54 protein-coding genes, 2 pseudogenes and 2 riboswitches (2 of these 58 cut by a window edge) are annotated in these 55,796 nt (G+C 71.5%); of the genes and pseudogenes, 32 read left to right on the forward strand and 24 right to left on the reverse strand.

Going from position 1 to position 55,796, the window contains the following annotated elements:
* A protein-coding gene (gene cobN / locus AQI70_RS12725) for a cobaltochelatase subunit CobN (RefSeq protein WP_062147785.1) crosses the window boundary here: on the reverse strand, positions 1–944 show its beginning. It extends 2,677 nt beyond the left edge of the window; only the first 944 of its 3,621 coding nucleotides appear in the window; the start codon lies at positions 942–944; its stop codon lies off the left edge, out of view.
* Between the two features lie 92 nt (positions 945–1,036).
* Positions 1,037–1,112: riboswitch (cobalamin riboswitch) on the reverse strand.
* 100 nt (positions 1,113–1,212) lie between these two features.
* Between cobN and cobG the strand changes: the two genes are divergently transcribed.
* The 3 genes from cobG to AQI70_RS12740 are packed head-to-tail and all read left to right on the forward strand — an operon-like array spanning position 1,213 to position 4,678.
* On the forward strand, positions 1,213–2,523 hold the full coding sequence (cobG, locus tag AQI70_RS12730; RefSeq protein WP_062147789.1) for a precorrin-3B synthase: 1,311 nt from the start codon (positions 1,213–1,215) through the stop codon (positions 2,521–2,523).
* Positions 2,524–2,561: 38 nt separating this feature from the next.
* Positions 2,562–3,194 (forward strand): precorrin-8X methylmutase, encoded by a 633-nt coding sequence (locus AQI70_RS12735; RefSeq protein ID WP_062147792.1) that lies wholly within the window; start codon positions 2,562–2,564, stop codon positions 3,192–3,194.
* Positions 3,191–4,678: a precorrin-2 C(20)-methyltransferase gene (locus tag AQI70_RS12740; protein WP_062147795.1), complete on the forward strand. Its 1,488-nt coding sequence runs from the start codon at positions 3,191–3,193 to the stop codon at positions 4,676–4,678. Before AQI70_RS12735 ends, AQI70_RS12740 begins: the two co-directional genes overlap by 4 nt.
* A gap of 20 nt (positions 4,679–4,698) precedes the next feature.
* Here the strand turns inward: AQI70_RS12740 and nicT are convergent, their stop codons facing one another.
* Both nicT and AQI70_RS12750 read right to left on the reverse strand, forming a co-directional pair.
* Positions 4,699–5,790, reverse strand: coding sequence for a Nickel transporter NicT (gene nicT / locus AQI70_RS12745; protein ID WP_062147798.1), 1,092 nt, complete (start codon positions 5,788–5,790; stop codon positions 4,699–4,701).
* 143 nt (positions 5,791–5,933) lie between these two features.
* Entirely contained in the window at positions 5,934–6,704 is a 771-nt protein-coding gene (locus AQI70_RS12750; RefSeq protein ID WP_062147800.1) for a cobalt-precorrin-6A reductase, read from the reverse strand.
* Between the two features lie 30 nt (positions 6,705–6,734).
* On the opposite strand from AQI70_RS12750, the gene AQI70_RS12755 reads away from it, so the two are divergent.
* Positions 6,735–7,853, forward strand: a complete 1,119-nt coding sequence (locus tag AQI70_RS12755) for a cobalt-precorrin-5B (C(1))-methyltransferase (RefSeq protein WP_062147803.1) — start codon at positions 6,735–6,737, stop codon at positions 7,851–7,853.
* Positions 7,854–7,881: 28 nt separating this feature from the next.
* Here AQI70_RS12755 and AQI70_RS12760 read toward each other — a convergent pair whose 3' ends face one another.
* The 3 genes and pseudogenes from AQI70_RS12760 to cbiT form a co-directional block, all read right to left on the reverse strand.
* Positions 7,882–8,217, reverse strand: coding sequence for a glyoxalase superfamily protein (locus tag AQI70_RS12760; protein WP_062147806.1), 336 nt, complete (start codon positions 8,215–8,217; stop codon positions 7,882–7,884).
* A complete protein-coding gene (gene cobM / locus AQI70_RS12765; RefSeq protein WP_062147809.1) occupies positions 8,207–8,956 on the reverse strand; it encodes a precorrin-4 C(11)-methyltransferase in 750 nt (249 codons plus the stop codon). The genes AQI70_RS12760 and cobM overlap by 11 nt, the downstream gene beginning before the upstream one ends.
* A pseudogene (gene cbiT / locus AQI70_RS12770) lies at positions 8,953–9,597 on the reverse strand (precorrin-6Y C5,15-methyltransferase (decarboxylating) subunit CbiT); the annotation flags it as partial. The pseudogene cbiT and the gene cobM, both read right to left, overlap by 4 nt.
* A gap of 183 nt (positions 9,598–9,780) precedes the next feature.
* Between cbiT and tsaD the strand changes: the two are divergent.
* The 7 genes from tsaD (at position 9,781) to AQI70_RS40775 (ending at position 15,275) form a co-directional block, all read left to right on the forward strand.
* A complete protein-coding gene (tsaD, locus tag AQI70_RS12775; RefSeq protein WP_062147812.1) occupies positions 9,781–10,836 on the forward strand; it encodes a tRNA (adenosine(37)-N6)-threonylcarbamoyltransferase complex transferase subunit TsaD in 1,056 nt (351 codons plus the stop codon).
* The gene (locus tag AQI70_RS12780; RefSeq protein ID WP_062147815.1) at positions 10,836–11,408 is read left to right on the forward strand and encodes a GNAT family N-acetyltransferase; all 573 of its coding nucleotides are present in this window, start codon (positions 10,836–10,838) and stop codon (positions 11,406–11,408) included. Before tsaD ends, AQI70_RS12780 begins: the two co-directional genes overlap by 1 nt.
* Before the next feature lie 174 nt (positions 11,409–11,582).
* Positions 11,583–11,766, forward strand: a riboswitch (cobalamin riboswitch).
* A gap of 30 nt (positions 11,767–11,796) precedes the next feature.
* Complete coding sequence (locus AQI70_RS12785) at positions 11,797–12,498, forward strand: energy-coupling factor ABC transporter permease (protein WP_062147819.1); 702 nt, start codon at positions 11,797–11,799, stop codon at positions 12,496–12,498.
* Positions 12,495–12,863 (forward strand): energy-coupling factor ABC transporter substrate-binding protein, encoded by a 369-nt coding sequence (locus AQI70_RS12790; RefSeq protein ID WP_062147822.1) that lies wholly within the window; start codon positions 12,495–12,497, stop codon positions 12,861–12,863. Before AQI70_RS12785 ends, AQI70_RS12790 begins: the two co-directional genes overlap by 4 nt.
* Before the next feature lie 6 nt (positions 12,864–12,869).
* A complete protein-coding gene (gene cbiQ, locus AQI70_RS12795) occupies positions 12,870–13,619 on the forward strand; it encodes a cobalt ECF transporter T component CbiQ (protein ID WP_062147824.1) in 750 nt (249 codons plus the stop codon).
* On the forward strand, positions 13,616–14,482 hold the full coding sequence (locus AQI70_RS12800) for an energy-coupling factor ABC transporter ATP-binding protein (RefSeq protein WP_062147826.1): 867 nt from the start codon (positions 13,616–13,618) through the stop codon (positions 14,480–14,482). The genes cbiQ and AQI70_RS12800 overlap by 4 nt, the downstream gene beginning before the upstream one ends.
* Before the next feature lie 118 nt (positions 14,483–14,600).
* Complete coding sequence (locus AQI70_RS40775; RefSeq protein WP_062147828.1) at positions 14,601–15,275, forward strand: hypothetical protein; 675 nt, start codon at positions 14,601–14,603, stop codon at positions 15,273–15,275.
* A 47-nt stretch (positions 15,276–15,322) separates the two neighbouring features.
* Here the strand turns inward: AQI70_RS40775 and AQI70_RS12810 are convergent, their stop codons facing one another.
* From AQI70_RS12810 to AQI70_RS12825, 4 genes are all read right to left on the reverse strand, one after another.
* Complete coding sequence (locus AQI70_RS12810; protein WP_062147830.1) at positions 15,323–16,048, reverse strand: class I SAM-dependent methyltransferase; 726 nt, start codon at positions 16,046–16,048, stop codon at positions 15,323–15,325.
* A gap of 153 nt (positions 16,049–16,201) precedes the next feature.
* Positions 16,202–18,667 (reverse strand): SpoIIE family protein phosphatase, encoded by a 2,466-nt coding sequence (locus AQI70_RS12815; RefSeq protein ID WP_062147833.1) that lies wholly within the window; start codon positions 18,665–18,667, stop codon positions 16,202–16,204.
* Between the two features lie 110 nt (positions 18,668–18,777).
* Positions 18,778–21,171, reverse strand: a complete 2,394-nt coding sequence (locus tag AQI70_RS12820; RefSeq protein WP_062147835.1) for an MFS transporter — start codon at positions 21,169–21,171, stop codon at positions 18,778–18,780.
* 163 nt (positions 21,172–21,334) lie between these two features.
* On the reverse strand, positions 21,335–21,778 hold the full coding sequence (locus AQI70_RS12825) for an SRPBCC family protein (RefSeq protein ID WP_062147838.1): 444 nt from the start codon (positions 21,776–21,778) through the stop codon (positions 21,335–21,337).
* Positions 21,779–21,968: 190 nt separating this feature from the next.
* Between AQI70_RS12825 and AQI70_RS12830 the strand changes: the two genes are divergently transcribed.
* From AQI70_RS12830 to AQI70_RS12845, 4 genes are all read left to right on the forward strand, one after another.
* On the forward strand, positions 21,969–23,006 hold the full coding sequence (locus tag AQI70_RS12830) for an Rv2578c family radical SAM protein (protein ID WP_062147841.1): 1,038 nt from the start codon (positions 21,969–21,971) through the stop codon (positions 23,004–23,006).
* Between the two features lie 136 nt (positions 23,007–23,142).
* Positions 23,143–24,723, forward strand: a complete 1,581-nt coding sequence (locus AQI70_RS12835) for an alpha/beta hydrolase (protein ID WP_062147844.1) — start codon at positions 23,143–23,145, stop codon at positions 24,721–24,723.
* A 53-nt stretch (positions 24,724–24,776) separates the two neighbouring features.
* Positions 24,777–25,175, forward strand: a complete 399-nt coding sequence (locus tag AQI70_RS12840) for a RidA family protein (RefSeq protein WP_062147847.1) — start codon at positions 24,777–24,779, stop codon at positions 25,173–25,175.
* A gap of 58 nt (positions 25,176–25,233) precedes the next feature.
* Positions 25,234–25,767, forward strand: coding sequence for a GNAT family N-acetyltransferase (locus AQI70_RS12845; protein WP_062147851.1), 534 nt, complete (start codon positions 25,234–25,236; stop codon positions 25,765–25,767).
* A gap of 429 nt (positions 25,768–26,196) precedes the next feature.
* Here AQI70_RS12845 and AQI70_RS12850 read toward each other — a convergent pair whose 3' ends face one another.
* Positions 26,197–26,772, reverse strand: a complete 576-nt coding sequence (locus AQI70_RS12850; RefSeq protein WP_062147854.1) for an adenylosuccinate lyase — start codon at positions 26,770–26,772, stop codon at positions 26,197–26,199.
* Between the two features lie 391 nt (positions 26,773–27,163).
* On the opposite strand from AQI70_RS12850, the gene AQI70_RS12855 reads away from it, so the two are divergent.
* The 10 genes from AQI70_RS12855 (at position 27,164) to pssA (ending at position 38,768) form a co-directional block, all read left to right on the forward strand.
* A complete protein-coding gene (locus AQI70_RS12855; RefSeq protein WP_062147857.1) occupies positions 27,164–28,969 on the forward strand; it encodes a 3-hydroxyacyl-CoA dehydrogenase family protein in 1,806 nt (601 codons plus the stop codon).
* A gap of 184 nt (positions 28,970–29,153) precedes the next feature.
* The gene (locus AQI70_RS12860; RefSeq protein WP_244181590.1) at positions 29,154–29,966 is read left to right on the forward strand and encodes a TetR family transcriptional regulator; all 813 of its coding nucleotides are present in this window, start codon (positions 29,154–29,156) and stop codon (positions 29,964–29,966) included.
* A 153-nt stretch (positions 29,967–30,119) separates the two neighbouring features.
* A complete protein-coding gene (locus tag AQI70_RS12865; RefSeq protein ID WP_062147863.1) occupies positions 30,120–30,338 on the forward strand; it encodes a hypothetical protein in 219 nt (72 codons plus the stop codon).
* Between the two features lie 660 nt (positions 30,339–30,998).
* The gene (gene ccrA / locus AQI70_RS12870) at positions 30,999–32,342 is read left to right on the forward strand and encodes a crotonyl-CoA carboxylase/reductase (RefSeq protein ID WP_062148347.1); all 1,344 of its coding nucleotides are present in this window, start codon (positions 30,999–31,001) and stop codon (positions 32,340–32,342) included.
* An 18-nt stretch (positions 32,343–32,360) separates the two neighbouring features.
* A complete protein-coding gene (locus AQI70_RS12875; RefSeq protein WP_062147866.1) occupies positions 32,361–34,409 on the forward strand; it encodes a protein meaA in 2,049 nt (682 codons plus the stop codon).
* On the forward strand, positions 34,406–35,365 hold the full coding sequence (locus AQI70_RS12880) for an HpcH/HpaI aldolase/citrate lyase family protein (RefSeq protein ID WP_003996599.1): 960 nt from the start codon (positions 34,406–34,408) through the stop codon (positions 35,363–35,365). Before AQI70_RS12875 ends, AQI70_RS12880 begins: the two co-directional genes overlap by 4 nt.
* Positions 35,366–35,370: 5 nt before the next feature.
* Positions 35,371–35,883 carry a MaoC family dehydratase gene (locus tag AQI70_RS12885; protein ID WP_019757884.1) on the forward strand — a complete coding sequence of 171 codons (513 nt, stop codon included), beginning with the start codon at positions 35,371–35,373 and terminating at the stop codon, positions 35,881–35,883.
* On the forward strand, positions 35,883–37,088 hold the full coding sequence (locus tag AQI70_RS12890) for an acyl-CoA dehydrogenase family protein (protein ID WP_062147870.1): 1,206 nt from the start codon (positions 35,883–35,885) through the stop codon (positions 37,086–37,088). The genes AQI70_RS12885 and AQI70_RS12890 overlap by 1 nt, the downstream gene beginning before the upstream one ends.
* A 170-nt stretch (positions 37,089–37,258) precedes the next feature.
* Positions 37,259–37,918, forward strand: coding sequence for a phosphatidylserine decarboxylase (locus AQI70_RS12895; protein ID WP_003996602.1), 660 nt, complete (start codon positions 37,259–37,261; stop codon positions 37,916–37,918).
* Entirely contained in the window at positions 37,905–38,768 is an 864-nt protein-coding gene (gene pssA, locus AQI70_RS12900) for a CDP-diacylglycerol--serine O-phosphatidyltransferase (RefSeq protein ID WP_079051261.1), read from the forward strand. The genes AQI70_RS12895 and pssA overlap by 14 nt, the downstream gene beginning before the upstream one ends.
* 299 nt (positions 38,769–39,067) lie before the next feature.
* On the opposite strand, the pseudogene AQI70_RS40890 reads toward pssA, so the two are convergent.
* The 3 genes and pseudogenes from AQI70_RS40890 to AQI70_RS12910 all read right to left on the reverse strand — a co-directional run.
* A pseudogene (locus AQI70_RS40890) lies at positions 39,068–39,223 on the reverse strand (glycosyltransferase family 39 protein); the annotation flags it as partial.
* A gap of 67 nt (positions 39,224–39,290) precedes the next feature.
* On the reverse strand, positions 39,291–41,522 hold the full coding sequence (locus AQI70_RS12905; protein ID WP_062147875.1) for a hypothetical protein: 2,232 nt from the start codon (positions 41,520–41,522) through the stop codon (positions 39,291–39,293).
* The gene (locus AQI70_RS12910) at positions 41,519–42,232 is read right to left on the reverse strand and encodes an ABC transporter ATP-binding protein (RefSeq protein ID WP_062147878.1); all 714 of its coding nucleotides are present in this window, start codon (positions 42,230–42,232) and stop codon (positions 41,519–41,521) included. Before AQI70_RS12910 ends, AQI70_RS12905 begins: the two co-directional genes overlap by 4 nt.
* Before the next feature lie 615 nt (positions 42,233–42,847).
* Here AQI70_RS12910 and AQI70_RS12915 point away from each other — a divergent pair.
* Positions 42,848–43,252 (forward strand): hypothetical protein, encoded by a 405-nt coding sequence (locus AQI70_RS12915; protein ID WP_159042650.1) that lies wholly within the window; start codon positions 42,848–42,850, stop codon positions 43,250–43,252.
* Positions 43,253–43,349: 97 nt separating this feature from the next.
* Here the strand turns inward: AQI70_RS12915 and AQI70_RS12920 are convergent, their stop codons facing one another.
* The gene (locus tag AQI70_RS12920) at positions 43,350–44,468 is read right to left on the reverse strand and encodes a glycerate kinase (RefSeq protein ID WP_062147884.1); all 1,119 of its coding nucleotides are present in this window, start codon (positions 44,466–44,468) and stop codon (positions 43,350–43,352) included.
* 235 nt (positions 44,469–44,703) lie between these two features.
* Between AQI70_RS12920 and AQI70_RS12925 the strand changes: the two genes are divergently transcribed.
* Positions 44,704–45,777, forward strand: a complete 1,074-nt coding sequence (locus AQI70_RS12925; RefSeq protein ID WP_062147887.1) for an ADP-ribosylglycohydrolase family protein — start codon at positions 44,704–44,706, stop codon at positions 45,775–45,777.
* Positions 45,778–45,802: 25 nt separating this feature from the next.
* Here the strand turns inward: AQI70_RS12925 and AQI70_RS12930 are convergent, their stop codons facing one another.
* Positions 45,803–46,258: an Lrp/AsnC family transcriptional regulator gene (locus tag AQI70_RS12930; protein ID WP_062148350.1), complete on the reverse strand. Its 456-nt coding sequence runs from the start codon at positions 46,256–46,258 to the stop codon at positions 45,803–45,805.
* A gap of 105 nt (positions 46,259–46,363) precedes the next feature.
* Here AQI70_RS12930 and AQI70_RS12935 point away from each other — a divergent pair, with 105 nt between their 5' ends.
* The 4 genes from AQI70_RS12935 (at position 46,364) to AQI70_RS12950 (ending at position 48,898) form a co-directional block, all read left to right on the forward strand.
* Complete coding sequence (locus AQI70_RS12935) at positions 46,364–46,930, forward strand: RBBP9/YdeN family alpha/beta hydrolase (RefSeq protein WP_062147890.1); 567 nt, start codon at positions 46,364–46,366, stop codon at positions 46,928–46,930.
* Between the two features lie 257 nt (positions 46,931–47,187).
* Positions 47,188–47,682 carry an NUDIX domain-containing protein gene (locus AQI70_RS12940; RefSeq protein ID WP_062147893.1) on the forward strand — a complete coding sequence of 165 codons (495 nt, stop codon included), beginning with the start codon at positions 47,188–47,190 and terminating at the stop codon, positions 47,680–47,682.
* 61 nt (positions 47,683–47,743) lie between these two features.
* Positions 47,744–48,469, forward strand: coding sequence for an SIR2 family NAD-dependent protein deacylase (locus AQI70_RS12945; protein ID WP_062147896.1), 726 nt, complete (start codon positions 47,744–47,746; stop codon positions 48,467–48,469).
* Between the two features lie 60 nt (positions 48,470–48,529).
* Positions 48,530–48,898, forward strand: coding sequence for a VOC family protein (locus AQI70_RS12950; RefSeq protein ID WP_062147899.1), 369 nt, complete (start codon positions 48,530–48,532; stop codon positions 48,896–48,898).
* Positions 48,899–48,908: 10 nt separating this feature from the next.
* Here AQI70_RS12950 and AQI70_RS12955 read toward each other — a convergent pair whose 3' ends face one another.
* Positions 48,909–49,397 carry a methylated-DNA--[protein]-cysteine S-methyltransferase gene (locus AQI70_RS12955; RefSeq protein ID WP_062147902.1) on the reverse strand — a complete coding sequence of 163 codons (489 nt, stop codon included), beginning with the start codon at positions 49,395–49,397 and terminating at the stop codon, positions 48,909–48,911.
* A 13-nt stretch (positions 49,398–49,410) separates the two neighbouring features.
* The gene (locus AQI70_RS12960) at positions 49,411–50,892 is read right to left on the reverse strand and encodes an AlkA N-terminal domain-containing protein (protein ID WP_279616752.1); all 1,482 of its coding nucleotides are present in this window, start codon (positions 50,890–50,892) and stop codon (positions 49,411–49,413) included.
* 152 nt (positions 50,893–51,044) lie between these two features.
* Between AQI70_RS12960 and AQI70_RS12965 the strand changes: the two genes are divergently transcribed.
* A complete protein-coding gene (locus AQI70_RS12965; RefSeq protein WP_062147904.1) occupies positions 51,045–51,407 on the forward strand; it encodes an ArsR/SmtB family transcription factor in 363 nt (120 codons plus the stop codon).
* A 49-nt stretch (positions 51,408–51,456) separates the two neighbouring features.
* Here AQI70_RS12965 and AQI70_RS12970 read toward each other — a convergent pair whose 3' ends face one another.
* From AQI70_RS12970 to AQI70_RS12995, 6 genes are all read right to left on the reverse strand, one after another.
* Positions 51,457–51,867 carry a hypothetical protein gene (locus AQI70_RS12970; RefSeq protein WP_062148356.1) on the reverse strand — a complete coding sequence of 137 codons (411 nt, stop codon included), beginning with the start codon at positions 51,865–51,867 and terminating at the stop codon, positions 51,457–51,459.
* 101 nt (positions 51,868–51,968) lie between these two features.
* A complete protein-coding gene (locus AQI70_RS12975) occupies positions 51,969–53,498 on the reverse strand; it encodes an FAD-dependent monooxygenase (RefSeq protein ID WP_062147907.1) in 1,530 nt (509 codons plus the stop codon).
* A 310-nt stretch (positions 53,499–53,808) separates the two neighbouring features.
* Positions 53,809–54,105, reverse strand: a complete 297-nt coding sequence (locus AQI70_RS12980) for a hypothetical protein (RefSeq protein WP_062147910.1) — start codon at positions 54,103–54,105, stop codon at positions 53,809–53,811.
* A gap of 147 nt (positions 54,106–54,252) precedes the next feature.
* On the reverse strand, positions 54,253–54,762 hold the full coding sequence (locus AQI70_RS12985) for an O-acetyl-ADP-ribose deacetylase (RefSeq protein WP_062147913.1): 510 nt from the start codon (positions 54,760–54,762) through the stop codon (positions 54,253–54,255).
* 38 nt (positions 54,763–54,800) lie between these two features.
* Positions 54,801–55,268 carry a cytochrome P450 gene (locus AQI70_RS12990; RefSeq protein ID WP_079051263.1) on the reverse strand — a complete coding sequence of 156 codons (468 nt, stop codon included), beginning with the start codon at positions 55,266–55,268 and terminating at the stop codon, positions 54,801–54,803.
* 134 nt (positions 55,269–55,402) lie between these two features.
* Positions 55,403–55,796, reverse strand: the end of a protein-coding gene (locus tag AQI70_RS12995) for a phytoene desaturase family protein (RefSeq protein WP_062148360.1). It continues 1,019 nt past the right edge of the window; only the last 394 of its 1,413 coding nucleotides appear in the window; the start codon falls outside the window, past its right edge; it ends in the stop codon at positions 55,403–55,405.

The raw sequence follows: 55,796 nt of genomic DNA on the forward strand, positions 1-55,796 counted from the left end.
TCGGCGACGTACGCGGGGAGTCCGTCCTCGTCGATCTCTTTGAAGGAGAAGGGGACGGTGATGAGTCGGCCGTCGAACTCCGGTACGGCGATCTGGGCGGCGGCGTCGAGCGGGGAGACGCCCTCGTCGTTCTCCTCCCAGGCGGTGCGCGAGCCGGTCAGGCACAGGGCCTGCAGGATCGGCACGTCCAGGCCGGTGAGCGCGCCCGCGTCCCAGGACTCGTCGTCGCCGCCGGCGGATGCCTCGGCGGGCCTGGTGCCGCCCGCGGCCAGGACGGTGGTGATAACGGCGTCGGCGGCGCGCAGTTCGTCGATCAGTTCGGCCTCGGGGGACCGCAGCGAGGCGACGTACAGCGGCAGCGGCCGGCCGCCCGCCTCCTCGATCGCGTCGCACAGGGCAGCCACGAACGCCGTGTTCCCGCTCATGTGGTGGGCGCGGTAGTAGAGCACGGCCACGGTCGGCCCCTCGCCCCGCGGCGTGCGCTCCAGCGGGCCCCAACTGGGCGCGGGGGCAGGGGCGTCGAAGCCGTGGCCGGTCAGCAGGACGGTGTCGGAGAGGAAACGGGCCAGCTGCTCCAGGTTGGCGGGGCCGCCGTGGGCGAGGTAGGCGTGGGCCTCGGCGGCGATGCCGATCGGGACCGTGGAGGCGGCCATCAGCTGGGCGTCCGGGGCCTGTTCGCCGGTGAGGACCACGACCGGGCGGCCGTCGGCGAGCAGCAGGTCGAGGCCGTCCTGCCAGGCGCGCAGGCCGCCGAGGAGGCGTACGACGACGAGGCCGACGCCGTCGAGGAGCGCGGGCAGGTCGTCGAGCGGGAGCCGGGACGGGTTGGCGAAGCGGTAGGACACCGGGCCGTTCGCCGCGCGGGCGCTGAGCAGGTCGGTGTCGGACGTCGACAGGAGCAGGATGCGGGGGTGCGGGGGTCGCCCCCCGGAAGGATGCGGCATGCGGCGTCTGGCCTTCCTCGGGGTCCGCGCCCCGGGCGGTGGCGGATGGGGTCCCCCCTGCTCGGGCGGGGCCGAGAGCTGGGGGGGGAAGGGAGTTCCTGGCTCGCCCAGCCCGTTGCGGGGGGCTCACAGTGGCGGGACCGCGCCGGAGTCACACCGGGCTTCCTCCCTGTCGCCGTGGTGGCGATGGCGGACCGGGTGATCCACCGAGGAGCATAGTAAGGGGCGCGGAACAGGGGCGGGGCATACATTCCGTGGAGCTGTCGGTATGCTCGCCGCCATGTCCACGCCTGCCGCCCCCTCATCGCCCCAGGCCACAGCGGTCTCACGGGACCGCGGTGACGCCTGCCCCGGGGCGCTGCGGCTGCATGCCGCGGACGACGGCGCGCTGGCCCGTGTCCGCGTTCCCGGCGGCGTGCTGACGCTCCGCCAGGCCCAGGCGCTGGCGGACGCGGCCCGGCGGCTGGGCGATGGTGATCTTCATCTCACCTCGCGCGGCAACGTGCAGTTGCGGGGCTTGCGGGAGACGTGCGGCGCGGAGCTGGCCGAAGCACTGGACGTGGCCGGGCTGTTGCCGTCGCGCGGGCACGAGCGGGTGCGCAACATCGTCGCCTCGCCGCTGTCCGGCCTCGACGGACGCGGCTGGAGGCAGGTGCGGCCCTGGCTGTCGGCCCTGGACGGGGCGCTGTGCGCGAGCGAGGCGGCGCGGGAGTTGTCGGGACGGTTCCTGTTCGCGCTCGACGACGGACGCGGGGACGTGGCCGGACTCGGCGCCGATGTGACCGTACAGGCCACCGCGGACGGTGGCGCGCTGCTCGGCCTGGGCTCGGCCGGCGAGGCGCTGTGCGTCTCCGGGGACGACGTGCCGCGTGCCGCGCTGCTGGCGGCGGAGACGTTCCTCCAGGTGGCCCGGGAGCACGGGGCGCGGGTCTGGCGAGTGGACGAACTTCCGGTCCCGCCCGGGGAGTTGACGAATGCGGTCCGGCGCTCGCTGAAGGGCGCGGGCATCAGCAGCTCGCTGCGGGCGCCGGACCGCGCAGGCGGCGCGGAGGGCCCGCCGCCGGGGATCGTCGGGGCCGCCCTCTCCGTACACGTTCCTCTCGGCCGTCTCACGCCCCTCCAGTGGCAGGCGTTGACGCATGCCGCCGCCGGGGAGCTGCGGCTGACCCCATGGCGTGGCGTGGTCGTGCCCACCCGCTCGGAGGGCGCCGCCGACGCGCCGGCCCGCCTCTGCGCCACCGGCCTCGTCACGGACCCCGCTTCCCCGTGGCTGCGCGTCGGCGCCTGCGTCGGCCGGCCCGGATGCGCCAAGTCCCGGGCCGATGTGCGGGCGGACGCGGAGCGGAGCCTGACCGCCGCGGGCAGCGCCCGTCTTCCCGTGTACTGGTCCGGGTGCGAACGCCGTTGCGGGCACCCCCGAGGCGACCGGATCGACGTGGTCGCCGTCCCTGGCGGCAGTTACCGGCTCCGCGCCGTCACGCCGGGCCGACAGCCGCGCGCCGACCGGGACGGCGATGTCGTGGCCTGCCTCGACGACCCCTCCCAACTGGCCACCGCCCTGGCGGCGATCACTTCCTGAGCCGTATCACGACGACCGAGAACAGCGAGAAGAACACCGTGACCACGTACGACTACGAGAAGGACGGCGCGGCCATCTACCGCCAGTCCTTCGCCACCATCCGCGCGGAGGCGGACCTCGCGGGCCTGCCCGCCGACGTCAGCCAGGTCGCGGTCCGGATGATCCACGCCTGCGGGATGGTCGACCTCGTACGGGACCTGGCCTACACCCCCGACGTGGTGGCCCGCGCCCGCGAGGCCCTGCGCGCGGGCGCACCCGTCTTCACCGACGTGCGGATGGTGGCCAGCGGGGTGACGCGCAAGCGGCTGCCCGCCGACAACGACGTGCTCTGCACGCTCTTGGACCCGGCCGTCCCGGAGCTGGCCGCGAAGCTCGGCACCACCCGCAGCGCCGCCGCGCTGGAGCTGTGGCGGGACCGGCTGGAGGGCTCGGTCGTCGCCGTCGGCAACGCGCCCACCGCCCTCTTCCGGCTCCTGGAGATGATCGAGGAGGGCGCGCCCCGCCCGGCCGCCGTCATCGGGGTCCCCGTCGGTTTCGTCGGCGCGGCCGAGTCCAAGGACGCCCTGGCCGAACACCCGTCGGGCCTGGAGTACCTGGTCGTACGCGGCCGTCGCGGAGGCAGCGCCATCGCCGCCGCCGCGCTCAACGCGATCGCGAGCGAGGAAGAGTGAGCGGGAAGCTGTACGGCGTCGGGCTCGGTCCAGGCGACCCGTCCCTGATGACCGTCCGGGCCGTCGAGGTCATCGCCGGGGCGGATGTGATCGCGTACCACAGCGCCCGGCACGGCCGGTCCATCGCCCGCTCGATCGCGGCGCGCCACATCCGTGCCGACCACATCGAGGAACCGCTGGTCTATCCGGTCACGACGGAGACGACGGACCACCCCGGCGGCTACCAGGGCGCCCTGGCGGAGTTCTACGCGGAGGCGTCGGCGAGGCTGGCCGCGCACCTCGACGCCGGCCGGACGGTCGCCGTCCTCGCGGAGGGCGACCCGCTCTTCTACGGCTCCTACATGCACATGCACAAGCGGCTCGCCGGCCGCTACGCCACCGAGGTGATCCCGGGCGTCACCTCCGTGTCCGCCGCCGCGGCCCGCCTGGGCACGCCGCTCGCGGAGGGCGAGGAGGTGCTCACGATCCTGCCGGGCACCCTGCCCGAGGAGGAGCTGACCGCCCGGCTCGCCGCCACGGACGCGGCGGTGGTCATGAAGCTGGGGCGCACCTTCCCCAAGGTGCGACGGGCGCTTCGGGATTCGGGGCGGCTGGGTGAGGCCCGGTACGTCGAGCGGGCCACCATGAGCGGGGAGCGCCTCGCCGAACTGGCCGCCGTGGAGCCGGAGTCGGTGCCGTACTTCTCGGTGGCCGTCCTGCCCAGCCGGGTCGACGCCGCGCCTGCCGTGCCGGAGCGGGGGGAGGTCGTGGTGGTCGGGACGGGGCCGGCCGGGCCGCTGTGGCTGACCCCGCAGACGCGGGGTGCGCTCACCGCCGCGGACGATCTCGTCGGCTACACCACCTACCTGGACCGGGTCCCGGTCCGTCCCGGTCAGCGCCGCCACGGTTCCGACAACCGGGTCGAGGCCGAGCGGGCCGAGTTCGCGCTCCAACTCGCCCAGCGGGGGCGGCGGGTGGCCGTCGTCTCCGGCGGTGACCCGGGAGTCTTCGCGATGGCCACGGCCGTACTGGAGGCCGCCTCGGCGAAGGAGTACGCGGACGTACGCGTGCGGGTGCTGCCCGGGGTCACCGCGGCCAACGCGGCCGCCGCTCGCGCCGGTGCCCCGCTCGGGCACGACTACGCCGCCATCTCCCTCTCCGACCGGCTCAAGCCCTGGGAGGTCATCGCCGGACGACTGCGCGCGGCGGCCTCCGCGGACCTGGTGCTGGCCCTGTACAACCCCGGCTCCCGCAGCCGCACCTGGCAGGTGGGCAGGGCCCGCGACCTGCTGCTGGAGCACCGGGCGCCGGACACGCCGGTGGTGGTCGCGCGGGACGTCGGGGGTGCCGGCGAGCGGGTGCGGGTCGTGCGGCTGGCGAAGCTCGATCCGGCCGAGGTCGACATGCGGACGATCCTGCTGGTCGGTTCCTCGCAGACGCGGGTCGTACGGCGGGCGGACGGCGAGGAGATCGTCTGGACGCCTCGCCGTTACCCGGAGACCTGAGCGGCCTGCGACGGCCGGCGCTACAGCGTCGAGGCCCGCTGTTCGGCGGGGTCGGGCCCCTGGGCCGGCCCCGCCGTCCACTTCTCCTCGATCCGCCCCACCTTCCACACCAGCAGGGCGACCGCCCAGGTCGCGAAGAACAGCCCGACGATGACGTACCCGATGGTGTTCAGGTCCAGCCCGGACACCCAGTCCCAGAAAGCACCGTGCAGACCTGCCTTCTCCGCGATCAGGCCCAGCAGTTCGACCGTGCCGACGAGGAGCGCGACGGCCACGGACAGGCCGGTCACGGTGAGGTTGTAGTAGACCTTGCGGACGGGCTTGGAGAAGGCCCAGCCGTAGGCGAAGTTCATGAACGTGCCGTCGATCGTGTCGAGCAGCGACATGCCGGCCGCGAACAGGACGGGCAGGCACAGGATCGCGTACCAGGGCAGTCCGGAGGCGGCGCCCGAGCCGGCCAGGACGAGGAGCGCGACCTCGGTGGCCGTGTCGAAGCCGAGGCCGAAGAGCAGGCCCAGTGGGTACATCTGCCACGGCTTGGTGATCGACTTCATCAGGCGGCCCAGCAGTCGGTTGAGGAAGCCGCGGTTGTCGAGCTGCTCCTCCAGGGCCTCCTCGTCGAAGCGGCCGGAGCGCATCTGCCGGAAGACCTTCCAGATACCCGCCATGATCACGATGTTGATGACGGCGATGACGTAGAGGAAGGTCCCGGAGACCGTCGTACCGATCCAGCCGCTGACGTTGTGCAGGGCGGAGTCGTCGTCCCGGACCGGGCCGGCGAGTGCCTTCACACCGAGGGAGAGCAGGAAGGTCAGCGCGAAGACGATCGACGAGTGGCCGAGGGAGAACCAGAAGCCGACCGACAGCGGCCGCTGCCCCTCGCTCATCAGCTTGCGGGTGGTGTTGTCGATGGCCGCGATGTGGTCGGCGTCGAAGGCGTGCCGCATGCCGAGGGTGTAGGCGGTGACTCCGACGCCGATGCCGAAGGTCTTCGTGCCCAGGCTGTAGTGCTCCGGGGCGACGATCACCACGAGCGTGAACCAGCCGATGACGTGCAGTGCCAGGATGAAGGCGGCCATACCGCCGGCGCGGGCCCACTCCTTGCGGGTCATCGACGTGCGTATGCGGTGCCACCTCGGCGGTTGGTCGTTCTCGGCCCTTGTCCTCAGCCTCACCCTGTTTTCAGCCACACGCTCAAGCTTGCTGCGAAGAGTTTGCAGGTGAGATCAGGATGCGGCAAAGCCCGGGTCAGTTTTCAGCCCGCGGCTGGGAAAGTACGCCCGTGGAGCCGCTCCTCGATCCATCGGGCGGCCTGCTCGGGCCCGGCCACGACCTGCACCCCGTCGGGCACCGGCGGCCTGCGCACCACGACCACGGGCAGCCCGGCCTCCCGGGCCGCGGTCAGCTTCGGCGCGGTGGCCGCTCCCCCGCTGTCCTTCGTCACCACGACGTCGATCCGGTGGCGGCGCAGCACCTCGCGTTCCCCGGCCAGGGTGAACGGGCCGCGGTCGAGCAGCACCTCCATGCGGGGCGGGTGCGGGGGTTCGGGCGCGTCGACGGACCGTACGAGGAACCACAGGCCGTCCAGGTCCGCGAAGGCCGCCAGCCCCATGCGTCCGGTGGTCAGGAACACCCGTCGGCCGAGCGTGGGCAGCAGCCGCGCCGCCGTCTCCAGCGAGTCGGCCTCGTGCCAGTCGTCGCCCTGTGCCGGGACCCAGCTGGGGCGCCGTAGCGCGAGCAGGGGAACATGGGCGGTGGCGGCGGCCTTGGCCGCGTTGAAACTGATGGTTCCGGCGAAAGGGTGCGTGGCATCGATGAGCGCGTCCACCTCGTGCTCGCGCAGCCACGCGGCCAGCCCCTCGGCGCCGCCGAAGCCGCCCACGCGTACCTCGCCGGGCGGCAGCCGGGGCGCGGCGACGCGTCCGGCCAGGGAGTTCGTCACCCGCGGCGCGGACCCGGCGCCGGCCGCCAGGAGTTCGGCGAGACGACGGGCCTCGGTGGTCCCGCCCAGGATCAGTACGTGCACGAAGTCCGGTTCCCTTCCGAAGAGTGAGGCATGAGCAGCGAGGCCAAAGGCGGCCGCAGCGCCCAACTGAAGCACACCGGCCTGCGGCACGGCTGGACCACGGGGGCCTGCGCGACCGCGGCGACCACGGCCGCGTACACCGCGCTGCTGACCGGGGAGTTTCCCGACCCGGTGACGATCACGTTGCCCAAGGGGCAGACGCCGTCGTTCGCCCTGGCCGCCGAGGAGCTGACGGGTGCGTCCGCGATGGCGGGGATCGTGAAGGACGCCGGCGACGACCCGGACGTCACCCACGGCGCGCTGGTCCGGGTCACCGTGCGGCAGTTGCCCGCCGGCGCCGGCGTCGTCTTCAGGGCCGGTCCCGGCGTGGGCACGATCACCCGCCCCGGCCTGCCCCTCCCCGTCGGCGAACCGGCCGTCAACCCGGTGCCGCGCCAGATGATGCGCGACCACATCGCCCGGGTCGCGCAGCGGTACGGCGGCACCGGCGATGTCGAACTCACCGTCTCCGTCGACCACGGCGAGGAGATCGCCCGCTCCACCTGGAACCCCCGCCTCGGCATCCTCGGCGGGCTGTCCATCCTGGGCACGACCGGCATCGTCGTGCCGTACTCGTGCTCGGCGTGGATCGACTCCATCCGGCGCGGGGTGGACGTGGCGCGGGCGGCCGGGCGCACCCATGTGGCGGGGTGCACCGGTTCCACCTCCGAGAAGACGGTCGTGGCCGAATACGGCCTCCCCGAGGACGCCCTGCTCGACATGGGCGACTTCGCGGGCGCGGTGCTGAAGTACGTCCGCCGCCATCCCGTCGGCCGCCTGACCATCTGCGGCGGCTTCGCCAAGCTCTCCAAGCTGGCCGCCGGACACCTGGACCTGCACTCCGCCCGTTCCCAGGTCGACAAGGGCTTCCTCGCCGAACTCGCCCGCCGGGGCGGCGCGGACGACGCGCTCGCCGCCGAGGTGGCCGACGCCAACACCGGACTCGCCGCGCTCCAGCTGTGCGGGGCGGCCGGGGTGCCGCTCGGCGACCTGGTCGCGACCACGGCCCGGGACGAGGCCCTGGCGGTGCTGCGCGGGGCGCCGGTCGCGGTGGACGTCATCTGTATCGACCGGGCGGGCACGATCGTGGGCCGCAGCACGGTGGCCTGAACGACGGACCCGCCCCGGCTCCGCCGGATCAGTCGCGCGCCTCCCCCACCCTGATGCGGTTCCCGTCCGGATCACGCAGCTCCAGCTCCCGTCCCCACGGCGCCTCCTCGACCCGGACACCGAACTCGGTGGCGACGGCGTCGATGTCGGCCACCCTCAGGTACACCAAGGTGTCCGGGCGCGCGTCGCCCTCGTGCTCCGACAGATAGATGCGGACCCGCCCCCGCGCGACCTCGGTGAAGACCGGCAGCCCCGGTTCGAACCGGTGCTCCCACTGCTGGACGAAACCGAGCCGCGCGTACCACCCGACCGCCTCCGTGGCGTCCCCGACCCGCAGGATCGGGATGACCTCCTCAGCAGACATGACGCTCCCGCTCCGGCGAGTACAGGTGACTGTCGCGGAACTGCTCCGCGCCCAGCGTCCGCCCGACCATGATCACGGCCGTGCGCAGCACACCGGCCTCCCTGACCTTCCCGGCGATCTCGTCGAGCGTGCCACGGATGATCAGTTCGTCGGGCCGGGAGGCATAGGCGACCACGGCGGCGGGGCAGTCGGCGCCGTAGTGCGGAAGCAGCTCACCGACCACCCGGTCCACGTACTTGGCGGCCAGGTGCAGCACGATCAGCGCGCCGCTGCGGCCGAGGGTGGCCAGGTCCTCCCCCTCGGGCATCGCGGTGGCACGGTTGGCGACCCGGGTGAGGATGACCGTCTGGCCGACCGTCGGCACGGTCAGCTCCCGCTTCAGGGAAGCGGCGGCGGCAGCGAAGGCGGGCACCCCGGGCACCACCTCGTACGGCACTCCGGCCGCGTCCAGCCGCCGCATCTGCTCGGCGACCGCGCTGAACACCGACGGGTCGCCCGAGTGCAGCCGCGCCACGTCGTGCCCCGCCTCGTGGGCGCGGACCAGCTCGGCGGTGATCTCGTCCAGGTCGAGCCGGGCGGTGTCCACCAGGCGTGCGCCCGGCGGGCATTCGGCGAGCAGTTCGCGCGGCACCAGGCTGCCCGCGTACAGGCAGACCTGGCAGGCCGCGAGCGTACGGGCGCCGCGCACCGTGATCAGGTCGGCGGCGCCGGGTCCGGCGCCGATGAAGTACACGGTCATCTGTCTGCTCCTGGACGGGGGTCGATGGTTCTCTCCGCTTTCTGTACGGCCCACTGGGTCACCGGCATCGCCTGCCGCCAGCCGGTGAAGCCGCCCACGGGGACGGCGTGGGCCACCGCGAGCCTGGTCAGTTCGCCGCCGTGGCGCCGGTGGGCGTCGGCGAGCAGCGCCTCCGACTCCAGGGTCACGGTGTTGGCGACGAGCCGCCCGCCGACGGGCAGCGCCGCCCAGCAGGCGTCGAGCAGACCGGGCGCGGTGAGCCCGCCGCCGATGAAGACCGCGTCGGGCGGGGGCAGTTCGGCCAGCACGGCGGGTGCGGCACCGGTGACGACGTGCAGTCCCGGGACGCCCAGCCGCTCGGCGTTGCGGCCGATCCGCTCGGCGCGCACGGGGTCGCGCTCGACGCTGACGGCCCGGCACGACGGGTGTGTCCGCATCCACTCGATGGCGATCGAGCCCGATCCGCCGCCGATGTCCCACAGCAGTTCACCGGGCGCGGGCGCGAGGACGCCCAGCGTGGCGGCGCGGACATGGCGTTTGGTGAGCTGTCCGTCGTGGTCGTAGGCGGTGTCGGGCAGCCCCGGCACCGCGCCGAGCCGCGGGGCGTCCGGGGCGCGTCGGCAGTCCACGGCGACGGGCGCGGCGGGCTCGTCGGGCTCGCTGTGGCGCACGGGGGTCACGGCTCGGTTCCTCGGGCTCGGCAGGGCAACGGAGAGGCACTTTACGGGGCGGTGGCCTGCACTCTCTTGGTCGGGTACACATCACCGGCGCGCCTATTGCACACTACTTGCAATAACAAGAGCAGTGCAGGAGGGGTGGGACGGATGGGCTCTCCGATCGTTCTCGGCATCGAGTCGTCCTGCGACGAGACCGGCGCGGGACTGGTCCGGGACGGGCGGCTGCTGGGGCAGGCGGTGGCGTCGAGCATGGACGAGCACGCCCGGTTCGGCGGAGTGGTGCCCGAGATCGCCTCCCGGGCGCACCTGCACGCGCTGGGTCCGGTGATCCGGCAGGCGCTGGACGAGGCCGGGCTTGGGCTGTCCGACGTCGACGCGGTCGCCGTCACCACCGGGCCCGGCCTGTCGGGCGCCCTGCAGGTGGGCGTGGCCGGGGCGAAGAGCATCGCCTACGCGCTGGGGGTGCCCCTGCACGGCGTCCATCACCTCGCCGGCCATGTCGCCGCGGACACCCTCGAACACGGCCCGCTGCCCAACCCCTGCGTGGTGCTGGTCGTCTCCGGCGGCCACACCTCCCTCCTCCTCGTCCGAGACCTGGCCCGCGATCCGATCGTCCACCTCGGCGACACCCTCGACGACGCCGCCGGGGAGTGCTTCGACAAGGTGGCGCGGGTGTTCGGGCTGCCGTATCCGGGCGGTCCGGCCATCGACCGGGCAGCGCGCGTGGGGGATCCGCGCGCTGTCCCCTTCCCCCGCCCGCTGCCGGGGTCGTACGACTTCTCCTTCTCGGGTCTGAAGACGGCCGCGGCGCGCTGGGCCGAGGGCCGTGCGGGCCGGGAGCTGCCGGTGGCGGACGGGGCGGCCTCGTTGCAGGAGGCGGTGGCGGACGTACTGACGCGCAGGGCGATGGCGGCCTGCCGGGAGTACGGCGTGGGCACGTTGGTGGTGGTGGGCGGGGTCGCCGCGAACTCGCGGGTGCGGTCGCTGGCCGAGGAGCGCTGCCGGGCCGCGGGTATCGCGCTGCGGGTGCCGCCGCTGCGGCTGTGCACGGACAACGGCGCGATGATCGCCGCCGTCGGGGATCTCCTCGTCCGGGCCGGAGCCGAACCCGCCCCGCTCGATGTGTCGATCGACCCGTCGGCACCACTGGAGTACGCGACCCTGCACCCGGTCGCGGCGGGGACGCGGGCGGTGGCGGCGTGATGACCACCGGCCTCCACGTCTTCAGGGGCCCCGAACTGCTCGCCCACGCCGACGCTCTGCGGGCCGTGTACGTCGACGCCTTCTGCGCCCCGCCCTGGAGCGAGGACGAGCAGCGGGCGACGGACTTCGTGCACCGCCTCCGGGCGAACGTACGCCGACCGGGCTTCACCGCCGTAACCGCCGTACAGGGCGGAGAGATCGCCGGCTTCGCCACCGCCTGGACCACCCCCGCCCCCTTCCCCACCGACCGTTGCTATCCCGAGGCCGCCGCCGGCCTCGGCCCCGACCACACCGCCGCCTGGCTGATCGGCGCCCGCGAGACGGACGAGCTCGCGGTCCGCCCCGCCGCTCGCGGCACCGGCCTCGCGGCCCGGCTCCTGGAAGCCGTGACGGCCGACGCCCCCGGGGGCCGCTCCTGGCTGCTGACCTCCGTCCGGTCGTCCAGGGCCATGTCCTTCTACCGCCGCCAGGGCTGGACCCAGGCCACCCACCCCTCCCCCGGCGGCCGGGGCGTCGTCGTCTTCCTCGGCCCCCGCCATCCCGCCCGGTCCCTGGCTCCTCGACCCCTGTGAGGCACACCGTCGCCTGGAGCGCCCCCCGTGCGCCGCAGGTCACGGCACCGGCCCTTGGAAACAAGGGTGTTCATGCCCCGTCACCTGACGCGCCGCCGGGGGAACGCGCCAGGGAAGCGGACGAACGCCCCCTTCGCGCCCCTGGGCGCGCTTGTCAGCCACCCTGCGTGGGCACTACTGTCACCACGCCTTGGTGAACGGGAAATCCGGTGCGATACCGGTGCGGCCCTCGCCACTGTGAATCGGGAAGTCCGGCTCCAGCCCTCACGGGCAGCCACTGGGCCCTAGGGCCCGGGAAGGCGGAGCACGGGCGGTGGTACCCGTCAGCCAGGAGACCGGCCAAGGCATGTCAACCATCCACGAGGTGCTGGAGAGGGTCTGCTGAGCCATGCACATAGCCGAGGGTTTCCTGCCTCCGGCGCACGCGGTCGCCTGGGGCATCGCGTCGGCGCCGTTCGTCGTACACGGAGTCCGTTCACTCACCCGTGAGGTCAGGGAGCATCCCGAGAGCACACTGCTCCTCGGCGCCTCCGGCGCCTTCACCTTCGTCCTGTCCGCGCTGAAGCTGCCGTCGGTGACCGGGAGTTGCTCGCACCCCACCGGCACCGGACTGGGCGCCATCCTGTTCCGGCCGCCGATCATGGCGGTCCTGGGCACCATCACCCTGCTCTTCCAGGCGCTGCTGCTCGCGCACGGCGGCCTGACCACACTCGGCGCCAACGTCTTCTCGATGGCGATCGTCGGGCCCTGGGCCGGATACGCCGTCTACAAGCTGCTGCGGCGGTACGACGTGCCGCTGATGGTCGCCGTCTTCTTCGGCGCGTTCGTCGCCGACCTGTCCACCTACTGCGTCACCAGCGTCCAGCTGGCGCTCGCCTTCCCCGACCCGAGCAGCGGCTTCCTGGGCGCGCTCGGCAAGTTCGGCGCCATCTTCGCCGTCACCCAGATCCCGCTCGCGGTCAGCGAGGGCCTGCTCACAGTGCTCGTCATGCGGCTGCTGGTGCAGTCCAGCAAGGGTGAACTGACCCGGCTGGGCGTGCTCCTCGCCAAGAAGCAGTCCAGGAGCGAGACCGAGGCGGTGGCCCGATGAGCAAGAACACGAAGATCAACATCCTGCTGCTGCTCGTCGTGGCCGCGCTCGCCGTCCTGCCGCTCGCTCTCGGCCTCGGCGACCACAAGGAAGAGCCGTTCACCGGGGCCGACGGCGAGGCGGAGACGGCGATCACCGAGATCGAGCCCGACTACGAGCCGTGGTTCTCGCCGCTGTACGAGCCGCCCTCCGGCGAGATCGAGTCGGCGCTGTTCTCTCTCCAGGCGGCCCTCGGGGCCGGGGTGCTCGCCTACTACTTCGGCCTGCACCGGGGGCGGCGGCAGGGAGAGCAGCGGGCCAGGGAACAGGAGGCCGAACGCGTGCCCGGCGGCACCGCCGGGGAGCCCCCCGCCGACGAGGACTGAGCCCGCGTGCTGCCGATCGACGCGGCGGCGCACAGCAGTCGCTGGCGCCGCCGTCACCCCGTGGACAAGGCCGTGCTCGGGCTCGGCCTCACCGTGCTCGCGATCTCGCTGCCGCCCTGGCCGGGTGCCGCACTGGTCCTGGTCACCGCCCTCGCCGTCCTGCTGGGGCCGGCGGGCGTGCCCACCCGCAGACTGTGGCGCGCCTACCGTGTGCCGCTGGGCTTCTGCGTGACCGGCGCGGTCACGCTGCTCGTCCAGGTCGGCGGCCCGGAGGGCTTCGTGTCCCTCGCCGACGACGGTCCGTCGCGGGCCGGGGAGTTGCTGCTGCGCACCTCGGCGGCCTCCCTCGGGGTGCTGCTGTTCGCGTTCACCACACCGATGTCGGACCTGCTGCCCCGCCTGGTCAGGGCGGGCGTGCCGGCGCCCGTCGTCGACGTCGCCCTGGTGACGTACCGCATGAGCTTTCTGCTCCTGGATTCCGTACGGCTCATCCGGGACGCCCAGGCCGCCCGGCTCGGGCACACCAGCCGGGCCGCGGAGTGGCGTTCCCTGGCCGGGCTCGGCGCCACCGCCTTCGTACGGGCCTTCGACCGGGCGGCCCGGCTCCAGACCGGTCTCGCCGGGCGCGGCTACGACGGCACCCTGCGCGTCCTGGTACCCGAGGCCCGGGTCTCCGTCCGCTTCACGGCCGCGAGCTGCGCGCTCCTCGCAACGCTGGCCGCCCTCACCCTCGTACTGGAAAAGGCCCTGCCATGAGCGAGCCCACCGCCCTGGTCGCCCTGCGGGGCGCTTCCTACGCCTACGAGGACGGCCCCGTCGTCCTCGACGGCCTCGACTTCGACGTGCACGAGGGGCGCGCGCTGGCGCTGCTCGGCCGCAACGGTAGCGGCAAGACCACGCTGATGCGCCTGCTCAGCGGCGGACTCCGGCCGGACCGGGGCCGGTTGACGGTGGAGGGTACGCCGGTCACCTACGACCGCACGGGGCTGACCCGGCTGCGGACCACCGTCCAGCTGGTCGTGCAGGACCCCGACGACCAGCTCTTCGCGGCGTCCGTCGGCCAGGACGTCTCCTTCGGCCCGCTGAACCTCGGCCTGCCGGACGCCGAGGTGCGGGCGCGGGTCGACGAGGCGCTCGCCGCCCTGGACATCACCGCGCTGGCCGACCGGCCCACGCACCTGCTGTCGTACGGGCAGCGCAAGCGCACGGCCATCGCGGGCGCGGTGGCGATGCGGCCCCGCGTGCTGATCCTGGACGAGCCGACCGCCGGGCTCGACCCCGACGGCCAGGAACGCCTGCTCGCCACCCTCGACGGGCTGCGCGCGAGCGGCACCACGGTGGTCATGGCCACCCACGACGTCGACCTCGCCCTGCGCTGGGCCGACGACGCGGCGCTGCTCACCCCGTCCGGCGTACGCACCGGATCCGCGCCCGCGATGCTGGCCCGCACCGATCTCCTCCGGCAGGCCGGCCTGCGGCTGCCGTGGGGCATCGCGGCAGCCCGGCTCCTGCGCTCACACGGCCTGTTGACCGACCCCGCCGCGGGCCCGCGCACCCCCGACGACCTGGCCGCCCTGGCCTCGGCACCCGGCACCGAACCACTGCCCGCCGACGGCTGAGACGGGCCAGCCATCCGGGCCCCCGGGCGCCCCTCGCCTCCGCCCCGGAGCGGGACAGCGAACCGGCGGATCCCCCGCCGGTTCGCCTACGCGTACGCCCCCGGACAACTCACGCCCGGTGAATCCGGTCCAGAAACTCACCGTCTCCGTTTCCGCCTCCGCCAGCCTCGACCCGGACGGCGAGACGCTCCGCGTCACCGGCTCCGGCTACGACGCGGCCAAGGCCGTCCACGTCGCCCTGTGCAAGGACAACGGCGACAACCGCGTCCCCAGCCCGTGCATGGGCGGCGCCGACGAGAACGGCACCGGCAGTTCCTCGCAGTGGATCGTCCCCGAGGGCGACGAGTACGCGGGCGACTTGGCCGTCCACTGGGGCGCGGGCGGCACCTTCGACGTCCGGATCGACGCCAAGGCCAAGGACAGCGGCCTCGACTGCACCAAGGTCGCCTGCTCGGTCGTCACCCGCGTCGACCACCGCAACCCCGGCGACCGCTCCCAGGACGTCAAGGTCCCGGTCGGCTTCGTCGGGCAGGACCCGGTGGACACCGACGACGGCACCGGCGGCACGGGCGGGACCGGCGGCTCCGGTACGAGCCCGACGGGCGGCGCCACCGGCGGGTCCGGCGGCACGGACACCGCCGCGGGCACGGGCGGATCCGGCGGCACCGGCACCTCCACCGCGGGCGGCAGCCTCGCCTCCACCGGTGTCACGGTGCTCTCCGTGGCCGCGATCGCGGCAGCGCTGCCGGCCGCGGGCTGGGCGGCGTACCGCCGGGGTCGTACCGTCGGCTGACCAGGTCGTGGCGGGTGGGGCCGGCGTGCTCCACCCGCCACCTCCCGTCACGCCGTACGGCCCGCCACCAGCCACTTCGACGGCAGCTCGATCCGGGTGCCGTCGGGACCGTACTCCGTGGTGACCAGCGGCAGTTCGCCGCTCGCGAGGACGGTGAGCCCGGCCGTGCGCAGATACTCGGGCACCGCCTCGTCGGCCACCTCGCCGGGCGCGATGCCGTGCCGGAAGACGGGGGCCAGCTTGGGCGGTGGTCCCGCCGGGCTCTGGGCCAGGCCCATGAGGACGGGCTTGGCGGACTCGGAGAGTTCGACGAGGAAGGCCCGGCCCCGCTCGCCGACCAGTGTGGCGATGCCGTTCACCAGCGACTGCCGGTCGTCGGGCTCGGCCTGGTGCAGCACACCGCGCATATAGACGTTGGCGTCGCCGAGTTCGGCGTGCAGCGTCTGCGCCTCGGCCTTCTCCACGGCGTCGAACAGCCGGTACGTCGCCTGCCCGGCGGGGTCGGCCTGCCGGGCATGGTCGAGGGCCGCGGCGGCCAGGTCGGCGCCGACCACATGGGGGAAGCGGTCGGCGAGGAAGCGCGTCTGGGTGCCGTTGCCGCAGCCGAGGTCCACCATCGGCAGGCCCGGATGGGTCAGGTGCGCCTCGAAGAGGGTCAGGTGGCGGCCGACGGTCAGAGCCGGTTCCGCGTCCCAGAACACCGCCCCCTGTTCGCCGGGCGCTTCCTGCCAGAAGCCCTCCCAGGCCTCCCGGTACCGACTCGTCACGCTCATGACCGACTCCCCAGGGTGCGACGCCGACCCGTCGTGCAGTGACGGGCGAGTACGGTTTATCGCGGCACGAAGACAGCGACAAGCGCGTGGCGCGTTCCTTCACTCCGCATTCGATACTCGTCCGTCGTCGGGCACCCTTCGGGGCACAGCCGGTCAGCGTCGTGGGAGCGTGAGTTCGAACCAGACGGTCTTTCCGGCGCTCGTCCGGCTGGTGCCCCACTCGCGCGCGAGCGTGCTCACCACGCGCAGCCCGCGCCCGGTCTCCTCGCCGGAGCCCGCGTTCAGCAGGGTCGGCAGATCGTGGTCGTCGTCGTCCACCTCGCACAACAGCGTGTCGCCGCGGACGAGACGCAGTTCGACGGGGCGGCTGTGGGAATGCCGTACGGCGTTGGTGACGAGCTCGCTGACCAGCACCTCGGCGGTGTACGCGAGCTTGGCCAGTCCCCACTCGTGCAGCTGTTCCCGGACGACCGCGCGGGCCCGGCCGACCTCCACCGGGTCGAGAGGGAGCCGCCATTCGGCGACGTCCTCGGGTGCGATGCCGTTGAGGCGGGCCATCAGCAGGGCGACGTCGTCCTTGCGGCCGCCGCGCCCGGCTTTTGCGAAGGTCACCGCGAGGGCGCGGATGATCGTGTCGCAGGCGTCGTCCATCGACGCGGCCGGGTGGGCGGCGGACTCGCAGAGGGTCGCGAGCCCGACACCGATGTCCTCGCCGCGCACCTCGACCAGTCCGTCGGTGCACATCACGATCCGGTCGCCGGGCCGCACGCGCACGCGTACCGCCTCGAAGGGCACCCCGCCGACGCCGATCGGCGCGCCCGTGGGCAGGTCGAGCAGCTCGCTGCGCCCGTCGTCGGCGCGGACCAGGACGGGCGGGATGTGGCCCGCGTTGGCGAGGTGCAGTTCGCTCGCGATCGGGTCGTAGACGGCGTACAGACAGGTCGCGAGGTAGGTGTCGCCGAGACGCTGGGCGAGGTCGTCGAGGTTGCGCAGCAGCTGGGCGGGCGGCAGGTCGAGGGCGGCCATGGTCTGCACGGCCGTACGCAACTGGCCCATCATCGCCGCGGAGTTGAGGCCGTGGCCCATGACGTCGCCGACGACGAGGGCGGTGCGGGCGCCGGGCAGCTTGACGGAGTCGAACCAGTCGCCGCCGACGCGCCCGAGGAGGGTGCCGGGCAGATAGCGGGTGGCGATGTCGCAGCCCGCCCTGCGGGGCGGGATGTGCGGCAGCATGCTGTCCTGGAGGGTCTCGGCGACGCTCTCCTGGTAGGTGTACATGCGCGCGTTGTCGAGGACGAGGCCCGCGCGGGCGGCGAGCTCGGCGCCGGTGACGCGGTCCATGTCGTTGAAGACGGGCCGCTCGGGGTGGCGCAGCAGGATCATGAAGCCGAGCACCACATTGCGGGCCTTGAGCGGCACAACCAGCATGGAGCGGTGGGTGATGAGCGGCCGGATGTCACGCTTCTCGAACTGGGAGGCGATGGCGTGCCCCATCTCCTCGGTGATGCGCGGCACCAGGACGGGCTCGCCGGTGGTCATGCACTGGAAGAACGGCGTGTGGGCCGGAAAGGGCATGGCCTCTCCGACCGGCACGACGTCGTCCCAGCGGCCGGGTTCGTCGGTGTGCTCGACGGCCACCCGGTGCCACATGGTGGTGGTGTCGGGCACGCCGTCGGGGAATCCCTCGCCGGCGACGACCTGTTCGCGCAGATAGGTGCCGGCGACGTCGGTGAAGCGGGGCACGACGGCCTTGCTGACCTCGATGATGGTCTGGGCCAGGTCGAGGGAGGTGCCGATACGGCCGCTGACCTCGTTGAGGAACTCCAGGCGTTCGCGTACGGCGACGTACTCGAGGTCCTCGCCGTCGTCGTACTCCTGCGGTAACGGCAGGCCTTCGGCGGCGGCCCGTGCGGCGCGCTCGCGCCGGGCTCTGCGCTCGACGCGCCGGGGCACACCCCAGTCGGGGGTGACCGGCACCCGGTCGTTCTGGCTGAACTCCAGCACGGGATAGCCCAGTTCGAGGATCTGCCCGACGATGCGGGCGCTCTCCTCGACGCTCATGCTGGGCAGGATCTCGGGGAGTTTGCCCGCGAGTTCCTCGGCGCCGGGGAAGTCGGTGTGCAGGGCGAAGCCGGGGGCGACGCGCTCGAAGCCGGTGTCCTGGTCGCGGGCGTCGCGGGCGTCCTGCTGGAGTCCGCCCACGTCGGCGCCGAGCACCAGGAGCCGCTCCGGTCCGGGTCCCACCAGCGGGTAGGCCCACCACAGTACGTCGACACGGCCGCGGTCCCGCTCGGGCACGGTGAGACGGGCGCGGCCCGCGGCCGGGTAGAACAGCCGCCCGTCGAGGGACGATTCGAGATCGTGGCCGAGACCGTCGTACGCCGTGTACGCCCCGTACGGCGAGAGGTCGTCGTCCTCGGGCAGCGCTCCGGAGACGGGCAGCAGATCGAGGGCCGGGCGGCCGATCGCCTCCTCCTTGGCGGCGCCGAACAGGCGTCGCGCGCCGGAGCTCCAGTGGGAGACGAGGCCCTCGCGGTCCACCACGACCACGGCCAGCGGGATGCGGCCGGCCGCGGCGTGTTCCGTCACCGCGCCGTCCCTCTCGGTGCCACGGTTCATGGCCCAGGCCCTCTCTCCCCACGGCTCAACAAGATCTGTGCCGCCCACACCACCGTACGGCTCCCGACGGAGGTGATGTGCGGCAATACGGGAATTGATGTGACGGCGGCTCAGTCCTCGTGCCCCAGCTGAAGATCGCGTTCCGTCCGGCCCCCGCCGGCGACTTGGAGCACGGTGGCGACCGGCGGGTAACCCGCGGCGATGACGGTGTACTCGCCGGAGGAGAGGTGACCGAACCGGAAGGTTCCGTCGGGGCCGGTGGTCAGGGTGTCCACGACGTTGCCGGCCAGGTCGAGGAGCGTCACCCGCGCGTCCTCGACGGGCCGTCCGCCGCCCGCCCGCACGGTGCCGCGCAGCAGGGCGCCGCCGGCGAGTTCGATGTCCTGGCGGGTCTCCCGGGCCGCCTTGACCGTGACGGGGACGGCGGCCGGGCGGAAGGCGGCCGAGCTCGCGGCGAGGGTGTACTCGCCGGCGACCAGCTCGGTGAGGACGTAACCGCCCTCGCGGCAGCTGCGGGTCGTGGCGACGACCTCGCCGTGGACGTCGGTGAGCGTGACGGTGGCGTCCACCGGCGTGCCGTCCGGGGTGAGCACTCTTCCGGCGAGGCGTCCGGCGCCGCCGAGGAGGAGGTCCAGTTCGACGGGGTGATCGCCGACGGTCACGGAGACGGCCTGCGGCTGGTGGCCGCCCGCCGCGGCGATCATGACGTAGGTCCCCGAGCCCGGCGCCGTCAGCGCGAACCGCCCGTCCTCGCCGCTCGCGCCGCGCCCGACCTGTTGTCCGGCGGTGTCGATGAGGGTGAGGGCCGCACGCGGTACGACGGTCCCGTCGGGGTGCTGCACCGTGCCGCGGACGGGGACGGGGACGGGGTACGGCAAGCGGGCCGGGGGGATCGGGGGGTGCACCGGCTCCGCTTCCGTCTCCGGGGCCGGGGCCGGGGCGTCGTGGGACACCAGCGGTTTCTCCTTGAGGAAGAAGGCGATGAGCAGGCCGACAACGAGCACCGGCACCAGATAGAGGAAGATGCGCGGCATGGCCTCGGCGTAGGCCCGGATGTAGCCGTCACGCAGCTCCGGAGGCATCGCGTGGACGAGCTGCGGGGTGAGGGACTCGGGGGCGGGCAGCTCGCCGCCCGCGCGCGTGGGGAGGTGTTCGGTCAGCGCGTCGGCGAGCCGGTCGGCGAAGAGGGTGCCGAAGATCGCCGCGCCGACACTGCCGCCGATCTGCCGGAAGTAGTTGTTGGCGCTGGTGGCGGTGCCGAGGTCGGCGGGCCGCACGGAGTTCTGCACGGCGAGGATCAGGACCGGCATCACCATGCCGATGCCGGCGCCGAGCACGGCCATCCAGATGCTGTAGTGCAGCCGGGGCGTGTCGGCTTCGAGGCGGGACAGCAGCCACATGCCGACGACCGAGAGCGCGCTGCCGAGCACGGGGTAGATCTTGTAGCGGCCGGTGTGGCTGATGAGCTGGCCGCAGACGATCGAGGCGCCGACGATGCCGCCCGTCATCGGCAGCATCAGCAGGCCCGACTCGGTGGCCGTGGCGCCGTCGACCATCTGCAGGAAGGTCGGCAGATAGCCGGCCGCGCCGAACAGGGCGACGCCGATCACGAGACCGACCAGGCCGGTGACGGTGAAGACGGAGTCCCGGAACAGCCGGAGCGGGATGAGGGGTTCGACGGCGAAGTGCTCGGCGACGAGGAAGAGGACGGTGGCGACGGCCGCGCCGGCACCGAGGCCGAGGATCACGCGGGAGTCCCAGGCGTACTCGGTGCCGCCCCAACTGGTCAGCAGGACCAGGCAGGTGGATGCGGCGGCGAGCAGCAGGGAGCCGAGGACGTCGAGCCGGGGCCTGGCCTGCGGCTTGGGCAGCTTCAGTACGACGGCGACGACGGCCAGGGTCACGAGGCCGAAGGGGACGTTGATGTAGAAGCACCACCGCCAGGGGAGGTGGTCCGTGAAGTAGCCGCCCAGCAGGGGTCCGGCGACCGAGGCGAGGCCGAACGCGGCGCCGATCAGGCCCATGAAGCGGCCGCGCTCCCGGGCCGGCACGATGTCCGCGACGATCGCCTGGACGCCGATCATGAGCCCGCCCGCGCCGACGCCCTGGATCGCGCGGTAGGCGATCAGCTGGTCCATGGTCTCGGCCCGCCCGGCGAGCGCGGAGCCCGCGACGAAGACGACGATCGCGAACTGGAAGACGCCCTTGCGGCCGAGGAGGTCACCGAGCTTGCCGTAGATCGGCAGACCGACGGTGGCGGTGAGCAGGTAGGCGGTGATCGCCCAGGACATCCTGTCCAGACCGTGCAGCTCACCGACGATCTTCGGCAGCGCGGTGGCGACGATCATCTGCTCCAGCGCGGCCAGCAGCAGCGCGAGCAGCAGCCCGAAGAAGACCAGCCGCACCCGGCGCGGACCGAGCTCGACGCCCGGGGCCTGCGCGGGAGCGGGGGCGTCCGGGGGTGCCGCGGCCGGTTCGTTCTGTACCAGAGTGATCCCGCCCATGTGCCGCTCCCCTCGTCGCGCTGCCGCACAATTGCCGCGTAAGCGACAACTACCGGCAAGCGCGACGAGTTACGGCGCCCAGTCGGGTGGGGGAAGGATCCACTCGATCCGGTGAGAGGGCCAACGTCCGCCGGGGATCAGCGCGTTGGCCCGGGCCGCACGGTTACTTCTCGACCTCGGCGGCGAGCTTGGCGAGCACCTGGTCGTAGATCCGGCCGAGGCCCTTGGGGGCGAAGGTCCTCTCGAAGAAGCCGCCGATGCCGCCGGCGCCGGTCCAGGTGGTGGTCACGACGACGCGGGAGCTGCCCTCGCCGGCCGGGGTGACCCGCCAGGTGGTGACCATGGAGGAGTTGCGGTCCTTCTCGACGAGCTCGCCGTCGGTGGGCTCACTGACCTCCAGGAGGCAGTCGCGTACGCGCTTGCTGGTGGCCTGGAGCTTCCAGTGGACGAGGGTGCCCTCGCCGTCGCCGCCCTCGCGCACCTCGTACTCACTGAAGTGCTCGGGGAGCAGCTTCGCGCGCGTGCCGCTGTAGTCGGCGAGGGCGTCGAACACCTTCTCCGCGTCCGCCGCGACGACCCGCTCCGTAGTGGCCTCGACCTGCGCCATTGACTTCCTCCAGGACCAGAATTCTCGGGGGTTGGGGCAAGCCAACCACCCCGCTCCCGGACCGCCCAAATCGGGGTCCCGACGAGTCCCCGAAGCGATCGCACACCGATCGGAAACGAAGCGGGGCAGAGGTCGCACGATCAAGGGAACATGTGTTCTATTCTTGGGGCAGTGCTATCGAGGAGGCGTCATGCGCTGGGAGAACCTCACCCTGGAGTCCGACCACAGCCGGGCCGATGCCACGCTGTTCGGTGCGGACGCGGTGACCACCCGCACGATCGACACCCCGGAGTTCCGTGGCATCACCTTCCACGAGATCCGGGCCCGCTCGATCATCAACCGGGTGCCGGGCGCCTCGCGCATGCCCTTCGAATGGACGGTCAATCCCTATCGTGGCTGCACGCACGCGTGCGTGTACTGCTTCGCCCGCAAGACCCACAGCTATCTGGACCTCGACACGGGCCTCGGCTTCGACTCCCAGATCGTGGTCAAGGTGAACGCGCCGGAGCTGCTGCGCCGCCAGCTGGCCTCACCCCGCTGGCAGGGCGAGCACATAGCCATGGGCACGAACGTCGACTGCTACCAGCGGGCGGAGGGCCGCTACCGCCTGATGCCGGGCATTCTCAGCGCCCTGCGCGACCACGCCAACCCCTACTCGATCCTGACCAAGGGCACGCTGATCCTGCGCGACCTGGAGCTGCTGAAGCAGTCGGCGGAGGTGACGGACGTCGGCGTCTGCGTCTCGGTCGGCTTCACCGACCCCGAGCTGTGGCGCACCGTGGAGCCGGGCACGCCCGCGCCCGAGCGGCGCCTGGACGTCGTACGGACCCTCACCGAGCACGGGCTCGGGTGCGGTGTGCTGATGGCGCCGGTGATTCCCTTCCTGAGCGACCACCCGGCCCAACTGCGGGCCACGGTGCGCGCGATCGCCGCCTCCGGAGCCACCTCCGTCACCCCGCTGGTGCTGCATCTGCGGCCCGGGGCCCGCGAGTGGTTCATGGCCTGGCTCGGCCGGGAGCACCCGCATCTGGTGCGCCGTTACGAGCGGCTGTACGCGAACGGCGCCTACGCGCCCAAGTGGTACCAGCGCCGGATCACCCGTCAGGTCCACGATCTGGCTCAGGAGTACGGCATCGGCCCCACGCGCGCGGGCATGCCCCGGCGGATCCGCGAGCCCGAGCCGACCGAGCACGCGCTGACCGAACCGACCCAACTCTCGCTCCTTTGAGAGCATCGGAGCGTATCTCTCGACCCAATCGGGTCAACTCTCGCCACAACGAGTTCCTCCGGGCGCCCCTCTCGGGACGATGCGGCCAGGGCCGTGACCTTCGCGGTCCGACACCCTCCGTCCTGGGAGGACCCCCATGCGAAAACGCGCAGCCGTGCTGTGCGGCGCCGCCGTCGTCGTGGCCGGGACCGTGACGGCCGTCCCCGCCGAGGCGGGCGCCGCGCACACCGCGCAAGCCGCTCAGGCCGCGTCGCTCACCTGGAAGGAGTGCGGCACGAAGAAGTACCCGACGCTGCAGTGCGCGTCCCTGGAGGTGCCGCTCGACCACACGAACCCGCGCGGACGGCGGATCACCCTCGCGCTGTCCCGTGTGCCGCACACCGCGCGGAAGTACCAGGGCCCCCTGCTGGTCAACCCCGGCGGCCCCGGCGGCAGCGGTCGCACGCTCGCAGGGTTCGTCGCCTCCGCACTGCCCGCGGCGGTGGCGGCACAGTACGACGTCATCGGCTTCGACCCGCGCGGCGTCGGCCGGAGCAGGCCCGCCCTGGACTGCCGGCCCGGCCACTTCGACCCGGTGCGGCCGGACTCCGTGCCGAGCACAGCGCGGATCGAGCGGGCCAACCTCCTGCGCGCCAAGGCCTTCGCGCGGGCCTGCGGCAAGAAGTACGCGGACGTGCTGCCGTACATCGACACGATCAGCGCCGCCAAGGACCTGGACCGGATCCGGGCCGCACTCGGCGCACGGCAGCTCAACTACTTCGGCTACTCGTACGGCACCTACCTCGGCGCGGTCTACGCCAAGCTCTTCCCCCAGCGGGTGCGGCGCGCGGCCCTGGACTCGGTCGTCGACCCCACCGGCGTCTGGTACGAGGACAACCTCGCGCAGGACCACGCCTTCGACGACCGGCACCGCGCCTTCATGGCGTGGGTCGCCAGGCACGACACGACGTACCGGCTCGGCACCGATCCGGCACGGGTCGAGGCCAGGTGGTACGCGATGCGGGCAGCCCTGGCCAAGACGCCGGCCGAGGGCAAGCTGGGCGCCGCCGAGCTGGAGGACACCTTCCTGCCCGGCGGTTACTACAACGGCTACTGGCCCCACCTCGCGGAGGCGTTCGCGGCATACGTGAACGACCGGGACGCCGACCCGTTGCTGGAGGCGTACGAGAGGTTCGGCGCCGCCGACGCGGCCGACGACAACGGCTACAGCGTCTACACCTCGGTGCAGTGCCGGGACGCCGCCTGGCCGCGCGACTGGCACCGGTGGCGTACGGACAACTGGGCCGTGCACGCGAAGGCGCCGTTCATGACCTGGAGCAACGCCTGGTACAACGCGCCGTGTGCGTTCTGGCCGACGCCCTCGACGCACCGGCCGATGGACATCGCCAACGGCAAGCTGCCGCCGGTGCTGCTGTTCCAGGCGACCGGCGACGCGGCCACCCCGTACGGGGGCGCCGTCACGGTCCACCGGCAGCTGGCCCGGTCCAGTCTGGTGGTCGAGCGGGGCGGCGGGAACCACGGCATCACACTGGGCGGGAACAGCTGCCTGGACAAGCACCTCGCGGCGTACCTGACCGACGGCACGGTGCCGCGCGGCCGAGGTGAGGCGGACGCGGTGTGCCAGGCACTGCCCGAGCCGAAACCGCTGAGCTCCAAGGCGGCGTCCGCGTCGACGCCCGGCGCCGAACTGCACCGGCTGCTCGGCGTCCGCCGCTGAGGGCCTGACAGCCCGTCGGGGGCGTTGTCAGACCCATGGTCCACCATGGACGCATGAGTGAGCTGACCAGGATTCCCGCCCCCGACGGGGTCGCCCCCGCGGCGCAGTACACGCACGTCGTGCTCGGCACCGGCCGTTTCGTCGCCGTCTCCGGCCAGCTCGCCCTGGACGAGGACGGCAGGCTCGTCGGCGAGGGCGACCCGGCGGCCCAGGCCCGCCAGGTCTTCGAGAACCTGCGGCGCTGTCTGGCCGCCGCCGGCGCCACCTTCGACGACGTGGTCAAGCTCACCTACTTCCTCACGGACATGGCGCACCTGCCCGCCGTGCGAGCGGCCCGCGCCGAGCACATACCCGACGACCGGCTGCCGGCCGCGTCGGCGGTGCGGGTGGCCGGGCTGGTGCGGCCGGAGTTCCTCATGGAGATCGAGGCGTTCGCGGTGGTGCCGGGTTAAGCGGTGGTGCCGGGTTAATCGGAGGCCGACACGGGCGGGCGGTCTCTAGGGTGCCGTCATGAACGACGACCGCATACGGGTCCGCCCCATGACCCTGGCCGACTGCGACCGTGTCGCCGAGATCCGCATCGGCGGCTGGCAGAACGCCTACCGAGGCCTCGTCCCGCAGCCGTACCTGGACGCCCTGGACGTGGCGGAGGACGCCGAACGCCGCCGCGCCCATCTCGCGCAGGCCGACGGCAGTGTGGTGAACCTGGTCGCGGAGCGCGGCGGGCAGGTCGTCGGCTGGGCCTGCCACGGCCCCTACCGCGACGGCGAAGCGCGCACCGAGGACGCCGAGTTGTACGCCCTCTACGTGGACCCGGCGCACTACGGCAACGGCACCGGCCACGCCCTGCTCCAGGAGTCGGTACGCCGGTGCACGGCCGCCGGGCACCCCCGCATGCTCCTGTGGGTCCTCAGGGACAACACCCGCGCCCGCAAATTCTACGAGCGCGCCGACTTCCGCCCGGACGGCACCGAGGAGCCCTTCGAGGTGGACGGCGTCGAGGTACCGGAGGTCCGTTACACACGGGAGCTGCCGCCCGGCTGACGGGTCGCCAGGACATCGCCGACCGCCCCCACCGAGCTGCGGCACGGTGCGAACTGCTGACCGGCGGAGAGCCCGCTACAACATCACCGCCCAGCCGCACCGGGCCGCGGCACAGGCGCGAACTGCCGACCGGCTGACAACTCACCTCGACGTCACCAACCACCCACGCCGAGCTGCGGCACGGACGGGCACTGCTGACCGGCGGACAGCCCGCCCCGATGTCACCAACCACCCGCACCGAACTACGACACGGGCAGGAGTTGGTGACCGGCGGCGCCGATCGCTGCCACGGTCACGGACAAGCAGCTACAGATGGACCGCCGCCGCGCAAGTCGCCGGACGCCGACCCGCCGGAGATTCACAAGTGCCGCGAGCCTTCGGTCGCCGACGGCCCCAACCCCCGCGAGTCCCGTCCGATCGGCCGGAACCTCATCCCTGCCTCGGAATGCGCGCCAGCGCCTGTACGGCCGCCTCCGCCAGCGCCGGATGGGCCAACGCCTCGTTCAGGACGCGTCTGGCCCGGGTGTCGCCCAGTGCGCCGAGGCCCTCCACGCAGGCGAGGGCGACACGGCGGTAGGGGTCGTGGGGGCGCAGCCGTCGCTCCAGGGTGGTGATCAGCGCGGGCACGGCCTCGGGGGCGCGCAGTTCGACCAGGAGCCGGACCGGGTGCAGGGCGTAGGCGACGCGGAGTTCGTTGGTGGCCAGGGCGGCCGCCGCGCGGGCGGTGCGCGGGTCGCCGAGCCGGGCGAGGGCGTGCGCTGCGGACGCACAGCGTTGCGGATCGCGGTGGTTGAGGAGCAGGACGAGGGACTCGAAGGCCCGCCGGTCCCCCGCGAGGCCCAGCCGGAACGCGGCCAGCTCCCTGGCCCACAGCGGCTGCCCGGGCGCGGTGAGGACGTCCGCCAGTTCGTCGAGGTCCTCGGTCGCCACCAGGCGGTCGTACGCGGCCGACGCCCCGGACTCCTGCCGTAAGCGCTCCGTGAGTGATCGCAACTCTTCGTCCATGGCTCCGAGATTAGGCGTGCCGTCGGCTTCTCGGGACGTACATCACAAACACGAGGGCTGGCGTGCTCGTTACCCGGGAGTTAAGCTCAGACGAGCGAGTTACCCACTCGCACCCCTCCTTGCGGCGGCCTGGTGACGCAGTTGCCGCAAGTGCAGTCGGTTCGGTACTCAGGTACCTCAGTACGACTCGGCCACGGGACAGGGCCGGTCGGTCATCACCGCTCCTCGGACGTGTGCACGTCCGCAGCGACGGCACCGGGCGTGTGCGCTCGCAGCCCGGCAACACCCGCACTCCTCGCACCCGGTGCGCCCGCGGTCCGGCTCCGGTCGGGCCCTCCTCGGCGCACCCGGGCGCATTTCCAGTCGTCACCCTCATTCCTGGAGTCCCGCGATGGCCACTCCCCTGTCCGACACCCCTCTGTCCCCGCTCAGGACCGTTGCCGTCGTCGGCCTCGGCACCATGGGCACCGGCATAGCCGAGGTCCTCGCCAAGGCCGGCCGCGAGGTCATCGGCATCGACATCAGCGAGGCCGCGGCCGCGCAGTCCGTCGCCGCCCTGGAGGCCTCGACGGCCCGTGCCGTGGAGCGCGGCCGGCTGACCGAGGAGGAGCGCGCGGACGCCCTCGCCCGCGTCCGCACCTCCACCGATCTGCGGGCCGCGGCCGACGCGGACCTGGTCATCGAGGTGGCGCCGGAGTCGTACGAAATCAAGCAGCAGATCTTCCGCGAGCTGGACGGGATCGTGCGCCCCGAGACGATCCTCGCCACCGGCACCAACGCCCTCTCGGTCACGCGCCTGGCCGCCGACTCGGCCCGCCCCGAGCGCGTGCTCGGCCTGCACTTCTTCAACCCGGCCCCGGCGATGAAGCTGGTCGAGGTCGTCTCCTCGGTGCTGACCGCCCCCGCCGCCGTCGCCGCCGTCACCGACCTCGCGATCGAGCTGGGCAAGGAGCCCGTCGCGGTCGGCGACCGGCCCGGCTTCGTCGCCGACGGGCTGCTGTTCGGCTACCTCAACCAGGCGGCCGCGATGTACGAGGCGAAGTACGCCTCCCGCGAGGACATCGACGCCGCGATGCGCCTGGGCTGCGGACTGCCGATGGGCCCGCTGGCGCTGCTCGACCTGATCGGCATCGACACCGCGCGCCGGGTCCTGGAGGCCATGTACGCCGCCTCGCACGACCGGCTGCACGCACCGGCCCCGATCCTCAAGCAGCTCAGCGAGGCCGGTCTGACGGGCCGCAAGTCGGGCCGCGGCTTCTACACCTACGAGGCTCCCGGCAGCGCCACCGTCGTGCGGGACGCGCTGACGCCGCTGGAGGGCGCCGCCCTGACCCCCGGCCGTACGGTCCACTCCGTCGGGGTCGCGGGCTCCGGCACGATGGCGTCCGGGATCGCCGAGGTCTTCGCCAAGGCCGGGTACGAGGTCGTGCTCGCCGCGCGCAGCGAGGAGAAGGCGCAGGCCGCCAAGGCCCGTATCGGCAAGTCCCTTTCTCGCTCTGTCGACAAGGGCCGGCTGACCGCCGAGGCCGCCGCGCAGACCCTGGACCGGATCACTCCGGCGGGCTCCTACGACGCCTTCGCCGATGTCGACCTGGCCGTCGAGGCCGTCGCCGAGGACCTGGAGATCAAGCAGCAGCTGTTCGCGACGCTGGACAAGGTCTGCAAGCCGGGCGCGGTGCTGGCCACCACCACCTCGTCGCTGCCCGTCGTGGCCTGCGCCCGCGCCACCTCGCGTCCGCAGGACGTGATCGGCATGCACTTCTTCAACCCGGCGCCGGCGATGAAGCTGGTCGAGGTCGTGCGTACGGTGCTGACGGCCGATGACGTCCACTCCACGGTTCGCGAGGTCTGCGCCAAGATCAAGAAGCACGCGGTCGACTGCGGGGACCGTGCGGGCTTCATCGTCAACGCGCTGCTCTTCCCGTACCTCAACAACGCGATCAAGATGGTCCAGGAGCACTATGCGTCCCTCGACGACATCGACGCGGCGATGAAGCTGGGCGGCGGCTACCCGATGGGCCCCTTCGAGCTGCTGGACGTCGTCGGACTGGACGTCTCCCTCGCGATCGAGAAGGTCCTGCACCGCGAGTTCCGCGACCCCGGCCTCGCTCCGGCGCCGCTCCTGGAGCACCTGGTCGCCGCGGGCTGCCTCGGCCGCAAGACGGGCCGCGGTTTCCGCGAGTATGCCCGCCGCTGAGGGCGTCGGCGACTGGTTCACAGGAGGTCAGGACTGGGGCGGGCTGCTGGACCCCGGCAGCCCGCTCCCGCCCTCCCGGCGGAGCTCATGCCCACCCGTGGGACCCGGCGCTCCCCCGCCCTCCGAGGGCGGGGGTGACCCCGTGCATGCGCATCAAGCTGCGCACATGCAGTACGTTCGGGTCATGTCCCAGCCCGCCAAGTCCTCACGTACACCAGCTACGCCCGACGCGCCGGAAAGTGCCGCAGGCAGTCGCGCGGCCGCTCAGCGGCTCAAGATGCGCCGAGAACTGGCGGCCGCGGCGATGGAGCTGTTCGCGACCAAGGGGTACGAGGCGACCACCGTCGACGAGATCGCGGCCGCGGCCGGGGTAGCCCGCCGCACGTTCTTCCGCCACTTCCGCTCCAAGGAAGAGGCGATCTTCCCGGACCACGACGACACCCTGATCCGCGCGGAGGCGGTGCTCAACGCCGCACCGGCCCATGAGCACCCGCTCGACACGGTGTGCCGCGGCATCAAGGAAGTCATGCGGATGTACGCGGCCCGGCCGGAGATCTCGGTCGCCCGCTACAAGCTCACGCGCGAGGTGCCCACCCTGCGCGAGGCGGAGATCGCGTCGGTGGCCCGCTACGAGCGCCTCTTCACCCGCTACCTCCTCGGCCACTTCGACGAGCACGCGCACGACGACGACGCCAACGACGACCCGCTGCTGGCGGAGGTCGCCGCGTCGGCGGTGGTCACCGCGCACAACCACGTCCTGCGGCGCTGGCTGCGCGCGGGCGGCCAGGGCGACGTGGAGGCGCAGCTCGACCACGCCTTCGCGATCGTACGGCGGACGTTCGGGACGGGCATCGGGGCGGGCCGGGACACCGCGCCGCGTACGGCGCCGGCCTCCGTGGCCGCGCAGGGCGAGGTGCTGGTGACGGTGGCCAGGACGGACGCGCCGCTCGACGAGGTGATGCGGACCATCGAGCAGGCGCTGAAGGAGCGGTCCTAGCGGGCTGCCGCGGGGCTTTCGGCAGCGGGCCGTCCGCCAACGGTCCCCTCTGGGGGACCAGTTGCCGGTCGGCTGAGGGAACCTTTTGCCCGACCCATCCGTCCTCCATGTCGAAGCTGGATCTTTCATGGTGCACGACGGAAGTGAGTTGCCATGCAGGCGAACGACCCGACCAAGCTCGAAGCCACGCTGGCCGACGGTCGGCGCATGACCCTGTCACTCCCCACGACGGACGCGAAGTGGGCCGCCGACGGCATCCAGGGCCTGCGCGCCGTCCCGCCCACCCACGCGGGCCGCGGCGAGGAGCCTCCGGCCCTCCCCGAGGAGCCCGCGGTGCCACTGCAGGTGGCCCTGCTCGGCCTCGGCGCTTAGGGCCCGTCCGGCGGATCATGCCGGACAGGCCTCAGGACTGACCCTTCGCATCGCCCCGGCGTCACGGCCCCAGGCCTGACGCCGGGGCGTTCGCGTCGGTGCGAACCTCGCCGTCCCCGCCGCCCGGAACCGCCCGCGGCCGGCGGCACATTGACGCTCCAGCAGGAACGCGGGACGCACGACCCGCTCCGGCCAGAATCCTGGCACTGCGTGCCCTTCAGAGGCCGCACGCCCTCAGCACCCCCACCCTCCGGCTCCGACTGCCGACCGCATGGCCGCCGGACCGCCGGCGCGCCCCATTGCGCCCGATTAGCACCTACTCACCGGTAGCTTTGATCGATCATCGCTCATTTGTTACGTAAAGATTTCATCTGAGAGCAAGTTCTGGCACCCAGTGCCTTGCCAGGTGACACGCCGTGCCATACGTTGAAGGAGTCCGGGCGGCCGGCGTGCAGAGACCATTCGTACGCCGGCTGTCCCCGCAAGCCCCTCCCGGGCATGCGCGCCCGGACGCCTGCGTCACAGGCAACCTCCCGCGCCACAAAGCGCTGCCGAACAGCACCACCGGCCGAACCGACGGCAACCACCAAAAACCCTCAGCAGCACCGACGTAACCCTCAGCACCCCTCCCTCAGGGTGCGCATCGCCGGAGGCAACACCGTGACCGTGAAGGACATCCTGGCCGCGATCCAGTCGCCCGACTCCACGTCGGAGGACTTCGCCGCCCTGCCGCTCCCCGAGTCGTACCGCGCGATCACCGTGCACAAGGACGAGACGGAGATGTTCGCGGGCCTGCAGACCCGCGACAAGGACCCGCGCAAGTCGATCCACCTGGACGAGGTTCCGCTGCCGGAGCTCGGCCCGGGCGAGGCCCTGGTGGCCGTCATGGCCTCCTCGGTCAACTACAACTCGGTGTGGACGTCGATCTTCGAGCCGCTGTCGACGTTCGGCTTCCTGGAGCGCTACGGCCGCACCAGCGAGCTGGCCAAGCGCCACGACCTGCCGTACCACATCATCGGCTCCGACCTCGCGGGCGTCGTCCTGCGCACCGGCCCGGGCGTCAACGCCTGGCAGCCCGGTGACGAGGTCGTCGCGCACTGTCTGTCCGTCGAGCTGGAGTCCAGCGACGGCCACAACGACACGATGCTCGACCCCGAGCAGCGCATCTGGGGCTTCGAGACCAACTTCGGCGGCCTCGCCGAGATCGCGCTGGTCAAGTCCAACCAGCTGATGCCGAAGCCCGGTCACCTGAGCTGGGAGGAGGCCGCCGCTCCCGGTCTGGTCAACTCCACCGCGTACCGGCAGCTGGTCTCCCGCAACGGCGCCGGCATGAAGCAGGGCGACAACGTCCTGATCTGGGGCGCGAGCGGCGGACTCGGGTCGTACGCCACGCAGTTCGCGCTGGCCGGCGGCGCCAACCCGATCTGTGTCGTCTCCTCGCCGCAGAAGGCGGACATCTGCCGCTCGATGGGCGCAGAGGCGATCATCGACCGCAACGCCGAGGGCTACAAGTTCTGGAAGGACGAGAACACTCAGGACCCGAAGGAGTGGAAGCGCTTCGGCAAGCGCATCCGCGAGCTGACCGGCGGCGAGGACATCGACATCGTCTTCGAGCACCCCGGCCGCGAGACCTTCGGCGCGAGCGTCTTCGTCACCCGCAAGGGCGGCACCATCACCACCTGCGCCTCGACCTCGGGCTACATGCACGAGTACGACAACCGCTACCTGTGGATGTCCCTGAAGCGGATCATCGGCTCGCACTTCGCCAACTACCGCGAGGCCTGGGAGGCCAACCGGCTCATCGCGAAGGGCAAGATCCACCCGACCCTGTCGAAGGTGTACTCCCTGGCTGACACCGGCCAGGCCGCGTACGACGTGCACCGCAACCTCCACCAGGGCAAGGTCGGCGTGCTGTGCCTGGCCCCCGAGGAGGGCCTGGGCGTGCGCGACGAGGAGATGCGCGCCAAGCACATCGACGCCATCAACCGCTTCCGGAACATCTGAGAGCAGTCGAGGTCATAGATGACTGAGCGTCAGCCTGCTGAAGGCAAGCGGGAGAAGGACCGGCCGTGGCTCATGCGGACCTATGCCGGTCACTCCACGGCCGAGGCGTCCAACGAGCTGTACCGGCGCAACCTCGCCAAGGGCCAGACCGGCCTGTCGGTCGCGTTCGACCTGCCGACGCAGACCGGCTACGACTCCGACCACATCCTCGCCCGCGGCGAGGTCGGCCGGGTCGGCGTGCCGGTCGCGCACCTCGGTGACATGCGCCGGCTGTTCCAGGACATCCCCCTGGAGCAGATGAACACCTCGATGACGATCAACGCCACCGCCATGTGGCTGCTGGCGCTCTACCAGGTCGTCGCGGAGGAGCAGGGCGCGGACATCACCAAGCTCCAGGGCACGACCCAGAACGACATCGTCAAGGAGTACCTGTCGCGGGGGACGCATGTCTTCCCGCCGGGGCCCTCACTCCGGCTGACGACGGACATGATCGCGTACACGGTCTCCCACATCCCGAAGTGGAACCCGATCAACATCTGCAGCTACCACCTGCAGGAGGCGGGCGCCACGCCGGTCCAGGAGATCGCGTACGCGATGTCCACCGCGATCGCGGTTCTCGATGCCGTGCGCGACTCGGGGCAGGTCCCCGAGGAGAAGTTCGGGGACGTCGTGGCCCGTATCTCCTTCTTCGTGAACGCGGGCGTCCGCTTCATCGAGGAGATGTGCAAGATGCGGGCGTTCGGGCGGATCTGGGACAAGATCACGCGCGAGCGGTACGGCATCGAGAACCCCAAGCAGCGCCGCTTCCGGTACGGCGTCCAGGTCAACTCCCTCGGGCTGACCGAGGCGCAGCCGGAGAACAACGTCCAGCGGATCGTGCTGGAGATGCTGGCCGTGACCCTGTCGAAGGACGCACGCGCGCGTGCCGTGCAGCTGCCGGCCTGGAACGAGGCGCTGGGCCTGCCCCGCCCCTGGGACCAGCAGTGGTCGCTGCGCATCCAGCAGGTCCTCGCCCACGAGAGCGATCTGCTGGAGTACGAGGACATCTTCGAGGGCTCGAAGGTCATCGAGGCGAAGGTCTCCCAGCTGGTCGAGGAGTCCCTCGCCGAGATCGAGCGGATCCAGGAGATGGGCGGCGCGATGGCCGCCGTCGAGTCCGGCTACCTCAAGTCGCAGCTGGTCGCCTCGCACGCCGAGCGCCGCGCCCGTATTGAGTCCGGGCAGGAGAAGATCGTGGGCGTCAACATCTTCGAGACGACCGAGCCCAATCCCTTGACGGCCGACCTCGACACGGCGATCCAGACAGTCGATCCGGCTGTCGAGGCCCGCGTCATCGCCTCCCTCCAGCACTGGCGCGACACCCGTTACCAGCCGCCCTTCAACCACCCGCGCCCGTGCAAGGCGCTGGAGCGGCTGAAGGAGGCCGCGAAGGGCACCGCCAACCTCATGGAGGCCACCCTGGAGTGCGCCCGCGCCGGTGTCACGACCGGCGAGTGGGCCGGGGCCCTGCGCGAGGTGTTCGGCGAGTTCCGGGCGCCGACCGGTGTTTCGTCGGCTCCGGTGGCCGTCGCCGCCGCGGAGGGCTCGGCGCTCAGCGAGGTCCGCCGCAAGGTCGAACTGACCGCGCAGGAGCTCGGTGTCGGCAAGCTGCGCTTCCTGGTCGGCAAGCCGGGCCTGGACGGGCACTCCAACGGCGCCGAGCAGATAGCCGTCCGCGCGCGTGACGCCGGGTTCGAGGTGGTCTACCAGGGCATCCGTCTGACGCCGGAGCAGATCGTGGACGCGGCCCTGGCGGAGGACGTGCACGCGGTCGGCCTGTCGATCCTGTCCGGATCGCACGCGCAGCTGGTGCCGGACGTGCTGGAGCGGCTCCGTGTGGCCGGTGCCACAGATATACCCGTGATCGCCGGTGGCATCATCCCGAATGGTGACGCCGAGCAGCTCAGGTCCGCCGGAGTGGCCGCCGTCTTCACCCCGAAGGACTTCGACATCACCGGAATCATCGGCCGCATCGTCGACGAGATCCGGAAAGCGAACAAGCTCGACCCCCTGGAGGTCCCCGCATGACCGTCAACCGTCTGCGTCCCCGCCGCTCGTGTCTCGCGGTCCCGGGAAGCAACCCCCGCTTCCTGGAGAAGGCGCAGGGCCTCCCGGCGGACCAGGTCTTCCTCGACCTGGAGGACGCGTGCGCCCCCCTCGCCAAGCCCGAGGCGCGGCACACCATCGTCAAGTTCCTCAATGAAGGTGACTGGACGGGCAAGACGAGGGTCGTGCGCGTCAACGACTGGACGACCGAGTGGACGTACCGGGACGTCGTCACGGTCGTCGAGGGCGCCGGCCAGAACCTCGACTGCATCATGCTGCCGAAGGTCCAGGACGCCCAGCAGATCGTCGCCCTGGACCTGCTGCTGACGCAGATCGAGAAGACCATGGGCTTCGAGGTCGGCAAGATCGGCATCGAGGCGCAGATCGAGAACGCCCAGGGTCTGAACAACGTCAACGAGATCGCCCAGGCCTCCCAGCGCGTCGAGACGATCATCTTCGGCCCCGCCGACTTCATGGCGTCCATCAACATGAAGTCGCTGGTCGTGGGCGAGCAGCCGCCCGGCTACCCGGCGGACGCCTACCACTACATCCTGATGAAGATCCTGATGGCCGCCCGCGCCAACAACCTCCAGGCGATCGACGGCCCCTACCTGCAGATCCGCAACATCGACGGCTACCGCGAGGTCGCCCAGCGCGCCGCCGCGCTCGGTTTCGACGGCAAGTGGGTGCTGCACCCGGGCCAGGTCGAGGCGTCCAACGAGATCTTCTCGCCGTCGCAGGAGGACTACGACCACGCCGAGCTGATCCTGGACGCGTACGAGTACTACACGTCCGAGGCGGGCGGCAAGAAGGGCTCCGCGATGCTCGGCGACGAGATGATCGACGAGGCCAGCCGCAAGATGGCGCTGGTCATCGCGGGCAAGGGCCGCGCCGCCGGCATGCAGCGCACCAGCAAGTTCGAGATCCCGGAGGCGTGACGGCCATGCAGTTCGGACGCACCTACGAGGAGTTCGAGGTCGGGGCGACGTACAAGCACTGGCCGGGCAAGACGGTCACCGAGTACGACGACCACCTCTTCTGTCTCCTCACCATGAACCACCACCCGCTCCACATGGACACGAACTATGCGGAGAAGACGACGGACTTCGGCAAGAACGTCGTCGTCGGGAACTACATCTACTCGCTGCTGCTCGGCATGAGCGTCCCGGACATCTCCGGCAAGGCGATCGCCAACCTGGAGATCGAGTCGCTCAAGCACGTGGCGCCGACCTTCCACGGCGACACGATCTACGGCGAGACGACCGTGCTCGACAAGTGGCCGTCGAAGTCGAAGAACGACCGCGGCATCGTCTACGTCGAGACCAAGGGCTACAAGCAGGACGGCACGCTGGTGTGCGTGTTCCGCCGCAAGGTGATGGTGCCCACCGAGACGTACATCAAGGAGCGCGGCGGCGAGCAGCCGGGCCGCCCGGAGCTGAAGCAGCAGGAGAAGTAATGGCGCGCCTCGCCCAGACCGCCGGTCTGACGGACATCCAGCAGGAGATCCTCTCCACCGTCCGGGACTTTGTCGACAAGGAGATCATCCCGGTCGCGACCGAGCTGGAGCACCGCGACGAGTACCCGCAGCAGATCGTCGACGGCCTCAAGGAGTTGGGCCTGTTCGGCCTGATGATCCCCGAGGAGTACGGCGGCCTGGGCGAGTCCCTCCTGACGTACGCCCTGTGCGTCGAGGAGATCGCCCGCGGCTGGATGTCGGTGTCCGGCATCATCAACACGCACTTCATCGTGGCGTACATGCTCAAGCAGCACGGCACGCAGGAGCAGAAGGACTACTTCCTGCCGAGGATGGCGGCCGGCGACATCCGGGGCGCCTTCTCGATGTCGGAGCCGGGCCTCGGCTCCGATGTGTCGGCCATCACCTCGAAGGCGGTGAAGGACGGCGACGAGTACGTCCTGAACGGTCAGAAGATGTGGCTGACGAACGGCGGAACGTCAAACCTGGTTGCCGTCCTCGTCCGAAGTGACGAAGGACACCCCGAGGGCACCGCGCCCCACAAGTCGATGACCACCTTCCTCGTCGAGAAGGAGCCCGGCTTCGGCGAGGTCCGCCCGGGCCTCACCATCCCCGGCAAGATCGACAAGATGGGCTACAAGGGGGTCGACACGACCGAGCTCATCATGGACGGCCTGCGAATTCCGGCCAATCGGGTGCTCGGCGGCGTCACCGGCCGCGGTTTCTACCAGATGATGGACGGCGTCGAGGTCGGGCGCGTCAATGTGGCGGCGCGTGGCTGTGGCGTCGCTCAGCGTGCTTTCGAACTCGGTGTCCAGTACGCCCAGCAGCGCCACACCTTCGGCAAGCCGATCGCCCAGCACCAGGCGATCCAGTTCAAGCTGGCCGAGATGGCTACCAAGGTCGAGGCCGCCCATGCCATGATGGTGAACGCGGCACGCAAAAAGGACTCCGGGGAGCGAAACGACCTTGAGGCTGGGATGGCGAAGTACCTCGCCTCCGAGTACTGCAAGGAGGTCGTGGAGGATGCCTTCCGGATCCACGGCGGCTACGGCTTCTCCAAGGAGTACGAGATCGAGCGCCTCTACCGTGAGGCTCCGATGCTGCTGATCGGTGAAGGTACTGCCGAGATCCAAAAAATGATCATCGGTCGCAGGCTGCTCGAAGAGTATCGATTCCAGGGCTGATTGTCCGGATACGGGGTGTTTTCTTGGAGAAGAAGATCACACCCCGTCAACACTCTTCGGCCGCCGACTCGGCTTCCTGGCTTGCCCAGTTGCGGTCCGCGACCGGTACGATCCCGGGAAAGCCGCCGTCCCCTGATACCGCGCGGCATCATCCGCTACGAAGGTCATCCATGCCCCACAGCCAAACCTCTGCACCACGCGACAGCCAGGTCGGCGGCGTACGCCTCGCGCGCGGAGCATCGCCGTGGCTTCTCCCGACCGTCGCCACCGCAGCCGTCAGCCTGCTGCGCGCACGCCGCTCCGGCGTCGCCAAGGCCGTCGCCGTGCCCGCCACCGCTCTCGCGGCGGGCATGCTGTGGTTCTTCCGCGACCCCGAGCGCGAGATCGCCCAGGGCCGGGTCATCTCGCCCGCCGACGGTGTGGTGCAGAGCATCATGCCGTGGAAGGACGGCCGCACCCGCGTCGCGATCTTCATGAGCCCGCTCAACGTCCACGTCAACCGTGCGCCGCTCTCCGGCACGGTCACCTCAGTGGAGCACATCCCGGGCGGGTTCGTTCCGGCGTTCAACAAGGAGAGCGAGAACAACGAGCGCGTTGTCTGGCATTTCGACACCGAGCTCGGCGACATCGAGATGATCCAGATCGCCGGCGCGGTGGCCCGTCGTATCGTTCCCTACATCCCGCAGGGCACGAAGGTCGAGCAGGGTGACCGTATCGGTCTGATCCGCTTCGGCTCGCGTGTCGACATCTACCTGCCCGAAGGTGTGGAGGTCGCGGTCGAGGTCGGGCAGAAGACCGTGGCTGGGGTGACTCGCATTGACCGTGATTGATCCGGAGACACAGCCGGGCTGGGTGCCCGACGCCGACGAGGTCGACGAAGAGGAGGAGATGCCCCTCTCTCTGCGCCTGTCGATAGCGGACACCCTCACCCTCGGCAACGCCACGTGCGGCTTCATGGCGGTGTACTTCACCACCACCGGCATCCTGATCCCGCACCTCACCGGCAGCCAGGAGACCGGCATGGCCCGCCACAGCGCGGCCACGGCGGTCATCCTCATGCTCTGCGCGGCGGTCTTCGACCTCTTCGACGGGCTGGTGGCGCGCAAGCTGCGCTCCTCCCCCATGGGCGCGGAGCTGGACAACCTGTCCGACCTGATCAGCTTCGGGCTGGCGCCGGCGTACTTCGTGCTCGTGTACGGCGTTGTCGCGAACGACGCTCACCAGCGGGTGGCGGCGGTCGGGGCGATCGTCGTACTGCTGGCGGTGGTGCTACGGCTCGCGCGGTTCTCGTGCGTCACGGTCAAGGACGGCACGTTCCAGGGCATGCCCTCGCCATTCGGCGCACTCACTGTCGTCTCGATCGTGCTGCTCGAACTGCCGTTCGAGGCGACGCTGCTGGCGGTGGTGGGCACCGCGTGGCTGATGGTGAGCCGGGTCGAGTACCCGAAGCCGCGGGGCATCCTCGCGGTGGCGATGCTCGGCTGGATCGTGTCGGCCATGGGCATGCTGGCGGCGTGGGCGTTCGACGCGCCGGGCGGCCAGGTGCTGCTGCAGATGGGCTGCGCGCTGCAGATCGTGATGGGGGCGACGATCCCGCTGTTCGCCACGGCACGCCGGGTGAACACCTTCCGTGACAACCGGCGCGAGAGCCGCGAGGCGCGGGCGGCGCAGATCCCGTAGCTCGGCTTGTACGTCGCCCGTGGGGCCCGGACCGAATCGCGATTCGGTCCGGGCCCCACGGGTTTTCCTGCGGCAGCAGCCTCGCTGCCCTGGCTGTCGCACGTCCGCCGCCACGGCCAGGACATCGTCCACGCGGCCGGCCGGGGGGCCGTTTGGCCGGCGATCGGGGCCACAGGGCGATCAGCGGCCAGTGCTGCGCCGATCGGCAGGGCCAGGCCCACATGGCCGGTCCAGCAGGGCTCCGAGAGCGCCGATGGCCTGCACGATCGTCGGGCCGATCAGCATGTGCCGGGTCAACCCAGCAGCAGTGTGGCGATGCCGGCTCCTGCCGCGACCAGTGCGTACGGGCGTCCCTCCTGGAGGTGGAACCGCACAGCAGGAAGCCGCCCGAACATCGGCCCTCCTCCCAGACCCGCCCGGCCACCGGCCAGCCGGTGGCCGATGGCCGTCTCACATCGGGACTGCCTCAGTTGCCGGGCCCGGAGGCGGAACCGGATATTCGGGCCGAACCGGGAGTGGCACCTAGGCTCGCCAGTTGCGGGCCTGCTGCCCGGCGATGCGAGCAGCCCACAGCCCCATCACGACGGACACGGCGAGCACCACGGTGACGGCGGTCGCCATGAGGCCGTCGGGGGCGACGTAGGCCATTCCTGGCCGGGCGACCGGTCGTGCGGTCCAGGCAGCGACGACGCACCCCGCCAGTGCGGCGAGCGCGAGCGGCGCGACGATCGCCCAGGCGGCGCTGCTGCGAAAGACGCGGTATCCGCCGGTCAACACGGTCAGCGGCGCCAGTCCCCGGCCCTGGCGCAGGAACTCGGCCTTGGCACCGAGGCCGATGGCGAACACGAGGATTCCCATTCCCAGCACGCCGAAGAGCCGGATCCATCGGCCCTGCTCCCGGTCCGGGATACCGTCGGCCAGCCACTCCTCCCCGGGAAAACGGACCTGGGCCCCTCGGGGATAAGCCCGGTAGGAGGCTTCCTTGAGAGCCGCGACGGCAGGGACGCCGCCATCAGCCCTCACCACCGCCAGGGTGCTGGTGCTCTGCACGGTCTGCTCGGCCAGCTCGGCGTGGTCGGCTCGGACCACCTTCAGATAGGTGCCGCCCTCCGTGTTCCACTGGAGCAGCTGCTGCAAGCGCCGATCGAGAGCGACATCGACGCGGGCCGGTGTGGGCGGACACGGCAGCCGAAGGCTCTCCAGCGCAACGCATCCTCCGCTGATCGTGATCGGGCCTTCATCGGCGGCGCGGGGAGGTGCGAGGACGACTGGCACATTGCCCTCGGGGATGGATTCCAGGTAAGCGGCGGCCTCCCTGGTGGAGACCGTCCCCCTGGGGCCGATTTCCGCCACCCTCCTGTCGGTGGCGCTGAGGATCTCCTCCATTTTGGCGTGGTAGGTCCCGAACATCGCCTGCCAGGCGAGGGCCTGCATGAAGACGATCAGCGCAACCGTCACACCAGTAACCAGGCGGGCCGTAGCCGCCGGGTAGTGGCTGATGCGGCGGCCCGCGATCAGCGCACCGGCCCAGCCCCGCTGTCGCCCGGTCCGCTCCAGGCTTCCGCCGAGCTTGGCCACGACGACTGCCACCGCGGCCGGCAGGGTGAGGACGACGAGGGCAAGGCCGATCCAGCTGATCCATGTCCGGTACTGCGTACTGTCGCCGGCGAGTTCCGGACCGCGGCCGGCGAGCAGGACCGCCGGCGCACAGAGGAACGCGAGGTACCGCTGCCGGCGTGACCTGCTCGCGTTGGCGGGTCGGGTCCCCTTGGCCCGGCCGGCCAGCTGGTCGCTGATGGCGGCGAGGGCCAGCGCCGTCACCATGGCGGCCACGGGGGTCAGCAGCAGCGGCCAGCCATGCTGACGCACGTCGGCGGATGACGTCACGTAGCCGACGAACGGGACCCGGACGTCGACGAACGCGGCCACGGCGAAGAACGGAATCGACGCGAGGGCTCCCCACGTCACCGGTCGCATCGCCTCGCCCACGGCGATCAGGGCGCGGTCGCGCCGCAGCCCTCCCAGGGCATCGACCAGGGCGGCTCTGCGGTCACGGCCATGTGCCCCGGCACGGAGTGCGGTGAACAGGAGCACGAGACTCGGTAGGAGCAGCAGGCCGATGACGAGGCTCTGGAACATCCACTCGGGCTTGTCGTTGTCACGCCCCATCCCGGGCTGCAAGCCTTCAGCCGGCATGCCTGCCCTCGGCCCGAAACCGACCACGGCCTCGATCGGCGCGTCGGCCTTCATGCCCTTGGCGGGCCGGACGTAGGCGAGCCACTCTCCAGGGTCGTCCAAGCCCTCCTGCCCGATCGTGCCCGAGAGCTTTCCGTACCGGCCGGCGATCCCCTCCGCGGCGCCGGCTTTCAGCAGACCGGGGGACAGAACGGCCTCACCCGGCCCCGGCCAACGATCCACTCCCGGAGGGAGTGGGGCATTCGACGTGTGCGGCGCGATGAATACGACGCTGAAGAGCCGCTTCCCCTTCAGCGCGTCCGAGCCGACCAGCCACAACGTGGCCCGGGTCGCCGGTGACTGCTCTGTCAGCCCGACCGGAGTCCTGGCGTCACGCCGCAGCTCCTTGCCCGCATAGGAGGCGTGCACCATCGCCATCAGGCCCAGGCACAGTGCGACAGCGAAAGCCGAAAGCGCCAGGGCCGCGGCCCTGGTCCCGGCCGCCTCCGAGCGTCGGCCCGCGTCGCGCCCTATGCGCAGCAGCTGAAGTGACAAGCCGCCGTGTCCGGCTCCGCTCACGCCTCCACCGCCTCCCGCACCCGGGCGGGAACCAGCAGACCGGCCTCAAGACGCAGCACCCGGTCCGCTTGTGCGGCGACCTCGACGTCGTGCGTCACCAGCACCAGCCCACACCTGCGCCGCCGAGGGAGCTCGAAGAGCAGTTCCGCGATGCGAGCAGTGGCGTCAGGGTCGAGGGAGCCAGTGGGCTCATCGGCCAGAATCAGCTCGGGCGAGTTGATCAGCGCACGAGCCACAGCTGTGCGCTGATGCTCACCTCCGGAGAGTTCCTCCGTCGTCTCGGCCCGCGGAACGCGGAGTTCGTCCAGCAGTTCCTGCGCCCGGCGGTACCCGTCGGCGCGGTCGGCGGAACGCGACAACAGCGCCGCCAGCGCCACGTTGTCCAGCGGGCTGAGTTCGGGCAGCAGCTCCCCGAACTGGAAGACCGTGCCGATTGTTTCGCTGCGCAGCTTGGCGAGCTGCTTGCCCCGCAGCTTCGTCACGTCCGCACCGGTTACCCTGACGCTTCCGCCATGCGGCTTGATCAGGCCGAGGATCGACGAGAGCAGCGTGCTCTTGCCCGAGCCGCTCCGACCCGTGATCGCCACTGACTCGCCTGCGCTGACACTGAGTTGCAGGCCCTTGAACAGGGTGCGGTCCCGGACCGAGTAGTTCAGATCCTGAATGTGGAGTACGGGGTCGGGCGCGGGCCCGGTGTCGGAGTTGCTCACGTGATGTGCCCTCGGGTAGCGGTTGCCGCGTCACCGTGCGACGTCGCGGTGACGCTGCAGGGCAGAGGCGACCCCCTGTCCCGCGGATGACGGGCTCTTCCCGTGAGCATGAGAAACAGCGCCCCCGTGAATCGTCCCCCGTTGCGCGAGAGAGGTCAGCCCCTCGCGATCGTGCCGATATTAGGCCAAGGCGATCACCAGGCAAAAGCGTCACAAAGACAAATCGGGCCCAAGGATGTCGATGGGTTCCTGTGGTCCTGACCCGTGAAGCAGAGTTGAGCCGATCGGAACATATTCCATTGAGGGATCGATACGGCCCCCCAAAGGCGCCATATGGCGCATGTCACATGCCGGGAAAGCCGTGTCCGTGCCGCGCTTCAACCCACTGTGAGCCCCGGAGGAATTGCGCTTGCCTGCCGTCGACTTTGGCATATGATCTTGCACTGGTCGCGAGGAAGGCCTTCTTCTCGCGTCCATGGGGGGGGATCTGCAACAGAAGCCGCTTGGCGTGACCTGCCTCGCGGTGCCCCGCTCATGGGTGCGTCATTTCTGAAGGCCGTCATCGTGATGACCGCCAATCGCAGCCGTTGAGTTGCTGCGTCAAAGGGGAGAACCATGCAGATATCCAGGAGCGCCAAGAAGGCCGCGATGGCTGTTGCCATGCTCGGCGCCGTTGCGGGGGCAGCGCCGGCCTACGCCGACGCCGGCGAAGATGTCACGTCCAGGCTCAACCACCACACGAACCCGGACATCCACATCTCTTACGCCTACAGCTTGCAGTCGGCCGGCAACAAGAATGTTGCCGTGCGCGACGAGAGGGCGGACGACAGCGCCGTCTACTCGGAGTTCGACCGCAAGAACACCAAGGGCCTGCGCCTCTGGAACAAGAAGGGCAAGGGAGAGACCACGTACAGCGACTCCTCCACGAGCAATTACGTCGTGAAGGTCACCGCTTGCGTGCACTACGACCTGACCCCGGACAAGTGCGGCCCGGACGACCGGCCCGGCGACGGACGCTGATCGTCTCGATCGTGTCGAGGCCCGGATGCCTTCCGCATCCGGGCCTCACTCGTGGCCGTACGGGACGGCAGGCTCCGGGGCCGCGCCCCGCCGACGGTCAGGTCAGGAAGTCCCGCGCGATCGACTCCGCCACGCGTTCCAGGAGAGGACCCGCCTCGGCCATGGACTTCACCGGGTCCGGTTCGAGCGCCGACAAGGCGTACGCGCGGCGGATGCCCGCGTGGCCCAGGGCCTCCGGGGGGAGGGCCAGACGGCCGCAGACCGCGACGACCTCGATGCCGCGGGCGCGCGCCGCCGCCGCGACGCCCGCCGGGGCCTTGCCGTGGAGGGTCTGCTCGTCCAGGGAGCCCTCGCCGGTGATGACCAGTGAGGCGCGCTCCAGGGCGGGCGCGAAGCCCAGGACGTCCAGCATGACCTCGATGCCGGGGCGGAAGCCCGCGCCGATCAGCAGGGCGCCGTAGCCGATGCCGCCCGCCGCTCCCGCGCCCGGCGACGCCGCGTGCTCGGCGGCCTTGGGGCCGACCGCCTCCTCCAGGACCTTCGCGTAGTGCGCGAGGGCCGCGTCCAGCGTCGCCACGTCGTCCGGCGAGGCGCCCTTCTGCGGGCCGTACACCGCCGGAGCGCCCTTCGGGCCGGTCAGCGGGTTGTCGACGTCGCTCGCCAGGACCAGCTCGACGGAGGCCAGACGCGGGTCAAGGCCCGACAGATCGGCGGTGGCCAGGTCGCCCAGACCTCCCCCACCCGGGGTCACCGGCTCCCCGTCCGCGTCCAGGAAGCGCGCGCCCAGCGCGGTCAGCATGCCGGCGCCGCCGTCGGTGGTCGCGCTGCCGCCGACGCCGAACACGATCGTGCGGGCGCCCGCGTCCAGGGCGGCCCGCAGCAGCTCGCCGGAGCCGTACGTGGACGCCGTGAGCGGGGCGAAGACGCCCGCGGGCAGCCGCTGCAGGCCGCTCGCCTCCGCCATCTCCACGACCGCGGTGTCGCCGCGCAGCGCGAACGCCGCCGTCACCTCGTCCCCGAGGGGCCCGGCGACCCGCACCTCCCGCCGCTCGAACCCGGCCGCGACCGCCGCGTCCACGGTCCCGTCGCCGCCGTCGGCCACGGGCATGGCCTCGACGTCGAGGCCCGGCACGACCCGGCGCAGGCCAGCCGTCACCCGCTCGGCGACCTGCACGGCCGTGAGCGATCCCTTGAACTTGTCCGCGGCGATGAGCACCCTTCGGGCACCGTCCACTGCAGCGTCCGCCACCTTGTCTTCCCCTTGCTCTCCGGGCCCCGCGCACGTCAGGGCCAGTCGCGCCGCTGCGACCTTAACCGGAGGACGCCCCCGCCGTCATGCCCTGCCCGGACCCTGAGAACGCCCCACGAGCGCCCTGCGGACGTCCTGCGCGCCCCCTGTGCGGACGGTCGAAGCCCGCGCGGGCGCCCCCGGAATTGGGTAAACCGGTCCTATGACCCCTGTGGGCACTGAGCCAGAGCTCGCCGACCGCATCCTCGGTGGCTGGCTGGGCCGGATCGCGGGCAACATGCTCGGCAAGCCGGTCGAGCAGGGCGACCTGTGGACGCGGGAGAGGATCGACCGCTATCTGCGGCAGGCCGCAGCCCTTCCCCTCACCGACTATCTCCCCGAGCCGATCAGCGAGAGCGACGGCTTCGAGCTGCGCCCGGAGTGGCGCCAGTGCGTGCGCGGCCGTATCCACGGCAGCTGCCGCGACGACGACGTCGACTACGCGATCCTCGGCCTCGACCTGCTGGAGACATACGGCTTCGACTTCAGCACCGAGCAGGTCGGTGACCTGTGGCTGCTGCGGCTGCCGTATCTGCAGACCTTCACGGCGGAGCGGGCCGCGTACCGCAACCTCGCGAACGGTCTGAAACCGCCGCTGACGGCCACGTACGAAAACCCGTACCAGGAGTGGATCGGCGCCCTCATCCGCGCCGACATCTACGGCTGGACCTGCCCGGGCGCCCCGCGCCGCGCCGCCTCCCTGGCCCGCCGGGACGCGGTGCTGTCGCACACCGGCAACGGCGTGTACGGCGCGATGTGGGCGGCGGCGCTGATCGCGGCGGCGTTCACGGCGCCCACGGTCCGCCACGCCATCGACGAGGCACTCGCCGTCATCCCGGCGAGCTGCCGCCTCGCCCGAACCGTCCGCCGGGTCGTCTCGCTCCACGACACCCGGATGACCTGGGAGGACACGCTCACCACGGTCGCCGAGGAGACCGCGGGGCTCGGCTGGATCCACAGCGTCCCGAACGCCGCCGTGCTCACCGCCGGCCTCCTCTACGGCGACGGCGACTTCACCCGCACCATCACCCTCACCGTCCGCGGCGGTCTGGACACCGACTCCAACGGGGCGACGGCCGGTTCGGTGACCGGTGTGCTGACCGGGGCGGAGACGATCCCGGACCAGTGGACCGAGCCGCTGGAGGACACGGTCCGCAGTGCGGTGTTCGGGTTCGACGGGGTGCGGATCAGCGAGCTGGCGGAGCGGACGGTACGACTGGCGCGGGCGGAGGACTAGGTGGCGGAGGACTAGGTGTTGCGGGTCATGACGTTGTCGGTGTGGCGTCGGTCAGTGGCTTCGGGGGGTAGGCACGGAGTACCAGTGATGTGGTGACAGGGCCGTAGCGCGCGAGAGCGTCGACAACTTCTTCGAGCCGTCCTGCCTGCGGGCAGTGGACGTCGAAAATGAGGCAGTCTTCCCCGGTGACCCTCAGGGTGGAGGCGACCTCGGGGGTCCGGGACGCGAAGTCCAGGGCGCGAGAGAGCTGCGCATGCGTGGTGCGCAGCCGGATGACTGCGTGAATGTTCAGACCGAGTGCCGCCGGGTCGACAACGGCTCGGTAGCCGGTGATGACGCCGTTCTTCTCCAGCCGTTGGATGCGCGCGCCGGCCGCGGGCTGCGAGAGTCCAACTCGGCGCCCCACCTCGGCGCCGGTCAGCCGGCCTTCGGCCTGGAGCAAGATGAGGATGTCCCGGTCGATCTGGTCGAGTGATTCCATCGTTGTCCGCACCATCTTCTTTGAGATCACTTGCGCGGCCACCATCGTTCCGTTGCTTCCAACAGAATCTGCGCCAGACGCCCCCAGGATCGTGGGGGCCGACGAATGAAACGGTGGCAGGCAGTGGTCGCGTACGTCATCATCCCCGGTATCGACGGCTCGGACGGGCAGCACTGGCAGACCTTGTGGGAGCGGCAGTGGGGCACCTCAGCGGTGAGGATCTCCCCTGCCTCCTGGTCCGACCCTGACCTGGATGACTGGGTCGACGCTGTCCAGGCGGCGTACGGCGATGCTTCCCGGCAGGACAGCCGCGTTGTGCTGGTGGCCCACAGCCTGGGCTGCTGGGCGGCGTCCACCTGGTTGAACAAGAACCCGTCGAGCCCGGTGGGCGGCGCATTGCTGGTCGCACCGCCCGACCCGCACGGGCCGGCGTTCCCGCGCCAGGCGGCCGCGACGTTCATCGAGGTGGACGCACAACCGTTGCCGTGCCCGGCCCTGGTGGTGGGCAGCACCAACGACCCGTACTGCACCCCCGAGGCAGCCGTCGACTTCGCGGCGCGGTGGGAGGCGCGATGGCACCTGGCGGGCGCGTGCGGACACATCAACTCCGCCAGCGGCCTGGGCCCGTGGCTGCACGGCCGTGAACTCCTGGACGCACTGGCCGGACAGTGATCAACCACCGTGCGGGACGCTGAATACCACCAGGTGCCGCGCTGCGGCTCCAATTCGTACCAGGAAGTGCGCTCACTGACGACGTCTTGGCCTCCGACCACCAGGGCCTGTCCGGCGGAGCATGCCGACGTCGCGGGCTCTGGCCCGCGCGGGTGCGGCGTTGTCGTCGGTTGCCGGCGGTGCCGGCGGTGCCGCTCGCGCGAGCCGGGCGGCGGTCAGGCCGGGGCGCGGTTGCGCGAGCTGGATACGCTTCCCCAATGACCACCACGCCAGACTTCGCCACGTACATCGCGGGTCTCCCCCGCGTTCTCGCCGGTGCCGCCGCCCTTTTCCGTGACGCGGAGGGCCGGGTGCTGCTCGTGGAGCCCAACTACCGTGAGGGCTGGGCGCTTCCGGGCGGCACGATCGAGTCCGACGACGGTGAGACGCCGCGCCAGGGCGCGCGCCGTGAGACGGCGGAGGAGATCGGCCTGGACCGGGAGCTGGGCCGGCTGCTCGCGGTGGACTGGGTGCACGGGGCGGGGCGGCCGCCGCTGGTGGCGTATCTGTACGACGGAGGGGTCCTCGGCGAGGACGACTTCAAGGCGATCCGGTTGCAGGAGGAGGAGCTGCTGTCCTGGCGGCTGGTCCCGCGCGAGGAGCTCACCACCCATCTGCCGGGCGCCCTGGGCCGCCGCGTCCTGGCCGCGCTGGACGTCCTCGCGGACGGCGGGGGCACGGTGGAGCTGGAGAACGGTCACCGGACGGGCTGACACACCGGCCGGTCGGTTATCCGTTCGCCGCCGGCCCGGCGCCCGTCCTACCCTCGGCAGCATGACCAAGCCCCTCGTCGCCATCCTCAGCGGCGCCGGTGTCTCCACCGACTCCGGCATCCCCGACTACCGCGGGCCGAACGGACTGTGGCGGCGTGATCCGGAGGCCGAGAAGCTCGTGACGTACGAGTACTACATGGGCGATCCGGAGATCCGGCGGCGTTCGTGGCAGATGCGGCGGAAGAACCGGACGCTCAAGGCGGAGCCCAACGCGGCGCACCGGGCGGTGGCCGAGCTGGAGCGGTCCGGGGTGCCGGTGCGGGTGATCACTCAGAACGTGGACGGGCTGCACCAGCTCGCCGGGATGCCCGCCCGCAAAGTGCTCGAACTGCACGGCAGCGCGCGCAGTGTGGTCTGCACGAAGTGCCATGCGCGCGGTCCGATGGAGGACGCCCTCGCCCGGGTCGAGGCCGGTGAGGAGGACCCGCCGTGTCTGGAGTGCGGCGGGATCCTGAAGTCGGCGACGGTGATGTTCGGCGAGCGGCTCGATCCGGTGGTCCTCGGTGAGGCGGTCGCGATCACCAAGGCATGCCAGGTGTTCATCGCCGTCGGCACGAGTCTGCAGGTGCAGCCCGCAGCCGGGCTCGCGGGCGTCGCCGCCGACCACGGCGCCCGGCTCGTGATCGTCAACGCCGAGCCGACGCCGTACGACGACCGCGCCGACGAGGTCGTACGGGAACCCATCGGCACGGCGCTGCCCAGGCTGCTGCGCGAGCTCGCCGCCTAGACAACGCGCCGCCTGGAAAAGGGGATGCGGGAACTCGTCGGCCGGATGAGAATCCCTCCCATGACCTCTGCCATCCGCCATGTGACGATCGACTCCGCCGACGCCTACCGTCTCGCCGGCTTCTGGTCCCAGGTGCTGGGCCTGCCGGTGCACGAGGACGACGAGCCGGGGGACGAGGATGTGCTGATCGAGGGCGCGGGACTGTTGTTCGTCACCGTCCCGGAGCGCAAGTCCGTGAAGAACCGGGTGCACCTGGACGTTCAGCCGCAGGACCGCACTCGTGACGAGGAGGTCGAGCGCCTGCTCGCCCTCGGTGCCACGCTGGTCGACGACCGCCGCGACCCGGACGGCAGGGGCTGGGCGGTCCTCGCCGATCCGGAGGGCAACGAGTTCTGCGTGGAGCGGAGTGCGGCGGAGCGGGCGGGCTGAGCCGGTCGGCTCAGAACAGCGCCGTCCCGCTCTCGAAGTCCAGCAGCCGCTGCTTGCGGTCCAGGCCGCCGCCGTATCCGGTGAGGCCGCCGTTCGCGCCGACGACGCGGTGGCAGGGGACGATGATGCCGATCGGGTTCTTGCCGTTGGCGAGGCCGACCGCGCGGGAGGCGCCGGGGTTGCCGAGGTCGTCGGCGAGTTCTCCGTAGGTGCGGGTCTCGCCGTAGGGGATGCGGCGCAGTCGGTCCCAGACGCGGCGCTGGAAGTCGGTTCCGTTCAGCCGCAGTTCGAGGGTGAACTCCTTCAGCTCGCCCGCGAAATAGGCCTCCAGCTGGTCCTGCGCCGCCGCGAAGGGGGACTCGTCCCGGATGCCGAAGGTCTCCTCGGGTGGGCGGTGGCGCTGGCCGGTCATATAGAGGCCGCACAGGAGGCCGTCCTCGGCGACGAGCGTCAGGAGGCCGTACGGGCTGTCGACGACGGTGTGCTGCTTGACTGACATGTCCTTGGGGTCCTTACACAGGCAGGAAGTTGATCGGGTGGCTGTCCGTCGCCCACAGGTACTGGACGGCGTACGCCCGCCAGGGGCGCCAGGCCGCCGCTCGGGCCGTGAGGGCCGCCGGAGTCGAGGGGAGGCCCAGCTCTTGGGCCGCCCGGCGGATTCCGAGGTCGGTGGGAAGGAAGGCGTCGGGGTCGCCGAGGGCGCGCATCGCGATGACGTCGACCGTCCAGGGACCGAAGCCGGGCAGCTCCAGCAGCCGGGCCCGGGTCTCGGACCAGTCGCTGTCCGGCCCCAGGCGCACCTCGGCGTCGGCGAGCCGGCGTACCAGTGTGGTGAAGGTCGTCCGACGGGTGCGGGGCATCGCCAGTGACTCCGGGTCCACCGAGGCCAGCGCGTCGGGCGCCGGGAAGAGGTGGGTGAGGCCGCCTTCTGGGTCGTCGACCCGTTCGCCGTGCGCGGTGACCAGGCGGGCCGCATGGGTGCGGGCGGCGGCCGTGGAGACCTGCTGGCCGAGCACGGCCCGGACGGCGAACTCGGCCTCGTCGACCGTGCGCGGGACCCGGCGGCCGGGCGCCTTGTCGACCAGTGGCGCGAGCAGCGGGTCCGTACGCAACTGGTCGTCGATCGCGACCGGGTCGGCGTCCAGGTCGAGCAGCCGGCGGCACCGGCTGATCGCCACGGTCAGATCGCGCAGGTCGCTGAGGGTGAGGCGGCAGGCGATGTGGTCGGGCTGAGGTGACAGGGAGACGATGCCGTGGCCGTACGGCAGCCTGAGCGTGCGCCGGTACGCGCCGTCCCGCCACTCCTCGACGCCGGGGACGGCGGTCGCCGCGAGGTGGCCGAACAGGTTGTCGGGGTTGAGGGGGGCCCGGAACGGCAGGCGCAGGGTCAGGGCGCCGGCGGTGGTGCCGGGGTTGCTGCGGGGGGCTCGGGCGCGCAGGTCGGTCGGGGCGAGGGCGAAGACCTCGCGCACGGTGTCGTTGAAGGTGCGGATGGAGGCGAAACCGGCCGCGAAGGCGATGTCCGCCATGGGCAGGGGCGTCGTCTCGATGAGGAGGCGGGCCGCCTGGGCGCGCTGGGCGCGGGCCAGGGCGAGCGGGCCCGCGCCGAGTTCGGCGAGGAGCTGGCGTTCGATCTGCCGGGTGCTGTAGCCGAGCCGGGCGGCGAGGCCGGGCACGCCCTCGCGGTCCACGACGCCGTCGGCGATCAGCCGCATCGCGCGGGCCACGAGGTCGGCGCGCTGGTTCCATTCCGGGGAGCCGGGGCTGGTGTCCGGGCGGCAGCGCTTGCACGCCCGGAACCCGGCCTGCTGGCAGGCCGCCGCGCTCGGGTGGAACCGCATGTTCTCCGGCTTGGGCGCGACCACCGGGCAGCTGGGCCGGCAGTAGATCCCGGTCGTCACGACGGCCGTGAAGAACCATCCGTCGAAGCGGGCGTCCTTGGACTGGACGGCGCGCACGCAGCGCTCCGTGTCGGTGTGCATCCCCTTCTGCATGCGTCCAGCATCGGCCACGGGGGCGGAAGGGGCTGGCGAGAATCCGACATCAACCTCGGCTGTCCTGCGACCGGCCGGATCGCGTGGCCGCCTCTCCCGAGCCACATGAAGGATCATTCATGTGTTCATGTACGATGAGTAAGATACCCCTCATGGGTCATGGAGCCGTCACCGCCGCGCAGGACGCCACCGAGCGCGTACGTCTGGACGCGGCCAACGTAGCCAAGGTGGCCACCACCCTCCAGGCCCTCTCCACCCCGTCCCGCCTGCTGATCCTGGCGCGGCTGCGGGAGGGCCCGCTCCCGGCCACCGAGTTGGCGGCGGAGGTGGGCATGGAGCAGTCCGCCTGCTCGCACCAGCTGCGCCTGCTGCGCAATCTCGGCCTGGTGGTGGGCGAGCGGCGCGGCCGGTCGGTCGTGTACGCGCTGCACGACCACCATGTCGCCGAACTGCTCGACCAGGCCGTGTATCACGTGGAGCATCTGCGCCTGGGCATCAGCGACGCGACCGAGTGACGGCGCCACCGCCCGGTTCCGCCAGGCTCGGGGGCTGAGCTCGGCGACGCTACGACGTCCCCCGCAGCTGTTGGATGGTTCCGCCCAGCTCGGGGCGGAGCTCCTCCAGCAACTCCGGTTTGGCGCTGACCACCCAGCGGGGGCCGACGAGGTACTTCCCGCCGTACACGGCGGCCGCGTCCAACCAGGTCCGCTTGTACTTCTCCTGCGGGAACGTCGTGATGAGGTAGTCGCCCCTCTTCGAGTGACAGACGCCCTCGCGCAACTCGTCCGCCTCGGTCCGGATCTTGACCTCGCAGCCCGTCAGACCGGCGATGACCTCGACCTTCGCCGGTGCCACGACGCCGGCCACGGTGGCGGAGACGTTCGTCGGGCTGCTCTTCGCGGCGGCCTTCTCGTCCTCCCCGCCGCCGCACGCGGTGGCCAGGAGGAGGAGGACTGCGCTGCCGGCCGTCGCGATGCGGCCCCCGCTTCTGCTGCTTCCTGCGCTTCCTGCGCTTCCTCGGTGTGCCTGCACGAAGAGTGGTACGGGTCAGCGCCGGGAGCCGTTCACCTCGTGCGTCACGCGGGCCCCATCGGCAGCCAGCGCGCCAGATAGGCCCGCAGGCCCTCCAGTTGGGCACCGCGCGCGACATAGCCGAGGTGGCCGTCGGGGCGTACGAGTCCCTGGGCGACGTCCGGCCAGGGGCTCCGGTCGCCGAGGCGGTGCACGGTGATCAGGCCGGCCCGGCCGGTCAGGAGCGGGGCGAGCCGCTGGTCCGGCCACAGGTGCGGCGGTCCGGCCAGGAGCAGATGCCAGCCGGGGGCGGCGATCCGCGCCTGGAGCCCGTGCGGCAGGTCGGGCAGCCGGTCCCCGGCCCGCGGGCCGCGGCGGGGCGGCCGGGTGCCCGGCGTGGAGGCGGGGCTGCGGCGGTAGTGGATGCCGAGCTCGGAGACGGCACGGAAGACCCGCCGCCGCAGCGGCGTCGCACGCACCGCCAACGGGGCGACGTGCGGGGCGAGTCGGGCGCGGGCCAGCCGCAGCGCGGGATGCGGGCTGGTGCCGATGACGAAGGCACGGTCGGTGAACCGCCGTACGCCGCGGCCGACCGGCGCGCGCTCGATCCCGTACGTCTCCAGCAGCTCCTCCGGTGCTGCGCCCCGGCACACGAGGGCGATCTTCCAGCCCAGGTTGAGGGCGTCCTGGATGCCGATGTTCATGCCCTGCCCGCCGGCCGGACTGTGGATGTGGGCCGCGTCGCCGGCCAGGAAACAGGACCCGGACCGGTAGCGGACGGCGCCACGGTTGTGCAGCCGGAAGTCGGTCGTCCAGACGGGGTCCCGCAGCTCCAGTCCCCGCGCGCCGTACCGTACGGCGATCTCCCGCAGCAGCGGCAGCGTCACCTCGCCGAGCGGGGCGTCGGAGGGCCGCATGGCGAGCATGCGCCAGGGGGCGGGCGAGCCGAGGGGAAAGAAGAACAGCATCCCGGCGCCCGTCATGTACGAGTGCGCGGCGCCCGGTTCCAGCCCCGCCACGTCCAGGTCGGCGAGCAGGAAGGTCTGCGGATAGGCGTAGCCCTCGAAGTCGATGCCCGCCTGGGCGCGCACCGTGCTGTGGGCGCCGTCGCAGCCCACGACGTAGCGCGCGGCCACCGTCTCCTCCACGCCGTCGCGACGGCGCAGCCGGCAGCTGACCTGCCGGCCCTGCTGCTCCAGCCGGACCAGCTCGGTGCCGCGTTCGATCGGCACGCCGCGCGCGGCCAGGTGCTCACCGAGCACGCTCTCCGTCTCGGCCTGCGAGAGGAACAGCAGGAAGGGGTACGGCGTGTCGGCCGGCTCGATGTCGAAGAGCGGTACGGACACCGTGCGCCGGTTCAGATGCAGCCGCAGCCCCATCGCGGGATTGCCGCGCGCCACCAGCCGGTCGGTCACCCCGAAGCCCGCCAGTGCCTCCAGAGTGCGCGGCTGGACGGCGAGCGCCCGGGACTCGCGCACCCGGTCGTGGGAGCGGTCGACGATGCGGAACCTGCTCTGATGGGCGCGCAGTTGTGCGGCGAGCGCGAGCCCCGTGGGTCCCGCGCCGACCACCAGCACGTCCAGGGATGCCGTCATGTGTCCACGGTAGACAGCCGTATGGGAAAAACCAGATCAGGAGCCTGATCCTGGGAGTGGATCAGGCCCCTGACTGGTTTCCGGGGTGCCTGGGTGTCAGCTGGGTGGGATCTTCAGAGACGCCCGGCGGACCGTCTGCCACGGCCCGTACTCCACCGGTAGGTCGCGCCATGGGGCACCGGTCCGCACCCGCCGGGGATCCCCTCGATCAGGGTCCAGCACTGTCGCTGTCCACCTGGGAGATCCCCACGCCCACACCGCGGTCATCACAGCATGCGACGCGGCGAGAGGCACCTTTCCAGAACCTGACCTAGAAGGCGCTGTTGTCGCAGCCCATGGACGAACCGATGTGGGTGTCCTGCCCGCCCGAGTTGCCCTCGCCGTTGAGCGCGTTGCCGAGCACGCCGTTGAGGATGCCGACCTGGCCGAGGACATCGACGTTCAGGTCGTGCGACTTGCAGTGAGAGCTCTGCAGGACACTGACCTTGTCCCCGCCCTTCTTGCCGCCGTGACCGTCGAGACCCTGTGCGGTGGCGGTGCCGGCGCTCATGAGTCCGACGCTGCCAAGGGCGACGACCACGACGGCAGCCTTCTGAAGCTTGTGCATGTCATCTCCGATGGAGTGAGGAGGGTGCGATCCGTGACAGATCGACTTCGTACAGTGATGGCAGACTAATGGGTAATATTTCGAAATGTCCGCCGACGCGCCGGTATCAGTGATCTCGTCCCTCCCGCAGGCGTACAGGCGACGGCGTCAGTGGAGTTGCCGGTCGAACGCCTCGTACGCCCGGTCGTCGAAGAGCACGAACCGCACCTCTTCGACCGCTGTCGGTGTGCTCCGCACCGTCTCCACCGCGATCCGGGCCGCATCGTCCATCGGCCACCGGTACACACCGGTGGAGATCGCCGGGAACGCCACCGTCCGGGCGCCCAGTTCGTCGGCCACGCGAAGCGACTCCCGGTAGCAGGAGGCGAGAAGCGAAGGATCGCTGCCCGAAACCTGGTACACCGGGCCCACCGTGTGGATCACCCACCGCGCGTCCAGCTCCCCCGCCGTCGTGGCGACCGCCTGCCCCGTGGACAGGCCCTTGCCGTACCGGGAGGCACGCAGCTTGCGGCACTCGTCGAGGATGGCGGGGCCGCCGCGGCGGTGGATCGCGCCGTCGACTCCTCCCCCGCCGAGGAGGGAGGAGTTCGCGGCGTTGACGATCGCGTCGACGCTCTCGCGCGTGATGTCACCCCGGACGAGCCTGATCGTGGTCATGACTGTCTCTATAGCAGCGCGGTCCGGCCACCGCGCGTTCACTGCCAGGCGACCGGCAGCGAACGCACCCCGTGGACCGTGCTCGTCGAGAGGGCCAGCGACTCCGGCGGAGCCGTCATGCGCAGCGACGGAAGCCTGCGGAACAGGGTGGACAGGCCCAGGCGGAGTTCGGTGCGGGCCAGCGACTGACCGAGACACTGGTGCAGGCCGTGGCCGAAGGCGAGGTGGCCGCCGGCGTCGCGGCCGACGTCGAGGGTGTCGGGCTCGGGGTACACGGACGGGTCGCGGTTGGCGGCCTGCAGCGCCACCACCACGCCCTCGCCGGCGCGGATGCGGACCCCGGACAGTTCGACGTCCTTGGTGGCGACCCGTCGTATCCCGGAGTGGATGACGGTCAGATGGCGCAGGGGTTCCTCCACCGCCGCCGGCCACCGGGAGTCGTCGGCGCGCAGTGCGTCCAGTTGGGCCGGGTTCCGCAGCAGGGCGATCACGGCCAGCGGGAACATGTTCGACCGCACCTTACTCGCGGCCGTTGAGCGTTCAGGTACCTACCCCCCGGTAAGAGAAGTGACAAAGAAGACACGGGTTTTCCTTACCGTGATGCCTCAACCACCGGTAAACATGGGGCGTTTGAGCAGCCTCACGGCTCCTGTCGCAGCCGCCGCCACACCGCCTTGGCCGCGTTGTGCCCCGACATGCCGTGCACCCCGGGTCCGGGCGGGGTCGCCGACGAGCAGATGAAGACCGCCGGGTGCGGAGTGCCGTAGGGGAAGAGCGACAGCTTGGGGCGGAGCAGGAGCTGGAGTCCGGAGGCCGCGCCGGAGGCGATGTCGCCGCCGACGTAGTTGGCGTTGCGGGCGGCCAGTTCGGCCGGGCCCGCCGTGGCGCGGGCCAGGACACGGTCACGGAACCCCGGGGCGAAGCGCTCCAGTTGGCGCTCGATGGCGTCCGTGAGGTCTCCGGTCCAGCCGTTCGGCACATGTCCGTACGCCCAGAAGACCTGCTTGCCCTCGGGGGCCCGGGTGGGGTCGACG

The sequence above is a fragment of the Streptomyces curacoi genome (assembly GCF_001513975.1).
GTDB lineage: Bacteria > Actinomycetota > Actinomycetes > Streptomycetales > Streptomycetaceae > Streptomyces > Streptomyces curacoi.

Bases quoted from the DNA above. Each gene is read 5' to 3' on its own strand.
- nicT (WP_062147798.1), bottom strand. From the start codon at position 5,790: ATGACCCGCAAGGAGTGGGCCCGCGCCGGCGGTATGGCCGCCTTCATC.
- AQI70_RS12935 (WP_062147890.1), top strand. From the start codon at position 46,364: ATGAAACGGTGGCAGGCAGTGGTCGCGTACGTCATCATCCCCGGTATC.
- AQI70_RS12950 (WP_062147899.1), top strand. From the start codon at position 48,530: ATGACCTCTGCCATCCGCCATGTGACGATCGACTCCGCCGACGCCTAC.
- AQI70_RS12810 (WP_062147830.1), bottom strand. From the start codon at position 16,048: ATGAGCGTGACGAGTCGGTACCGGGAGGCCTGGGAGGGCTTCTGGCAG.
- AQI70_RS12925 (WP_062147887.1), top strand. From the start codon at position 44,704: ATGACCCCTGTGGGCACTGAGCCAGAGCTCGCCGACCGCATCCTCGGT.
- AQI70_RS12855 (WP_062147857.1), top strand. From the start codon at position 27,164: ATGGCCACTCCCCTGTCCGACACCCCTCTGTCCCCGCTCAGGACCGTT.
- AQI70_RS12820 (WP_062147835.1), bottom strand. From the start codon at position 21,171: ATGGGCGGGATCACTCTGGTACAGAACGAACCGGCCGCGGCACCCCCG.
- cobM (WP_062147809.1), bottom strand. From the start codon at position 8,956: ATGACCGTGTACTTCATCGGCGCCGGACCCGGCGCCGCCGACCTGATC.
- AQI70_RS12965 (WP_062147904.1), top strand. From the start codon at position 51,045: ATGGGTCATGGAGCCGTCACCGCCGCGCAGGACGCCACCGAGCGCGTA.
- AQI70_RS12815 (WP_062147833.1), bottom strand. From the start codon at position 18,667: ATGAACCGTGGCACCGAGAGGGACGGCGCGGTGACGGAACACGCCGCG.
- AQI70_RS12835 (WP_062147844.1), top strand. From the start codon at position 23,143: ATGCGAAAACGCGCAGCCGTGCTGTGCGGCGCCGCCGTCGTCGTGGCC.
- AQI70_RS12865 (WP_062147863.1), top strand. From the start codon at position 30,120: ATGCAGGCGAACGACCCGACCAAGCTCGAAGCCACGCTGGCCGACGGT.
- AQI70_RS12955 (WP_062147902.1), bottom strand. From the start codon at position 49,397: ATGTCAGTCAAGCAGCACACCGTCGTCGACAGCCCGTACGGCCTCCTG.
- AQI70_RS12785 (WP_062147819.1), top strand. From the start codon at position 11,797: ATGCACATAGCCGAGGGTTTCCTGCCTCCGGCGCACGCGGTCGCCTGG.
- AQI70_RS12780 (WP_062147815.1), top strand. From the start codon at position 10,836: ATGACCACCGGCCTCCACGTCTTCAGGGGCCCCGAACTGCTCGCCCAC.
- AQI70_RS12980 (WP_062147910.1), bottom strand. From the start codon at position 54,105: ATGCACAAGCTTCAGAAGGCTGCCGTCGTGGTCGTCGCCCTTGGCAGC.
- AQI70_RS12825 (WP_062147838.1), bottom strand. From the start codon at position 21,778: ATGGCGCAGGTCGAGGCCACTACGGAGCGGGTCGTCGCGGCGGACGCG.
- AQI70_RS12975 (WP_062147907.1), bottom strand. From the start codon at position 53,498: ATGACGGCATCCCTGGACGTGCTGGTGGTCGGCGCGGGACCCACGGGG.
- AQI70_RS12800 (WP_062147826.1), top strand. From the start codon at position 13,616: ATGAGCGAGCCCACCGCCCTGGTCGCCCTGCGGGGCGCTTCCTACGCC.
- AQI70_RS12915 (WP_159042650.1), top strand. From the start codon at position 42,848: ATGCAGATATCCAGGAGCGCCAAGAAGGCCGCGATGGCTGTTGCCATG.
- AQI70_RS12895 (WP_003996602.1), top strand. From the start codon at position 37,259: ATGCCCCACAGCCAAACCTCTGCACCACGCGACAGCCAGGTCGGCGGC.
- AQI70_RS12760 (WP_062147806.1), bottom strand. From the start codon at position 8,217: ATGTCTGCTGAGGAGGTCATCCCGATCCTGCGGGTCGGGGACGCCACG.
- AQI70_RS12875 (WP_062147866.1), top strand. From the start codon at position 32,361: ATGACTGAGCGTCAGCCTGCTGAAGGCAAGCGGGAGAAGGACCGGCCG.
- AQI70_RS12960 (WP_279616752.1), bottom strand. From the start codon at position 50,892: ATGCAGAAGGGGATGCACACCGACACGGAGCGCTGCGTGCGCGCCGTC.
- AQI70_RS12945 (WP_062147896.1), top strand. From the start codon at position 47,744: ATGACCAAGCCCCTCGTCGCCATCCTCAGCGGCGCCGGTGTCTCCACC.
- AQI70_RS12790 (WP_062147822.1), top strand. From the start codon at position 12,495: ATGAGCAAGAACACGAAGATCAACATCCTGCTGCTGCTCGTCGTGGCC.
- AQI70_RS12930 (WP_062148350.1), bottom strand. From the start codon at position 46,258: ATGGAATCACTCGACCAGATCGACCGGGACATCCTCATCTTGCTCCAG.
- AQI70_RS12940 (WP_062147893.1), top strand. From the start codon at position 47,188: ATGACCACCACGCCAGACTTCGCCACGTACATCGCGGGTCTCCCCCGC.
- AQI70_RS12890 (WP_062147870.1), top strand. From the start codon at position 35,883: ATGGCGCGCCTCGCCCAGACCGCCGGTCTGACGGACATCCAGCAGGAG.
- tsaD (WP_062147812.1), top strand. From the start codon at position 9,781: ATGGGCTCTCCGATCGTTCTCGGCATCGAGTCGTCCTGCGACGAGACC.
- AQI70_RS12990 (WP_079051263.1), bottom strand. From the start codon at position 55,268: ATGTTCCCGCTGGCCGTGATCGCCCTGCTGCGGAACCCGGCCCAACTG.
- AQI70_RS12845 (WP_062147851.1), top strand. From the start codon at position 25,234: ATGAACGACGACCGCATACGGGTCCGCCCCATGACCCTGGCCGACTGC.
- AQI70_RS12850 (WP_062147854.1), bottom strand. From the start codon at position 26,772: ATGGACGAAGAGTTGCGATCACTCACGGAGCGCTTACGGCAGGAGTCC.
- AQI70_RS12885 (WP_019757884.1), top strand. From the start codon at position 35,371: ATGCAGTTCGGACGCACCTACGAGGAGTTCGAGGTCGGGGCGACGTAC.
- AQI70_RS12840 (WP_062147847.1), top strand. From the start codon at position 24,777: ATGAGTGAGCTGACCAGGATTCCCGCCCCCGACGGGGTCGCCCCCGCG.
- AQI70_RS12860 (WP_244181590.1), top strand. From the start codon at position 29,154: ATGTCCCAGCCCGCCAAGTCCTCACGTACACCAGCTACGCCCGACGCG.
- AQI70_RS12755 (WP_062147803.1), top strand. From the start codon at position 6,735: ATGAGCAGCGAGGCCAAAGGCGGCCGCAGCGCCCAACTGAAGCACACC.
- AQI70_RS12880 (WP_003996599.1), top strand. From the start codon at position 34,406: ATGACCGTCAACCGTCTGCGTCCCCGCCGCTCGTGTCTCGCGGTCCCG.
- AQI70_RS12985 (WP_062147913.1), bottom strand. From the start codon at position 54,762: ATGACCACGATCAGGCTCGTCCGGGGTGACATCACGCGCGAGAGCGTC.
- AQI70_RS12830 (WP_062147841.1), top strand. From the start codon at position 21,969: ATGCGCTGGGAGAACCTCACCCTGGAGTCCGACCACAGCCGGGCCGAT.
- cobG (WP_062147789.1), top strand. From the start codon at position 1,213: ATGCTCGCCGCCATGTCCACGCCTGCCGCCCCCTCATCGCCCCAGGCC.